General features: G+C 64.4%; 59 protein-coding genes and 1 tRNA gene (2 of these 60 only partly in view). 35 read left to right on the forward strand and 25 right to left on the reverse strand.

The genetic code is table 11. From position 1 onward, the window contains the following. The 3 genes from CH305_RS29550 to CH305_RS20380 all read right to left on the reverse strand — a co-directional run. Positions 1-321, reverse strand: partial view of an HNH endonuclease signature motif containing protein gene (locus tag CH305_RS29550; protein WP_256983909.1) — the start only. The gene continues 780 nt to the left of window position 1, outside the view; the window shows 321 of its 1,101 coding nt (coding positions 1-321); the start codon lies at positions 319-321; its stop codon lies off the left edge, out of view. Beyond that, the gene (locus tag CH305_RS29555; RefSeq protein WP_256983910.1) at positions 237-1,016 is read right to left on the reverse strand and encodes a 13E12 repeat family protein; all 780 of its coding nucleotides are present in this window, start codon (positions 1,014-1,016) and stop codon (positions 237-239) included. The genes CH305_RS29550 and CH305_RS29555 overlap by 85 nt, the downstream gene beginning before the upstream one ends. Before the next feature lie 79 nt (positions 1,017-1,095). Further along, positions 1,096-2,079 (reverse strand): LysR family transcriptional regulator, encoded by a 984-nt coding sequence (locus CH305_RS20380; RefSeq protein ID WP_094704736.1) that lies wholly within the window; start codon positions 2,077-2,079, stop codon positions 1,096-1,098. Between the two features lie 78 nt (positions 2,080-2,157). Between CH305_RS20380 and CH305_RS20385 the strand changes: the two genes are divergently transcribed. After that, complete coding sequence (locus CH305_RS20385; protein WP_094704737.1) at positions 2,158-2,574, forward strand: DUF5997 family protein; 417 nt, start codon at positions 2,158-2,160, stop codon at positions 2,572-2,574. On the opposite strand, the gene CH305_RS20390 is transcribed toward CH305_RS20385, so the two are convergent. From CH305_RS20390 to rhtB, 3 genes are read right to left on the reverse strand one after another with little or no spacing between them, the layout of a single operon-like run. Next, on the reverse strand, positions 2,571-2,954 hold the full coding sequence (locus tag CH305_RS20390) for a YchJ family protein (protein ID WP_094610208.1): 384 nt from the start codon (positions 2,952-2,954) through the stop codon (positions 2,571-2,573). The two genes, CH305_RS20385 and CH305_RS20390, sit on opposite strands and share 4 nt — an antisense overlap. Continuing rightward, positions 2,951-3,100 carry a hypothetical protein gene (locus tag CH305_RS29145; RefSeq protein WP_155289322.1) on the reverse strand — a complete coding sequence of 50 codons (150 nt, stop codon included), beginning with the start codon at positions 3,098-3,100 and terminating at the stop codon, positions 2,951-2,953. The genes CH305_RS20390 and CH305_RS29145 overlap by 4 nt, the downstream gene beginning before the upstream one ends. 11 nt (positions 3,101-3,111) lie before the next feature. Further along, on the reverse strand, positions 3,112-3,738 hold the full coding sequence (gene rhtB / locus CH305_RS20395) for a homoserine/homoserine lactone efflux protein (protein WP_094704738.1): 627 nt from the start codon (positions 3,736-3,738) through the stop codon (positions 3,112-3,114). Positions 3,739-3,819: 81 nt separating this feature from the next. Between rhtB and CH305_RS20400 the strand changes: the two genes are divergently transcribed. From CH305_RS20400 to hisI, 12 genes are all read left to right on the forward strand, one after another. Beyond that, positions 3,820-4,287, forward strand: a complete 468-nt coding sequence (locus CH305_RS20400) for an SRPBCC family protein (protein WP_032403983.1) — start codon at positions 3,820-3,822, stop codon at positions 4,285-4,287. A gap of 21 nt (positions 4,288-4,308) precedes the next feature. Further along, entirely contained in the window at positions 4,309-4,827 is a 519-nt protein-coding gene (locus tag CH305_RS20405; RefSeq protein WP_094704739.1) for a DinB family protein, read from the forward strand. A gap of 89 nt (positions 4,828-4,916) precedes the next feature. Then, positions 4,917-6,269, forward strand: coding sequence for a histidinol dehydrogenase (gene hisD, locus CH305_RS20410; RefSeq protein ID WP_032403985.1), 1,353 nt, complete (start codon positions 4,917-4,919; stop codon positions 6,267-6,269). Then, positions 6,266-7,396, forward strand: a complete 1,131-nt coding sequence (locus CH305_RS20415) for a histidinol-phosphate transaminase (protein WP_094704740.1) — start codon at positions 6,266-6,268, stop codon at positions 7,394-7,396. Before hisD ends, CH305_RS20415 begins: the two co-directional genes overlap by 4 nt. Further along, on the forward strand, positions 7,393-8,016 hold the full coding sequence (gene hisB, locus CH305_RS20420) for an imidazoleglycerol-phosphate dehydratase HisB (RefSeq protein WP_032379000.1): 624 nt from the start codon (positions 7,393-7,395) through the stop codon (positions 8,014-8,016). The genes CH305_RS20415 and hisB overlap by 4 nt, the downstream gene beginning before the upstream one ends. A 61-nt stretch (positions 8,017-8,077) precedes the next feature. Next, entirely contained in the window at positions 8,078-9,196 is a 1,119-nt protein-coding gene (locus CH305_RS20425; RefSeq protein ID WP_094704802.1) for an MFS transporter, read from the forward strand. Continuing rightward, positions 9,193-9,822 (forward strand): imidazole glycerol phosphate synthase subunit HisH, encoded by a 630-nt coding sequence (gene hisH, locus CH305_RS20430; RefSeq protein WP_094704741.1) that lies wholly within the window; start codon positions 9,193-9,195, stop codon positions 9,820-9,822. The genes CH305_RS20425 and hisH overlap by 4 nt, the downstream gene beginning before the upstream one ends. Beyond that, entirely contained in the window at positions 9,819-10,025 is a 207-nt protein-coding gene (locus CH305_RS20435) for a hypothetical protein (RefSeq protein WP_032403989.1), read from the forward strand. The genes hisH and CH305_RS20435 overlap by 4 nt, the downstream gene beginning before the upstream one ends. A 56-nt stretch (positions 10,026-10,081) precedes the next feature. After that, on the forward strand, positions 10,082-10,816 hold the full coding sequence (priA, locus tag CH305_RS20440; protein WP_037150780.1) for a bifunctional 1-(5-phosphoribosyl)-5-((5-phosphoribosylamino)methylideneamino)imidazole-4-carboxamide isomerase/phosphoribosylanthranilate isomerase PriA: 735 nt from the start codon (positions 10,082-10,084) through the stop codon (positions 10,814-10,816). 6 nt (positions 10,817-10,822) lie between these two features. Then, a complete protein-coding gene (locus tag CH305_RS20445; protein WP_094704742.1) occupies positions 10,823-11,653 on the forward strand; it encodes an inositol monophosphatase family protein in 831 nt (276 codons plus the stop codon). After that, a complete protein-coding gene (hisF, locus tag CH305_RS20450) occupies positions 11,650-12,423 on the forward strand; it encodes an imidazole glycerol phosphate synthase subunit HisF (RefSeq protein WP_032378996.1) in 774 nt (257 codons plus the stop codon). Before CH305_RS20445 ends, hisF begins: the two co-directional genes overlap by 4 nt. 15 nt (positions 12,424-12,438) lie before the next feature. After that, entirely contained in the window at positions 12,439-12,795 is a 357-nt protein-coding gene (hisI, locus tag CH305_RS20455) for a phosphoribosyl-AMP cyclohydrolase (RefSeq protein WP_094704743.1), read from the forward strand. Here hisI and CH305_RS20460 read toward each other — a convergent pair. Next, positions 12,786-13,307, reverse strand: coding sequence for a MarR family winged helix-turn-helix transcriptional regulator (locus CH305_RS20460; RefSeq protein WP_176458299.1), 522 nt, complete (start codon positions 13,305-13,307; stop codon positions 12,786-12,788). The two genes, hisI and CH305_RS20460, sit on opposite strands and share 10 nt — an antisense overlap. A gap of 151 nt (positions 13,308-13,458) precedes the next feature. Then, the gene (locus tag CH305_RS20465) at positions 13,459-13,920 is read right to left on the reverse strand and encodes a peroxiredoxin (RefSeq protein ID WP_032378994.1); all 462 of its coding nucleotides are present in this window, start codon (positions 13,918-13,920) and stop codon (positions 13,459-13,461) included. An 88-nt stretch (positions 13,921-14,008) separates the two neighbouring features. Here CH305_RS20465 and CH305_RS20470 point away from each other — a divergent pair, with 88 nt between their 5' ends. The 12 genes from CH305_RS20470 to CH305_RS20525 all read left to right on the forward strand — a co-directional run bounded on the left by CH305_RS20470 (position 14,009) and on the right by CH305_RS20525 (position 30,652). Next, positions 14,009-15,577, forward strand: coding sequence for an anthranilate synthase component I (locus CH305_RS20470; RefSeq protein WP_094610212.1), 1,569 nt, complete (start codon positions 14,009-14,011; stop codon positions 15,575-15,577). Further along, entirely contained in the window at positions 15,574-16,236 is a 663-nt protein-coding gene (locus CH305_RS20475) for a TIGR02234 family membrane protein (protein WP_094704744.1), read from the forward strand. Before CH305_RS20470 ends, CH305_RS20475 begins: the two co-directional genes overlap by 4 nt. An 82-nt stretch (positions 16,237-16,318) precedes the next feature. Then, positions 16,319-17,128 (forward strand): indole-3-glycerol phosphate synthase TrpC, encoded by an 810-nt coding sequence (gene trpC / locus CH305_RS20480; RefSeq protein ID WP_032378991.1) that lies wholly within the window; start codon positions 16,319-16,321, stop codon positions 17,126-17,128. Positions 17,129-17,263: 135 nt separating this feature from the next. Then, a complete protein-coding gene (gene trpB, locus CH305_RS20485) occupies positions 17,264-18,535 on the forward strand; it encodes a tryptophan synthase subunit beta (protein WP_052058451.1) in 1,272 nt (423 codons plus the stop codon). Continuing rightward, positions 18,532-19,335: a tryptophan synthase subunit alpha gene (gene trpA, locus CH305_RS20490; protein ID WP_032403996.1), complete on the forward strand. Its 804-nt coding sequence runs from the start codon at positions 18,532-18,534 to the stop codon at positions 19,333-19,335. Before trpB ends, trpA begins: the two co-directional genes overlap by 4 nt. Beyond that, positions 19,332-20,330 (forward strand): prolipoprotein diacylglyceryl transferase, encoded by a 999-nt coding sequence (gene lgt, locus CH305_RS20495; protein ID WP_032403997.1) that lies wholly within the window; start codon positions 19,332-19,334, stop codon positions 20,328-20,330. Before trpA ends, lgt begins: the two co-directional genes overlap by 4 nt. Continuing rightward, on the forward strand, positions 20,323-21,213 hold the full coding sequence (locus CH305_RS20500) for a TM2 domain-containing protein (protein ID WP_249305407.1): 891 nt from the start codon (positions 20,323-20,325) through the stop codon (positions 21,211-21,213). The genes lgt and CH305_RS20500 overlap by 8 nt, the downstream gene beginning before the upstream one ends. A gap of 38 nt (positions 21,214-21,251) precedes the next feature. Next, on the forward strand, positions 21,252-21,833 hold the full coding sequence (locus CH305_RS29770) for a TM2 domain-containing protein (protein WP_371828277.1): 582 nt from the start codon (positions 21,252-21,254) through the stop codon (positions 21,831-21,833). 269 nt (positions 21,834-22,102) lie between these two features. After that, positions 22,103-26,686 (forward strand): glutamate synthase large subunit, encoded by a 4,584-nt coding sequence (gene gltB / locus CH305_RS20510; protein WP_094704803.1) that lies wholly within the window; start codon positions 22,103-22,105, stop codon positions 26,684-26,686. Next, complete coding sequence (locus CH305_RS20515; RefSeq protein ID WP_032403999.1) at positions 26,679-28,184, forward strand: glutamate synthase subunit beta; 1,506 nt, start codon at positions 26,679-26,681, stop codon at positions 28,182-28,184. The genes gltB and CH305_RS20515 overlap by 8 nt, the downstream gene beginning before the upstream one ends. 122 nt (positions 28,185-28,306) lie before the next feature. Beyond that, positions 28,307-29,725 (forward strand): pyruvate kinase, encoded by a 1,419-nt coding sequence (gene pyk, locus CH305_RS20520; protein ID WP_080730620.1) that lies wholly within the window; start codon positions 28,307-28,309, stop codon positions 29,723-29,725. After that, positions 29,726-30,652 carry an acyl-CoA thioesterase II gene (locus tag CH305_RS20525; protein ID WP_094704746.1) on the forward strand — a complete coding sequence of 309 codons (927 nt, stop codon included), beginning with the start codon at positions 29,726-29,728 and terminating at the stop codon, positions 30,650-30,652. On the opposite strand, the gene CH305_RS20530 is transcribed toward CH305_RS20525, so the two are convergent. After that, entirely contained in the window at positions 30,618-31,142 is a 525-nt protein-coding gene (locus CH305_RS20530) for a DNA-deoxyinosine glycosylase (protein WP_094704747.1), read from the reverse strand. The genes CH305_RS20525 and CH305_RS20530 overlap by 35 nt on opposite strands. A gap of 56 nt (positions 31,143-31,198) precedes the next feature. On the opposite strand from CH305_RS20530, the gene CH305_RS20535 reads away from it, so the two are divergent. Further along, positions 31,199-31,402, forward strand: a complete 204-nt coding sequence (locus CH305_RS20535) for a hypothetical protein (RefSeq protein WP_094704748.1) — start codon at positions 31,199-31,201, stop codon at positions 31,400-31,402. On the opposite strand, the gene CH305_RS20540 is transcribed toward CH305_RS20535, so the two are convergent. Together CH305_RS20540 and CH305_RS20545 are read right to left on the reverse strand one after the other, a co-directional pair. Next, positions 31,378-31,869 (reverse strand): DUF1772 domain-containing protein, encoded by a 492-nt coding sequence (locus tag CH305_RS20540; protein ID WP_052077721.1) that lies wholly within the window; start codon positions 31,867-31,869, stop codon positions 31,378-31,380. The genes CH305_RS20535 and CH305_RS20540 overlap by 25 nt on opposite strands. Beyond that, complete coding sequence (locus CH305_RS20545; RefSeq protein ID WP_094704749.1) at positions 31,866-32,747, reverse strand: NAD(P)H-binding protein; 882 nt, start codon at positions 32,745-32,747, stop codon at positions 31,866-31,868. The genes CH305_RS20540 and CH305_RS20545 overlap by 4 nt, the downstream gene beginning before the upstream one ends. Positions 32,748-32,867: 120 nt before the next feature. Between CH305_RS20545 and CH305_RS20550 the strand changes: the two genes are divergently transcribed. After that, the gene (locus CH305_RS20550; RefSeq protein WP_094704750.1) at positions 32,868-33,842 is read left to right on the forward strand and encodes an AraC family transcriptional regulator; all 975 of its coding nucleotides are present in this window, start codon (positions 32,868-32,870) and stop codon (positions 33,840-33,842) included. A 15-nt stretch (positions 33,843-33,857) separates the two neighbouring features. Here the strand turns inward: CH305_RS20550 and CH305_RS20555 are convergent, their stop codons facing one another. From CH305_RS20555 to CH305_RS20560, 3 genes are all read right to left on the reverse strand, one after another. Beyond that, on the reverse strand, positions 33,858-34,589 hold the full coding sequence (locus CH305_RS20555) for an AAA family ATPase (RefSeq protein ID WP_032404005.1): 732 nt from the start codon (positions 34,587-34,589) through the stop codon (positions 33,858-33,860). Between the two features lie 3 nt (positions 34,590-34,592). Continuing rightward, complete coding sequence (locus CH305_RS29150) at positions 34,593-34,769, reverse strand: hypothetical protein (protein ID WP_165430221.1); 177 nt, start codon at positions 34,767-34,769, stop codon at positions 34,593-34,595. Between the two features lie 66 nt (positions 34,770-34,835). Continuing rightward, positions 34,836-34,912, reverse strand: a tRNA-Leu gene (locus CH305_RS20560). Positions 34,913-35,032: 120 nt separating this feature from the next. Between CH305_RS20560 and CH305_RS20565 the strand changes: the two genes are divergently transcribed. After that, entirely contained in the window at positions 35,033-35,665 is a 633-nt protein-coding gene (locus CH305_RS20565; protein WP_032378977.1) for an ANTAR domain-containing response regulator, read from the forward strand. A 173-nt stretch (positions 35,666-35,838) separates the two neighbouring features. Continuing rightward, positions 35,839-37,173: an ABC transporter substrate-binding protein gene (locus CH305_RS20570; RefSeq protein WP_032378976.1), complete on the forward strand. Its 1,335-nt coding sequence runs from the start codon at positions 35,839-35,841 to the stop codon at positions 37,171-37,173. A 145-nt stretch (positions 37,174-37,318) separates the two neighbouring features. Here the strand turns inward: CH305_RS20570 and CH305_RS20575 are convergent, their stop codons facing one another. From CH305_RS20575 to CH305_RS20590, 4 genes are read right to left on the reverse strand one after another with little or no spacing between them, the layout of a single operon-like run. Further along, positions 37,319-38,122: an ABC transporter ATP-binding protein gene (locus tag CH305_RS20575; RefSeq protein ID WP_032378975.1), complete on the reverse strand. Its 804-nt coding sequence runs from the start codon at positions 38,120-38,122 to the stop codon at positions 37,319-37,321. Continuing rightward, positions 38,122-39,216 carry an ABC transporter ATP-binding protein gene (locus CH305_RS20580; protein ID WP_242640165.1) on the reverse strand — a complete coding sequence of 365 codons (1,095 nt, stop codon included), beginning with the start codon at positions 39,214-39,216 and terminating at the stop codon, positions 38,122-38,124. Before CH305_RS20580 ends, CH305_RS20575 begins: the two co-directional genes overlap by 1 nt. Beyond that, on the reverse strand, positions 39,209-40,198 hold the full coding sequence (locus CH305_RS20585; RefSeq protein ID WP_032404006.1) for a branched-chain amino acid ABC transporter permease: 990 nt from the start codon (positions 40,196-40,198) through the stop codon (positions 39,209-39,211). Before CH305_RS20585 ends, CH305_RS20580 begins: the two co-directional genes overlap by 8 nt. Before the next feature lie 7 nt (positions 40,199-40,205). Continuing rightward, positions 40,206-41,546: a branched-chain amino acid ABC transporter permease gene (locus CH305_RS20590; RefSeq protein WP_052065943.1), complete on the reverse strand. Its 1,341-nt coding sequence runs from the start codon at positions 41,544-41,546 to the stop codon at positions 40,206-40,208. A gap of 260 nt (positions 41,547-41,806) precedes the next feature. Between CH305_RS20590 and polA the strand changes: the two genes are divergently transcribed. Further along, positions 41,807-44,548: a DNA polymerase I gene (gene polA, locus CH305_RS20595; RefSeq protein ID WP_094704751.1), complete on the forward strand. Its 2,742-nt coding sequence runs from the start codon at positions 41,807-41,809 to the stop codon at positions 44,546-44,548. 92 nt (positions 44,549-44,640) lie between these two features. Here polA and trxA read toward each other — a convergent pair whose 3' ends face one another. From trxA to CH305_RS20610, 3 genes are all read right to left on the reverse strand, one after another. Further along, entirely contained in the window at positions 44,641-45,012 is a 372-nt protein-coding gene (gene trxA, locus CH305_RS20600; protein WP_032394311.1) for a thioredoxin, read from the reverse strand. 87 nt (positions 45,013-45,099) lie between these two features. Then, positions 45,100-46,098: a helix-turn-helix domain-containing protein gene (locus CH305_RS20605; RefSeq protein WP_032378971.1), complete on the reverse strand. Its 999-nt coding sequence runs from the start codon at positions 46,096-46,098 to the stop codon at positions 45,100-45,102. Positions 46,099-46,304: 206 nt separating this feature from the next. Further along, on the reverse strand, positions 46,305-46,811 hold the full coding sequence (locus tag CH305_RS20610) for a 2'-5' RNA ligase family protein (protein WP_032404008.1): 507 nt from the start codon (positions 46,809-46,811) through the stop codon (positions 46,305-46,307). Between the two features lie 10 nt (positions 46,812-46,821). Between CH305_RS20610 and CH305_RS20615 the strand changes: the two genes are divergently transcribed. Further along, positions 46,822-47,919 carry an isocitrate/isopropylmalate dehydrogenase family protein gene (locus CH305_RS20615; RefSeq protein ID WP_094704804.1) on the forward strand — a complete coding sequence of 366 codons (1,098 nt, stop codon included), beginning with the start codon at positions 46,822-46,824 and terminating at the stop codon, positions 47,917-47,919. Positions 47,920-47,931: 12 nt separating this feature from the next. Here the strand turns inward: CH305_RS20615 and CH305_RS20620 are convergent, their stop codons facing one another. Continuing rightward, a complete protein-coding gene (locus CH305_RS20620) occupies positions 47,932-48,759 on the reverse strand; it encodes a class I SAM-dependent methyltransferase (protein ID WP_037150760.1) in 828 nt (275 codons plus the stop codon). Positions 48,760-48,973: 214 nt separating this feature from the next. On the opposite strand from CH305_RS20620, the gene rpsA reads away from it, so the two are divergent. After that, complete coding sequence (gene rpsA, locus CH305_RS20625; RefSeq protein ID WP_027497255.1) at positions 48,974-50,452, forward strand: 30S ribosomal protein S1; 1,479 nt, start codon at positions 48,974-48,976, stop codon at positions 50,450-50,452. 162 nt (positions 50,453-50,614) lie between these two features. Here rpsA and CH305_RS20630 read toward each other — a convergent pair whose 3' ends face one another. Next, the gene (locus tag CH305_RS20630) at positions 50,615-50,824 is read right to left on the reverse strand and encodes a hypothetical protein (RefSeq protein WP_032378969.1); all 210 of its coding nucleotides are present in this window, start codon (positions 50,822-50,824) and stop codon (positions 50,615-50,617) included. A gap of 129 nt (positions 50,825-50,953) precedes the next feature. Between CH305_RS20630 and coaE the strand changes: the two genes are divergently transcribed. Beyond that, entirely contained in the window at positions 50,954-52,171 is a 1,218-nt protein-coding gene (gene coaE, locus CH305_RS20635) for a dephospho-CoA kinase (RefSeq protein ID WP_094704752.1), read from the forward strand. A gap of 16 nt (positions 52,172-52,187) precedes the next feature. Here the strand turns inward: coaE and CH305_RS20640 are convergent, their stop codons facing one another. Next, positions 52,188-52,733, reverse strand: coding sequence for a DUF402 domain-containing protein (locus CH305_RS20640; protein ID WP_094704753.1), 546 nt, complete (start codon positions 52,731-52,733; stop codon positions 52,188-52,190). 78 nt (positions 52,734-52,811) lie between these two features. Here CH305_RS20640 and uvrB point away from each other — a divergent pair, with 78 nt between their 5' ends. After that, positions 52,812-54,974: an excinuclease ABC subunit UvrB gene (gene uvrB / locus CH305_RS20645; RefSeq protein WP_094704754.1), complete on the forward strand. Its 2,163-nt coding sequence runs from the start codon at positions 52,812-52,814 to the stop codon at positions 54,972-54,974. Between the two features lie 64 nt (positions 54,975-55,038). After that, entirely contained in the window at positions 55,039-55,905 is an 867-nt protein-coding gene (locus tag CH305_RS20650) for a hypothetical protein (RefSeq protein WP_032404013.1), read from the forward strand. A gap of 6 nt (positions 55,906-55,911) precedes the next feature. Here CH305_RS20650 and CH305_RS20655 read toward each other — a convergent pair whose 3' ends face one another. After that, on the reverse strand, positions 55,912-56,754 hold the 3' portion of the coding sequence (locus CH305_RS20655; protein ID WP_032404014.1) for an ABC transporter permease. Its footprint extends 15 nt past the window's final position; the window shows 843 of its 858 coding nt (coding positions 16-858); its start codon lies beyond the right edge, outside the window; its stop codon occupies positions 55,912-55,914.

The raw sequence follows: 56,754 nt of genomic DNA on the forward strand, positions 1-56,754 counted from the left end.
GCCGTCATGCGTTGTCCCACAACGATATTCGAGATATTCACCACATTTGTCGTCGCACTCGTCGTCGCCGTCGTAGTTCTTCTCATCCCACAGGCCTGCATCGCTGGCGCCTGCTTCGTGGGTGGTCGGCTCGGGCTTCGGCGCTGCGGCACTGCCGCTCCCGCTGCCCTCGGCGGCGCTGCCGTTCTCGCCATCTTCATCGTCGTGGACAACCGACGTCGGGTCGGCCGGGTTGTTCACTCCCGGTTTCGCAGCTTTCGAGAACAAAGCCTCGAGGTAGGCGCGTAGTCCGGGGTCGACGCAGAAGCTTCCTTCCGACATCCCGTCGGCACCCTGCTCACCGAGATAGAAGAACGCATCGCGTCGTTTGCGTGGCTTGGGCTTCCCGTCCTCGTCCTCGTCCCGTAGTCGCCGTCGGGGTTGAGGATCGAGTCCAGGTGCGCCACCAATGGTGCGAAGTCGTCGGGGAGTCTGGTCGAGGCGTAGCCCACCAATTGCTGTTCTGCGAGATCCCGGGTCTGCGGATCGACACTGGCCGGCAAGTGCTTGAAGAATTCGCGGATCATCTGCACATGCTTGGCATCGAGCAACCCCGCCCGTAGTGCTGCCGCGGTGTGCGGCAACAACGGAGGGAGGACTTCCCCGGACAGTGCGGTGCGATCGCCCAACTCCGCAGCCAGACGCACCCGTGCACCGGCTGCTCGTGGGGTGATCCGCAGCATCCACGCCACCGATGACGGTACCGAGCCTGGGTACACATCGAGCCCGTGCTGAGCGATCAGTTCGTTGAGCCAGGTGTACGAGTACGCGGTGACAGACCTCGTGAGTGTTTCCATGCGTTGGATCACCGCACGCCGGTCGGCGTTCGTCCACGACGCCGATGCCTGTTCGGCCAACTCGGCAACCGCGGACTCGACACGGTCCACCAACACCGACAACTCGGGATCGGACACGACAGGGGGAGGCGGCACCGTCTCGATGCCGTCCACCCCTGATCCGCCGTCCCCCGAAAGCATGAACAGAATCTATCGCGACCCACCGACAAGTTTTCGAACACACGTTCCCGCGGACCGGACGCGACGTGGGGAGACCGACTCAGCGCCGTTTGCCGCTCCGTCGCGCGTTCGTCTTCGTCTTGGCAACCGGACGGGCCGGCTTGGAGGGGTGCGCCTTCTTCTTCTTGACCGGCGCGTCGTCTGCCGAACCTCGTGAGCTACGGGTCGACCGTCCTCGAACGATGCCGATGAACTCCTCGATGCGGTCGTCCTCGTGTTCGGCGACCCACGCCAATGCAATCTGGGAGTGCTCGATGTCGGTCACCGGGCGGTAGACGAGATCTTTGCGAGCGTTGAATCGGGCCACCGAATGCGGCACGATCGCCACCCCCAGCCCGGCAGCCACGTACTCGAACGTCTCGGCAGTGGAATTCATCGGGGGCAGGGCAGGGCGATTGCCGATTTCGAGTTCCGTTGCAACAGCAGCCCATTCGGGGACCGTCGCGGGATCGGCCAGCAAATGCTCGTCGGCGAGATCGCTCGCGGTGACAGAATCGAATGCTGCGACGGCATGGTCTTTCGGGACCACCACAACCTGGACTTCCTGATACAGGCCGATCGCATTGAGGCCCTCTCTATCCAACGGCGGTCGAACGAAGCTCACATCGACCGTTCCGTCGTGCAGGGCCGACACCTGAGTTTCCGGCGTCGTAGCCGTTACGGACAGCGTGACGTCCGGGAACCGATCCGCCCAGATTCGCGTCCACTTCGTCAGCGTCACACCTTCGGCGTAGCCGATGGTGAACGTCGTCGGCTCGGCAGCAGCAACCTGAGCGAGCTCCGAGCGCCGATCGTCCTCGGCAATCTCCACCAGAGCCCGCTCGAGCAGAGCGCGGCCGTCCTCGGTGAGTTCGGTGGGGGAGACCCCCGGCACGAACAGGTCGGCGCCGAGCTGCTCCTCGAGTTCCACGATGGTCTTGCTCAGGCGGATTCGCGATATTCCGAGCGACTGAGCAGCGCGGGCGAAATGCAGTTGTTGCGCCACTGCGGCGTACCAGCGCAGTGTCTGCACATCGATGTTCACGGAGTCGAGCCTATTGGACGGCGCGCAACGTGCGGGACGGTGGCGTCGAGACCGCGGAATGCCGGATAAGCTGGTCCGGTGAGCCCGGAGAACAAACAGCAGACCATGAAGCCATTGACCGCGGCGAACAAGCTCGGCATCTACCTTCCCGCAGCGCCCGAGGAGTTTCAGAACTCGATGGTCAGCAGGTCCGACCTCGACGCGTTGCGTAGCGATCCGCCGCAGTGGCTGACCGATTTGCAGACCAACGGACCGTTTCCGCGCGACGTCATCGCGAAGAAGCTGGGCGTGTCCATCGCAGGCCTGGCCCGCGGCGGAGTCACCGAAGCGTTGACCAGTGACGCCATCGACGAGCTCGTCGCCAGCCCGCCGCAGTGGCTCGTTCGTGAGCGCCGCACGCACATCCAGGTTCGCAAGGATGCCGAACGCATCAAGGAGAAGCAGGAAGCGCGTCGTACTGCAGGCAACCGGCCGACCAAGCTGCGCAACCTCTAGCGCGAGACCACTCCGTCGAGGTAGAGCCAGCGGCCGCCCACGCGGACGAATCGACTTACCTCGCTCATCGTGCCCGCACCCTCGGGGTGCTTGTAGTGCGCTCGGAACTCGACTGTTCCTTCGTCGTCGAACAGGCCGCCCGCGTCGACCCCGATGATGTCGAGTCGGTACCACCGCTGATCGGAATCGAGATCCAACTCGTGCGGAACCGTATCGGGATGCCACGACGCGCGTAGGTAAGCCGCATCGCCGACGGCGAATGCAGTGAATCGAGATCGCATCAGCTTCTCGGCTGTCGGCGCGCTGGCATCGCCGCGCAGATACGGCTCGCAACACGCGTCGAACGTGTCACCACTCGAACACGGACACCGTCGACTCACTCGGCTGCTTCCACTTCGACTGTGTAGGTACCGAGTTCGTGCTCGTCCCGCTTACCGACATCCTGAATCCACGTGTTGGCTTCGAGAAGGGTGTCGAACAATCCCAACGGGATCGGGTCTCCGCCGAGCGCGTTCTTCATGATCACGCGGTACTTCCTCACGGTGTCACCCGACGAACAGTCGCGAGAAACGTTGCGGCAGCGAAGAACATCCCGGCGAACGTGCGATTCATCGTCTTCTGTTGGCGCTGTGAGCGCATCAGCCGCAGCACCCGAGATGCCAGCGAGGTGTATCCGGTCATCACCAGCATGTCGACCGCGACCATCGTGGCCGCGATGAACAGGTACTGAGTGAGCAGGGGCCGCGCCGGATCGAGGAACTGGGGAAGGACGGCGACCATGAACACGACGGCCTTCGGGTTACTGGCGTTGACCAGGAATCCTCGTGCCAGCATCGTCGTTCCGCGATCGGCCACCGCGGGGGCGTCGGCGACGTCGGTGGGAGCTGCGTGCCACTGACGGACACCCAGGTAGACCAGGTACGCAACACCGAACCACTTGATTGCAGTGAACGCCAGCGCCGAGCTGGCGAGGACTGCACCCAGTCCGACGGCGACGATGCCGATCTGCAGGAGCAAGCCGATCTGCAGACCGAAGATGTTCCAGTACCCGCGGCGCAGGCCGTAGCGAAGCCCGGTGGACATCGATGCGATGGCACCGGCACCGGGGGACAGACTGATGACGATGCTCGCACCGAGAAACGCGAGCCACACTGACCAGGACATGTGTTCATTGAACTATGCCCGTCAATTCACTTTCGTCTCGACCGGTGTGTCGAACGAGGCGCTGTGGGGTAGGCCGTGGAAATGGCAGACATCAGAACCATCGACACAGGTCCGCAGCAAGTCACCCGTCAGACCGAGGTGCGGGCGTCGGCGTCCGAATTGTTCGACATCGTCGCTGATCCCACTCGGCACGGCGAGCTCGACGGATCGGGCACGGTCAAGGACACCGTCCGCGGTCCCGATCGCCTCAGCACCGGCGCAAAGTTCTCCGTCGGCATGAAGCAGTACGGCGTGCCGTACAAGATCACCAGCACCGTCACCGAGTTCGTCGACGCCGATCGGCACAAGGTTGTCGAGTGGCAGCACCCGATGGGTCACAGCTGGCGCTGGGAGTTCGAGGAGACGCAGCCGGGCCTGACCACGGTGACCGAGAGCTTCAAGTACGGCACGGCCAAGGTGCCGAAGATGTTGGAGCTGTTCAAGATGCCACAGAAGAACGCACAGGGCATCAAGAGCACACTGCACAACCTGGCTGCCCGCTACGCCTGACCTGAATCTATTCTGACCGGCATGCCGATCGATCCCGACACCAAGAACTGGACCTGGGTACTCGAGCGAGGGTGCCCGGATTGCGGGTTCGACTCGAGTGTCGTCGTTTACGACGACATCCCGAACCTGATCCGCGCCGACGTCGAGCGTTGGGATGCAGTTCTGCGGCGCGACGACGTCGCACTGCGGCCCGACGACTCGACGTGGTCTGCGCTCGAGTACGCCGCCCATGTCCGTGACGCGCATCGAATCTTTCGTACCCGCCTGGAGCTGGTGCTCACCGAGGACGATCCCGAGTTCGCGAATTGGGACCAGGACGCCACCGCGGTGTCCGAGAACTACAACGACCAGAACCCTGCGGCGGTGGCGGCGGAGCTCGGTGATGCTGCCCGGGCCCTCGCCGATGATTTCGCCGCCGTGCCGCCGGAGAAGCGCCACCGGACGGGTCGACGCAGCGACGGGTCGAACTTCTCCGTCGAATCACTGGCCGCGTACTACATCCACGATCCGATTCACCATCTGTGGGACGTGCGGGGCTGAGCCGAATTCGGTGGAACTATCCTGGGAGTTCGGACAATACTGATTCGACCGAACCCCGGCACCGAACCGACTTCACGAAGGGGCCCACTATGCCTGCCCGCATCGAGCTCGCCCGCGTCGATCTACGCGGACGAACTCCATCCACCGCCGAACTACGCGGCGCACTTCCCCGAGGCGGAGTGGATGTCGATTCGGTGCTGCATCAGGTTCGCCCCGTCGTCGACGCGGTCAAGGAGCGCGGTGCCGACGCGGCCCTCGAGTTCAGCGAGAAGTTCGACGGGGTCCGACCGGACCGCATTCGAGTTCCTCAGCAGGAATTGGTTCGCGCACTCGAGGAGCTGGATCCGGCCGTCCGGGCCGCGCTCGAAGTTGCCATCGAGCGAACCCGTCTCGTGCACTCGGATCAGCGCCGAACCGACCACACCACTCAGGTGGTACCCGGCGGCACCGTGACCGAGCGCTGGATTCCGGTCGATCGCGTAGGGCTCTACGTGCCCGGTGGCAACGCCGTGTATCCGTCGTCGGTCGTGATGAATGTCGTTCCGGCTCAGATTGCAGGTGTCGGTTCGCTGGTGGTGGCGTCACCGCCGCAGAAGAACTTCGGTGGCCTTCCCCACCCGACAATCCTTGCGGCCGCGCAGCTCCTCGGCGTCGACGAGGTCTGGGCTGTCGGCGGCGGCCAGGGTGTTGCGCTGCTCACGTACGGCGGGGTCGATACCGACGGCGGCGAACTGGCACCGGTCGATCTGATCACCGGTCCCGGCAACATCTACGTCACCGCTGCCAAACGGCTGTGCCGCTCGCTCATCGGAATCGACTCCGAGGCAGGCCCCACCGAGATCGCAATTCTCGCCGACGGCACCGCAGACCCGATCCATGTGGCAGCAGACCTGATCAGCCAGGCCGAGCACGACGTCATGGCCGCCAGTGTGCTGGTGACCGACAGTATGGAGCTCGCCGAGGCCGTGGACGAGGCTGTCAATGCGCAGATCGCGTTCACCCGGCACGCGGAACGCGTCACCACGGCACTGAACGGCAGCCAGTCCGGCATCGTGCTGGTCGACGACGTCACGCAGGGGTTGGCGGTGGTCAACGCGTACGCCGCCGAACACCTCGAGATCCAGACGAAGGACGCGTCCGACGTCGCGGCTCGGGTGCGCAGCGCCGGTGCCGTGTTCGTCGGAGCCTGGTCGCCGGTGAGCCTCGGTGACTACTGCGCCGGGTCCAATCACGTGCTCCCGACCGCCGGGTGTGCTCGGCACTCGTCCGGCCTGAGCGTGCAGACGTTCCTGCGGGGCATCCATGTGGTGGACTACAGCGAAGCTGCGCTCAAAGATGTTGCTGCGCATGTCATTGCCCTGGCCAATGCCGAGGATCTGCCGGCCCACGGCGAAGCGGTGCGGCTGCGGTTCGAAGGGTTGCGCACCGGTGACGCGTCATGAGTGATGCTCTGGGACGGTCGGTTTCGCTGGACGACCTACCTCTGCGCGAGGCGCTGATCGGCAAGTCGCCGTACGGCGCGCCGCAGCTCACCGTTCCGGTTCAGTTGAACACCAACGAGAATCCGCATCCGCCGACGCAGGCCTTGATCGACGACGTCGCCGACTCGGTGCGGATTGCTGCTGCGCAACTGCACCGCTATCCGGATCGCGATGCCGACGAGTTGCGTGCCGACCTCGCGCGCTACCTCACCGACCAGACCGGCTTCGCGGTCGCCACCGCCAACGTGTGGGCGGCCAACGGATCCAACGAAATTCTGCAGCAGCTTCTGCAGGCGTTCGGCGGACCGGACCGCACCGCGCTGGGTTTCGTGCCGTCGTATTCGATGCACCCGATCATTTCCTCGGGAACTCAGACCGAATGGATTCCCGCGAAGCGTCGGGCAGACTTCTCGCTCGACGTCGACTATGCGGTGCACGCGATCGAGGAGCGTAAGCCCGACGTCGTGTTCGTCACCAGCCCCAACAATCCGACGGGGCACAGCATCGACGAGCAAGATCTGCGGCGGATCCTCGACGCCGCACCGGGAATCGTGGTGGTCGACGAGGCCTACGCCGAATTCTCTTCGGCGACAAGCGCAATCGGACTGATCGAGAGCTACCCCAGCAAGATCGTGGTCAGCCGAACCATGAGCAAAGCGTTCGCGTTCGCCGGTGGTCGGCTGGGATACCTCGTTGCGGCCCCGGCCGTCGTCGACGCAATGTTGTTGGTGCGCTTGCCGTATCACCTGTCGGTGGTCACCCAGGCCGCCGCCCGCGCGGCGTTGCGGCATGCCTCGGACACCCTCGGTAGCGTGGCCGAACTCTCCGCCGAACGAGATCGGGTGGCGGCGGCCCTCGGCCGCCAGGGCTACGACGTGGTGCCGTCCGACGCCAACTTCCTGCTCTTCGGCCGGTTCTCCGATGCGGCCGCGACCTGGCAGCGGTACCTGGACGAAGGCGTGCTCATCCGGGACGTCGGAATACCAGAATATCTACGCGTCACCATCGGACTGGCGCACGAGAACGACCGATTCCTCACCGTCAGCGCAGCACTCGCATCGACCGAAAGAGCAGAGGCACAGAAGTGACCACACCCGCTCCCCGTATCGCAAAGATCGAGCGCACCACCAAGGAGTCGGACATCTCGGTCGAGCTGAACCTCGACGGCACCGGCATCGTCGACATCTCCACCGGCGTTCCCTTCTACGATCACATGCTCACCGCGCTGGGCACCCATGCTCGTTTCGACCTGACGGTTCGGGCGAAGGGCGACATCGAGATCGAGGCACATCACACCGTCGAGGACACCGCCATCGTGCTCGGTCAAGCCCTTGGGCAGGCCCTCGGCGACAAGGCCGGCATCACCAGATTCGGCGACTCGTTCATTCCGATGGACGAAACGCTCGTGCATGCGGCCGTCGACGTGTCCGGTCGACCGTACTGCGTGCACACCGGCGAGCCCGACTACATGGTGCATTCCGTGATCGGCGGCTACCCCGGTGTTCCGTATTCGACCGTGATCAACAAGCACGTGTTCGAGACGCTGGCCTCGAACGCTCGGATTGCGTTGCACGTCCGAGTGATCTACGGACGCGACCAGCACCACATCACCGAAGCAGAGTTCAAAGCGGTCGCGCGAGCACTGCGTCAGGCCACCGAGTACGACCCTCGGGTGACCGGAATTCTGTCCACCAAGGGAAGTCTGTGATCGATCGACCGGCACTCGTACTTTGAGCGGTCTGCTGGCGATTCGAGGGCTTCCGGCCGCGATGGCAATGGGGGCAGCGTCGTTCGGTGGCTGGGGCTTGCTGCTTCCGGTCATACCCCTGGCAGTGTCGCAATCCGGGGCATCCGACGCGGTGGCAGCGGCCAGCACCGCGATCTTCATGACCACCACGGTGATCACTCAGCTGTTCGTGCCGCGGATGCTGATGAGCGTCGGCCACCGCGTTGTACTTGCCGCAGGGTGCTTGCTGCTGGGTGTTCCGTCTCTGCTGTTCATCGTGTCGGTCGATGCCGTACCGGCATTAGCCGTGTCGGCCCTGAGAGGAACAGGCTTCGGCATGCTGACGGTGGCCGGTGCTGCCATCGTCGCCGAGCTGGCCCCCACTGCTCTGCTCGGCCGTGCGACGGGCGCGCAGGGGATCGCCGTCGCGTTGGCTCAGATGATCACGCTGCCAATGGGTTTGGTGATCTTTGCGGCGAATCCGACGGCCGTGTTCGTGCTCGGCGCTCTCGTGCCTGCAGCAGGCTTGATCGGCGTGGCACTGTTACCGCCCACCAGACCCGCGCCGCAGCCGCCCAGAATCGAACGGGTTCGCCTCGACGTACGGCAATTCCTCGTGCCGTGTCTCGTCGTGGCCTCGGTGTCCGCGGCGTACGGCGGAATCACCAGTCTGTTGCCGATCGCGGAATCGAACCGAGCCGCCATGATCGGTCTTGCCTTGGCCGTCGTCAGTGCCGCGATGCTCGTCGGCCGGTACACCGCAGGATCGGTTGCAGATCGAATCGGCATCGGACGCTCCGTCGTTCCCGCGCTGGTCTCGGCTGCGATCGGCATCGCGCTGTTCGCGATCGCAGCGCTGGGGAACATGCCCGCTGCACTGTTCTTCGTCGCCGCCGTTCTGTTCGGAATCGGGTACGGAGCGTGCCAGAACGACAGCCTGGTGATGGCGTTCGACGCGGCCGGGCCCGCTCGCTACAGCAGCGCCAGCGCCGTGTGGAACATCAGCTTCGACGCGGGCACCGGTGCGGGTGCGCTCGCGCTGGGCGTTCTCGCCACGAGCGTGGGGTACACCGCGGGATTCACCGCGGCCGCAATCACGGTGGTCGTCGTTGCGGCGGTGGCGCTGATCGCCCGACCACGCCCCGATAGACTTCCCTCATGACTTCTGTGGTGTTGCTCGATTACGGCTCGGGCAATCTGCACTCGGCGAAGAGGGCGTTGGCCCGGGTCGGTGCCGACGTGACGGTGACCTCGGATTTCGACGAAGCCCTCGATGCACAGGCATTGGTCGTTCCCGGTGTCGGCGCGTTCGCCGCGTGCATGGAGGGTCTGCTGGGGGTGCGCGGTGACCGCATCATCGGGCGTCGCCTGGCCGGCGGACGCCCGGTGTTGGGAATCTGCGTCGGAATGCAGATTCTGTTCGATCGTGGCGTCGAATTCGGTGTCGAGGCCAACGGATGTGGGGAATGGCCGGGAACGGTCGAGCGCCTGCAGGCCGACGTGTTGCCCCACATGGGCTGGAACACCGTCGAGGCACCGGAGAAGAGCGTGCTGTTCGACGGCATCGATCCCGAGACCCGGTTCTATTTCGTCCACTCCTACGCTGCGCAGCAATGGGAGCTCGAACCCAGCGACACCATCGCCGCGCCTCTGCTGACGTGGGCCGATCACGGCGGCCGATTCCTCGCTGCCGTGGAGAACGGCGCGCTCTCGGCCACCCAGTTCCACCCGGAGAAATCCGGAGACGCCGGTGCCGCGCTACTCGAGAACTGGGTTCGATCGGTGTGAGCGACCGCGAGTTCTCGCTGGGCAGGTTGGCCGTCCGGGCACTCGGTGCGGCCGTCGCGGTGCTGGCTCTCGCCACTGCCCTGATCGCCGTCCTGCAACCGAGCGCCGGCATAGCTCTGTCCATTGCCTTGGCCGGTGTGGTCGGAGCGATCGCAGCAATGGGAGTGGTGTCCACGCGTATGACGCGCAGGGACCTCCGGTAGGACCACAGACGACCCGTTTTGGGTTCACGCCCGCTCGGCCCGTAGCATAACCGCACGTGAGCCTGGTCTTATTGCCTGCTGTCGATGTCGCAGGCGGCGAAGCTGTTCGTCTCGTTCAAGGAGAAGCCGGAAGCGAGACCAAGTACGGGTCGCCTCGTGATGCCGCCCTCGCGTGGCAGAACGACGGCGCGGAATGGGTCCATCTCGTTGATCTCGACGCCGCGTTCGGGCGGGGTTCCAACCGGGAGTTGCTCGCGTCGGTCGTCGGCGAACTCGACGTCAAGGTAGAGCTGTCCGGTGGCATTCGTGACGACGAGTCGCTGCGCGCGGCGCTGGCGACCGGTTGTGCGCGAGTCAATCTCGGTACCGCAGCCCTCGAGGATCCGCAGTGGTGCTCCCGTGCGATCGGAGAGTTCGGTGATCGCGTCGCGGTCGGTCTGGACGTGCTGATCGTCGACGGAGCTCCGCGACTACGCGGCCGCGGCTGGGTCAGCGACGGCGGCGATCTGTGGGACGTGCTCGAGCGGCTCGAGCGCGACGGGTGTTCGCGCTACGTGGTCACCGACGTGACCAAGGACGGCACGTTGACGGGGCCCAATCTCGAACTGCTCGCCGACGTGTGTGCCAAGACCGACAAGCCGGTCATCGCGTCGGGCGGCGTGTCCACCATTGCAGATCTGGAAGCGATCGCCGGCCTTGTCGATCGCGGCGTGGAAGGTTCCATTGTCGGAAAGGCGTTGTACGCCGGACGTTTCACTCTCCCCGACGCCCTCGCCGCGGTGTCTCGGTAGCAACGAATGACCCTTCCCGAGGAGCCGACTCGTCTGCTCGAGATCGCCGGTGGATTGCTCGACGGCGTCCACGATCGGTTCGTTGCGGGCGTCGGCGCACCGAGTGCAGTGCAGAAGGGGCCCGACGATTTCGCCACCGCTGTGGATCTGGAACTCGAGCGTCGGCTCGGTGCGGAACTGTTCGATTCGACCGGAATTGCAGTTCACGGTGAAGAATTCGGCGGACCGGATCTGAACTCCGGGCTCGTCTGGGTGCTCGACCCCATCGACGGCACGTTCAACTACTCGTCGGGGCTGCCTTCGGCGGGGACGTTGTTGGCGTTGCTCGACGACGGTGTGCCCGTCCTCGGCCTGACCTGGCTGCCGCTGGTGGACCAGCGTTTCGCTGCGGTGGCGGGCGGCCCGCTACTACTGAACGGTGTTGCGCTCCCGGCGCTGCAGCCGAAAGTGTTGCGCGAGTCCATGATCGGCTTCGGTGCCTTCAACGTCGCCAGTCGTGGCTCACTGCCCGGACGGTTCAGGTTCCGCATCCTCGAAGAACTGTCGATGCAGTCCTCTCGTCTGCGGATGCACGGTGCCACCGGAGTGGACCTGGCCTACACGGCCAGCGGTGTACTGGGCGGCGCTGTGGTCTTCGGCCACCGGGCCTGGGACAACGCTGCCGGTGCGCTGCTGGTGCGCGCCGCAGGCGGACTCGTCACCGACCTCGCGGGCGAACCGTGGACGGTCGACTCGACGTCAGTGCTCGCTGCCGGGCCCGGGGTGCACGATCAGCTACTGAAGGTGATCACCGAACTCGGTGACCCCGCCGACTACCTGGAAGGACCTGCGCGATGAGCGTCGCGGTCAGAGTGATTCCGTGCCTCGACGTCGATGCCGGACGTGTCGTCAAGGGCGTCAACTTCGAAAACCTCCGCGACGCAGGTGATCCCGTCGAACTAGCGGCTGCCTACGACGCACAGGGAGCCGACGAGCTGACCTTTCTCGACGTCACCGCGTCCACCTCGGATCGAGGCACGATGCTGGACGTCGTCAGCCGTACAGCCGAGCAGGTGTTCATTCCGCTCACTGTCGGCGGGGGAGTACGCACGGTCGCAGACGTCGATCGTCTGTTGCGGGCCGGAGCGGACAAGGTCAGTGTCAACACCGCCGCGATCGCCCGACCCGAGTTGCTGCGCGAGCTCAGTGAGCGGTTCGGGTCTCAGTGCATCGTGCTCTCGGTCGACGCTCGTACCGTTCCGCAGGGGCAGCAGGACACCCCATCTGGCTGGGAGGTCACCACACACGGCGGTAAACGCGGAACCGGCATCGACGCCGTCGAATGGGCGGTTCGTGGTGCCGAACTGGGCGTGGGAGAAATTCTGCTCAATTCGATGGATGCCGACGGCACGAAGGCCGGGTTCGATCTACCGATGATTGCGGCTGTCCGGGCCGCGGTGCACGTGCCGGTCATAGCCAGCGGGGGAGCGGGACGGGTGGAGCACTTCGCACCCGCAGTGCAGGCCGGGGCGGACGCCGTTCTCGCCGCCAGCGTCTTCCATTTCGGCGACCTCACCATCGGTCAGGTCAAAGATGCGATGCGCGTCGAGCGCATCGTCGTTCGATAGCAAAGAGGTTTTCCGATGACACTCGACTCGAGTCTCTCCGCGAGACTCAAGCGCAACGAGGCCGGACTGTTCAGTGCGGTCGTGCAGGAACGATCGACCGGGCAGGTTCTGATGGTCGCTTGGATGGACGACGAGGCACTGTCTCGAACCCTCGAAACCCGCAAGGGCACTTACTATTCCAGGTCCCGGCAGCAGTACTGGGTGAAGGGTGAGACGTCGGGGCACACTCAGTACGTGCACGAGGTTCGGCTCGACTGCGACGGTGACACCGTGCTTCTGGTCGTCGATCAGGTCGGTGCCGCATGTCACACCGGCACGCACACCTGCTTCGACGCCGACCTGCTGATGGGGCCCGAGAACTCTCAGGCGTGACCTGTGCCCGCAGCGATTCCCTTGTCCAACTGGGCCAACAGGGTTGCGCTCAGGGTCGAGAGCTGCTCGACCTCGGCGTCCGAGAGCCCCTCGAACACCAGCGCCTGTACCGTGCCGACGTGCCCTGGGGCCGATTCCACGACCTTCGCCATACCCGAGTCGGTCAGCACCGCGTAGGAACCGCGGCTGCCCGGGATGGACTCCCGGCGAACCCACCCGGCCTTCTCGAGCTTGGTCACCACGTGTGAGAGCCGCGAGAGCGACGCATTTGCGAACTCGGCCAGATCCCGAAGTTGGATTCGCCGCTGCGGGTTCTCGCTGACGGTGGCGAGAACGAAGTAGTCGAAGTGGGTCAGCCGAGAATCGCGCTGCAGCTGGGCGTCCAGCGCTGCCGGAAGTCGAGTGATGAGGGCGACGAGCGACCGCCAGGCCTCCTGTTGACTCTCGGTGAGCCACTGGGGATCCACCGCATCACTCGGTGTCGCATCCATCGGTGTCGCCGACGTGTCCATCGCGGGGAACCTCTCGATCTCTGGGTCGTTACTGCAGACCACTCCTATCTCTGGGTCGTTCCTGCAGGCTCCACTCCTGCCCAGATAGTTGTGGTCTGCACATGATGCCTCGAGGGTCCCCCCACCCGAGGCATCACGTCCGACAGATGTTCTACGTGCGATGTGCGCGCAGGTACTCGAGCGCCTTGTCCGCGTGAGCCTCGAACCGTACTTCGCTCGAGAAGGTCTCGAGCACCTTCCGGTCGGTGCCGATGACGAACGTTGCCCGCTTGACCGGAGAGAGCTTGGCGAGCAGACCGCGCTTGACGCCGAACGCGGTGGCGACGGCACCGTCTTCGTCGGACAGCAGGGGGTAGTCGAAAGACTTGGCCGCGGCGAACTCCGCCTGCTTGGCGACGGCATCGGCACTGATACCGACTCGAGTGGCTCCGATCTCGGCGAACTCCGAGGCCAGGTCCCGGAAATGGCACGCTTCGGCCGTGCACCCGGGGGTGAAGGCAGCCGGGTAGAAGAACAGCACTATCGGACCGTTCGTCAGCAGTTCGGTCAGGGTTCGGATCTGTCCGGTCTGGTCCGGTAGGGAAAAGTCGGGAACGAGTTCGCCTGGTTTCATGCTCGGCAGGTTACCGCGAGCGCCGGCCTTGTCGCCGGAGCGGAGCCTGCGGAGTGACCCGTTGTGCCGAACCTGGGAGGATGGGGCAATGCGCGGCGAGACGACCACCGACCCCAGTCCCACCTCCAATACCGAGAACTCGGACTCGACCACCTCCCGCGAGGTGTTCCGGCAGCTCGCAGCCGAGCACCGAGTGGTTCCGGTGACACGAAAGGTGCTCGCCGACTCCGAGACTCCGTTGTCGGCGTACCGCAAGCTCGGTGCGGACCGGCCCGGTACCTTTCTGCTCGAGTCTGCGGAGAACGGCCGTTCGTGGTCGAGGTGGTCGTTCATCGGTGCAGGCGCTCCGGCGTCGCTGACGGTCATCGACGGCGAAGCGGCCTGGCGCGGCAACGTTCCGGCAGGGGTGCCCAGCGGCGGCGATCCGCTCGCGGTCCTGGCCAGGACACTGGAGCTGTTGCACTCCGAGCGGGTGCCCGGTCTGCCCCCGTTGACCGGCGGCATGGTCGGCTACCTGGGATACGACTCGGTGCGGCGTATCGAGAAGCTGCCCGAGCATGCGCAGGACGACCTCGGTGTGCCCGAGCTGGTGATGCTGCTCGCGACCGATCTGGCGGCCGTCGACCACCACGAGGGTGCGATCACTCTGATCGCGAACGCGGTCAACTGGGACGGAACCGATGACAATGTCGACGAGGCCTACGACGACGCCGTGCGCCGTCTGGACCGCATGTGTGCCGACTTGTCCAAGCCGGCTGACTCCACCGTCTCCACCGTCTCCAAGCCTGCACCGCAGTTTCGTCGGCAGCGAACCTCCGAGGGATTCGGTGCCGACGTCGCCCGCTTGGTGGAGGAGATCGAAGCCGGCGAAGCGTTCCAGGTGGTTCTCTCGCAGCGCTTCGAGATGGATACCGATGCGTCGCCGCTCGACGTCTACCGCATGCTGCGGGCCTCCAACCCCAGTCCGTACATGTACCTGATGCACGTTCCGGGAGATAACGACGAGACTGCTTTCTCGATCGTCGGATCGAGCCCCGAGGCCCTGGTGACAGTGGTCGACGGCCTCGCCACCACGCATCCGATCGCGGGCACGCGGTGGCGCGGTACCTCCGAGGAAGAGGACGTGCTGCTCGAGAAGGATCTACTCGCCGACGAGAAGGAGAACGCGGAGCACCTGATGCTCGTGGACCTCGGTCGTAACGACCTCGGGCGCGTGTGTGCCCCCGGCACGGTCCGGGTGAGCGACTACCGCCACATCGAGCGATACAGCCATGTCATGCATCTGGTCTCGACGGTGACGGGTCGTCTGGCCGAGGGCAAGCGTGCCCTCGACGCGGTCAAGGCCTGCTTCCCGGCGGGCACCTTGTCGGGCGCACCGAAGGTGCGCGCCATGGAACTGATCGACGAGCTGGAACCGACGCGACGCGGTATCTACGGCGGCATCGTCGGCTACCTCGATTTCGCCGGTGATGCCGACACCGCCATCTCGATTCGGACCGCGCTGATCAAGGACGGGACCGCCTACGTTCAGGCCGGTGCGGGAGTCGTGGCGGATTCGGTCGCGCAATACGAGGACGACGAGGCACGAAACAAAGCCATGGCCGTACTGGGTGCAGTTGCGGCCGCGGAATCGCTCCGCGAGGTCGGTGGGCGATGACCGAGCGATCCGGTCGTCGCGCGTCGGCCGCTGTGCCGGTCGCTCTGCTGATCGTGGCTGCGGCATGCCTGTGGGGCGCATCGAGAATGACGTGGGTCCGGGTGACGTCCTCCGACGGTCTCGGGGAGAGTCGAACGGACGACCTTCTCGGTGGCACCTGGGCCGCTGCCACCACACCGCTCGCGCTCGTGTTGCTGGCGGCGGTGGCCGCGTCGTTCGCGGTGCGCGGGTGGGCCTCTCGGGTGCTGGCAGTGTTGATCGCGGTGGTGGCCGTGTCGGCCGCTGTTCCGGCCGTTCGACTGCTCACCGCGGGAGCATCCGACTCGGAGTCGGCGGCCCTTGCCGAACTCCCCGCAAGGGCTCAGGTCTCGATGACGGAGGTGTCGATTCTCCCGGCGATCGTCACCCTGATCGGCGCGTTGTGCGCGCTCGTTGCGGCGGTGGTGTCGATTCGGAAAACAGCTGCCTCGCAGGTACTCTCGTCCAAGTACGACGCCCCGGCGGTGCGACGTGACGAGGTGGCTCGACGCGTTCGCAGTTCCTCGTCCGACAACGGCGTGCAGGACGAAGGCGAGGACCTCACCGAACGCATGATGTGGGACGCGCTCGACGCGGGCGAAGATCCTACCGACGAGTCCAGTACCCCGCGTTCGTCGTGATGAAACCGCCCTCTACGCTAGGTCCGACCCCGATGAGATTCCTCACATCGGAAGTCGACGCTCAGAAAGGACTGGGGGCACCATGACTGTTCTCGACTCGATTCTCGACGGTGTGCGGGCCGACGTGGCCGCGCGTGAATCGGTGGTCGATTTCGCCGCCGTCAAAGCAGCAGCGAAAGCAGCCCCGGCACCTCTCGACGCAGCGGCAGCCCTTCGTGAGGACGGTATCGGCGTCATCGCCGAGGTCAAGCGTGCCAGCCCGTCCAAGGGTGCGTTGGCAGACATCGGTGATCCAGCGGTTCTGGCTCGTGCTTACGAGCAGGGCGGTGCCCGCATCATCAGCGTCCTCACCGAAGAGCGTCGCTTCCACGGATCTCTCGCGGACCTCGACGCGGTTCGTGCCGCAGTCTCGATTCCGGTGTTGCGCAAGGATTTCATCGTCGGTCCGTATCAGATCCACGAGGCTCGGGCCCACGGTGCCGATGTCATCCTGCTGATCGTCGCGGCACTCGAGCAGGATGCCCTGGCGTCGTTGCTCGATCGCACGGAGTCGCTGGGCATGACGGCACTGGTCGAGGTGCACACCGAAGCCGAAGCGGATCGTGCTCTCGAGGCCGGTGCCCGCGTCATCGGCATCAACGCACGTAACCTCAAGACACTCGAGATCGACCGCGACAGCTTCGGCCGAATTGCGCCCGGTCTGCCCAGCGAGGTCATTCGTGTCGCAGAGTCCGGTGTACGAGGAACTGCCGACCTGCTGGCCTACGCCGGTGCCGGTGCCGACGCAGTGCTCGTCGGCGAGGGCTTGGTCACTGCGGGCGATCCCCGGACCGCCGTCTCGGACCTGGTGACGGCGGGAACACATCCGTCGTGCCCCAAGCCCGCACGCTGACTCTGCAGGACCGACTCGGGCACCCGACCCGAGCGCGGCAGCAGTCCGCCGTTGGGGCACACTGGTGCGGTGAGCACCAGCAATTCTTCAGGCACCACGGACGCCCCACAGGTAGTCCGTTTCAAGGGCGCTGATCTGCCGCAGAGCAGCATCGGCCTCACCGATCGCAGCGCGCACGAGCCCGATGTCGGTGGTCACTTCGGTGTCTACGGCGGCAGGTTCGTCCCCGAGGCGCTGATGGGTGTAATCGAGGAAGTCACCGCCGAGTACGAGAAGGTGCGCAGCGACAACGAATTCCTCGGCGAACTCGATCGACTGCAGCGCGACTACACCGGCCGACCGTCACCGGTCTTCGAGGCGACACGGTTGTCCGAGCACGCCGGCGGCGCTCGTATCCTTCTCAAACGAGAAGACCTCAACCACACCGGTTCTCATAAGATCAACAACGTTCTGGGCCAGGTTCTGCTGGCGAAGCGAATGGGCAAGACCCGAATCATCGCCGAAACCGGTGCGGGCCAGCACGGAGTCGCCACGGCGACGGCATGCGCACTGCTCGGGCTCGAATGTGTCGTGTACATGGGCGAGGTCGACACCGAACGGCAGGCACTCAACGTCGCTCGGATGCGCTTGCTCGGATCGAGCGTCGTGGCCGTGAAGTCGGGATCGCGCACCCTCAAGGACGCCATCAACGAGGCGCTACGCGATTGGGTCACCAACGCGGACAACACGTACTACTGCTTCGGCACCGTCGCCGGGCCGCACCCGTTCCCGGTCATGGTTCGCGACTTCCAGCGCATCATCGGCCTCGAGGCGCGGCAGCAGGTGCTCGCCTCCATGGGGAGGCTGCCCGACGCCATCGCCGCCTGTGTCGGCGGTGGGTCCAACGCGATCGGAATCTTCCATGCGTTCATCGACGACGCCGACGTTCGGCTGATCGGCTTCGAGGCGGCCGGCGACGGCGTCGAGACGGGCCGTCACGCTGCGACGATCAGCGGTGGAACTCCGGGAGCGCTGCACGGGGCGTACTCGTACCTGCTGCAGGACGAGGACGGTCAGACCGTCGAATCTCATTCGATCTCAGCCGGTTTGGACTACCCGGGTGTCGGTCCCGAGCATTCCTACCTGCATGACATCGGTCGCGCAGAGTACCGGGGCATCACCGATACCGAGGCGATGAATGCGTTCAAGCTGCTGTGCCGTACCGAGGGCATCATTCCGGCCATCGAGTCCTCACATGCCATCGCAGGCGCACTGACCCTCGGCAAGGAGTTGGGCGAAGGTGCGATCATTCTGGTCAACCTGTCCGGGCGTGGCGACAAGGACGTCGACACCGCGGCCGAGTGGTTCGGCCTGATCGACGGAGACGGCGACGCGAACGTGGACGAAGAAGTGGGTATCAAGCCATGAGCAACAACGACTCTCGCCTCTCTGCGACCTTCGGTCAGTGCCGCGCCGAAGGGCGCGCAGCACTCGTCGGGTACCTCCCCGCAGGCTTTCCGACCGTTCCGCGCTCGGTCGAGGTGTTCAAGACCATGGTCGACGCCGGATGCGACATCGTCGAGGTCGGCATTCCGTATTCCGATCCGGTGATGGACGGACCCACGATTCAGGCCGCAGCCGACGTCGCGCTGCGAGCCGGTGCTCGGGTCAAGGACGTGTTCGCAGTGACCGAGCAGGTCTCTGCCGCAGGCGGAAAAGCAGTCGTCATGACCTACTGGAATCTGGTCCTCAAATACGGCATCGAGAACTTCGCCCGCGATCTCGCCGGTGCGGGCGGGCTCGGAATCATCACCCCCGATCTCATTCCGGACGAGGCGCAGGAATGGATCGAGGTTTCCGACAGGTACGGTCTCGACCGCATCTTCCTCGTAGCTCCGTCGTCCACCGAGGAACGGCTCGTCAGCACCGTCGAAGCCAGCAGCGGTTTCGTCTACGCCGCCTCGACCATGGGCGTGACCGGTGCCCGCGACGCGGTGTCCTCGATGGCCCCCGAATTGTCGGCTCGCATCCGAAAGCACTCCGACATCCCCATCGGCGTCGGCCTCGGTGTTCGCTCTGGCGCTCAGGCCGCCGAGATCGCCCGCTACGCCGATGCAGTCATCGTCGGATCGGCCTTGGTCAGTGCCGTGGACAACGGACTCGACGCGGTGCGTGACCTGACGACGGAACTCGCCGAGGGTGTCCGTTCCGCTAACGTAGCGTCGTGACCTCGACCGAGATTCTGGCCTACATTCCCAGCCCCGCGCAGGGAGTGTGGCACGTCGGACCGCTCGCTCTGCGGGCCTACGCCCTGTTCATCATCATCGGCATCGTCGTATCGGTGGTGTGGGGCGATCGCCGTTGGGTCGCTCGAGGGGGAACCAAGGGCACCGTCCTCGACGTCGCAGTCTGGGCCGTTCCGTTCGGTTTGCTCGGTGGACGTCTCTACCACGTGGCAACAGACTGGAAGACGTACTTCGGTCCCGGCGGAAATCCGGTCGAAGCTCTGTACGTCTGGAACGGTGGTCTCGGAATCTGGGGAGCGGTGTTCCTCGGCGGAGTCGGTGCTTGGATTGCCTGCCGTCGACGAGGGATCCCCTTGCCTGCATTCGGTGACGCGGTGGGGCCCCCGATTCTGCTGGCCCAGGCGATCGGCCGCATAGGCAACTACTTCAACCAAGAGCTGTACGGTCGTGCAACCACGCAGCCGTGGGGTCTGGAAATCTACGAGCGAGTCGACTCGAACGGGCGACTGGACCCTCTGAACGGCGTGTCGACCGGGTTCGTGGAGAAGGTCGTCCACCCGACGTTCCTCTACGAGTTGCTGTGGAGCCTCGCGATCGTCGCCCTGCTGGTGCTGATCGACCGCAAGTACACGATCGGCCACGGACGACTGTTCGCGTTGTACGTCGCCGGATACTGCGTCGGGCGTTTCTGGGTGGAACTCATGCGTGACGATTTCGCGACGAAGATCGCGGGACTTCGCGTCAACACCTTCACATCCGCCATCGTCTTCGTCCTGGCGGTCGCCTACTTCGTCATCGCCACCAAGGGTCGCGAAGACCCCGCGACACTGAAATCGAACGACGACGTGGACGGCGGTAACGACGCCGCAGACGGCGATGCCTCCGGCGATGCGGACGAGACCGACCGAACCACCGATGCTCGGGACGTGCAGACGTCCGACAAGAAAGCCGAGGAAGAAGGCAGTACACGTGGTTGATTTCGACAAGACCCACGGCCCCGAATCCGGTTCCGGCACAGGCGATTCCAGTGACGGTGACGCCAAGCCGACCACGCCGTTCGGCACTCCGTTCGACTACGGTGCCACCGCCGAGGCGTCGCTCTCGGAGCCGCCGGCAACCTCGGAATCCGCACCGTCGCACGGCCCCACCGGGCCCACGGGGCCGGGCTGGGATACGTATTCGGGTATCGGAAACGGCCCAGGTTGGTCCAGCACACCGAGCTACCCGGCCCCGAGCCCGGACGGCAGTATCGACAATCCGGTCGGAGGATTCCCGCCGGCCCAGAACTACCCGGCCCAAAACTACCCACCCCAGAACTACCCGCAACAGGGGTACGGCCAGCAGCAGGGCTACCCGCAACAGGGGTACGGCCAGCCGCAGAGCTACGCGCAGCAGGGGTACGGCCAGCAACAGGGCTACCCGCAGCAGGGGTACGGCCAGCAACAGGGCTACCCGCAGCAGGGCTACCCACAACAGGGCTACCCGCAACCAGGGTTCGGTCAGTCGCAGGGTTTCGGTGCGCCCATGGGCTATGCGGGCGGACACCCGTACGGCGTCGGCCCAGACGCTCCGTACGGTCGCGATCCGGTCACCGGCGAGCCGTTGTCGGACAAGTCCAAGATCGTCGGCGGCCTGCTGCAGATATTTCTCGGTTGGTTGGGTGTCGGTCGCTTCTACCTCGGCAGTACCGGGATCGGTGTCGCCCAGCTGCTCCTGTTCTTCTTCGGTGTTCTGCTCACCGCAGTGTTCGGCCTCGGGCTGATTCTGCTGTTCGGGCTTTTCGTCTGGCACGTCGTCGACGGCGTGCTCATTTTGGTGGGCAATGTATCGGACGCTCAGGGGCGAAAACTGAGAGACTGAGCCCTCGTTCGCACTGCACTCGAACAAGGGAGCCCGAAGTGAGTGACTCAGGTACATCGTCGTCCGACGGATCACCGGGCGACGCATCCGGTTCCACGGAACCGACGATCTCGTTCGAGAAGGGCAGTCCTGCAGGTTCGGGTCCCGTTTACGGCGCACCCGATCCCAATTACACGACCCCGAACTACGGCACCCCGAACACTCCCGGTGCCGCCGATCAGGGTCAGCAGTTCGGACCTCCTCCCGGTGTCGGTTATCCACCGCCCGCCGATGGTTCGGGTCAGTACTTCGCGCCGCCGCCGTACTCGGGTGGTCAGTACGGTGGGCCGCAGTACGCGGGTGGTCCTGGTTTCATGGACCCGATGGCTCCCTACGGCCGGCACCCGGTCACCGGCGAACCCTTCTCCGACAAGCAGAAGCTGACGGCAGGCCTGCTCAACATCCTCCTGGGCGCATTCGGAGCCGGTCGTTTCTATCTCAACCAGCCGGGTATTGCAGTGGCCCAGATTGCAGTCACGTGGCTCACCTGCGGTATCGGTGGCATCTGGCCGTTGATCGACGGGATCATGATGCTCACCGGCAGCGTGCGCGACGAACACGGTCGACCGCTGCGCGACTGACGACGGTTTCGACGGCCACCGGCATTCGCGATTGCATCGTTGCGAATTCCAACTGCTACGATTTCGCCAACCGGGAGCAATCTCGGATTCTTTCGCGGGCCAGGGCTGTCCCGGTGAATTCCCGACAGGCGTTTCTATTTCGGCTTGTGAGACCGTTCCGGTCGACATGAACCGAACCAGCCGGCGGGGTTGCCGAGACTCACGGCGCAGCGGTCGAAGTCGCTGCTTCGCCCTCACGCACCCCACCGGCCTACGTGGAGGTGATCGTGGTGCTGTTTTCTCGGATGCCTGCGGAGCAGGGTCTGTACGACCCGAGCTTGGAGAAGGATTCCTGCGGCGTGGCGATGATCGCCGACATCGCGGGACGACGGTCCCATGCCATTGTGGCCGACGGCGTTCTGGCACTGGAGAATCTGGAACATCGCGGCGCTGCCGGGGCCGAACCCAACAGCGGTGACGGCGCAGGCATTCTGATCCAGCTCCCGGTCGAACTTCTCGTCTCTCTCGCGCCGTTCGATCTACCTACGGCATCAGCCGACGGTGACAATACATTTGCAGCCGGCGTGTGTTTTCTGCCGCAGGGAATCCGGGAGCGTGCGCTCGCCGTCGAACGTGTCGAATCCGTTGCGACCGAAGAAGGTCTGGAGATCCTGGGTTGGGTCCCGGTCGAGGTAGATCCCGATCGAGCCGACGTGGGAGTCACCGCTCTGGGCTGTATGCCGTACATGAGCTACCTCTTCGTCACGGCCCCCGAGGTCGACGGCGTGCGGCCGGCCGGTCTGGCGCTCGATCGGTTGGTGTACGCGCTGCGTAAGCGTTCGGAACGGGTCACCCCCGAGATCGAGGCCGAGGGCTCCGGGTTGTTCTTTCCATCGCTGTCCTCGCGCACCATCGTCTACAAGGGCATGCTCACCACGATGCAGCTGCCGCTCTACTTCCCGGAGTTGCGGAACCCGTTGTGCACGAGCGCTATTGCCATCGTTCACAGTCGATTCTCCACCAACACGTTTCCGTCGTGGCCGCTGGCGCACCCGCATCGCTACGTGGCCCACAACGGTGAGATCAACACCGTCAAGGGCAACCGAAACCGAATGCGGGCTCGGGAAGCGCTGCTCTCGAGCGACCTGATCCCCGGTGACCTCGAGCGGTTGTTCCCGATCTGCAATCCCGATGCGTCGGACTCGGTGTCCTTGGACGAGGTGCTCGAACTGCTGCACCTCGGTGGACGCAGTGTTCCGCATGTGGTGATGATGATGGTGCCGGAGCCGTGGGAGAACCACCGCACGATGGATCCGCGAGTGCGGGCGTTCTATCAGTTCCATTCGTCGATGATGGAGGCCTGGGACGGCCCGGCTTGTGTGACGTTCACCGACGGCAGCTACGTCGGGGCCGTACTCGATCGCAACGGGCTTCGCCCCGGTCGCTGGTGGCAGACGGCCGACGGTCGCGTGATCCTCGCCAGCGAGGCCGGCGTGCTCGATGTGCCGCAATCCGAGGTCGTCGCCAAGGGCCGACTCGAGCCGGGCAAGATGTTCCTGATCGACACCGTCGCCGGACGATTGGTACCCGACGAGGAGATCAAGCTCCAACTGGCCACCGAACATCCGTATCAGGAGTGGCTGCATGCCGGACTGCTCGAGATCAAGAGCCTGCCCGAGCGCGCGCACATTCAGTACAACCACGACTCCGTGGTGCGCAGGCAGGTCGCGTTCGGTTACACCGAGGAAGACCTGCGCGTCGTACTGACACCGATGGCCGCATCCGGGGGAGAGCCACTGGGGTCCATGGGCACCGACACCCCTGCGGCAGTCATGTCGCAGCGCTCGCGTCAGCTCTACGACTACTTCATCGAGCTGTTCGCCCAGGTCACCAACCCGCCGCTGGATTCGATCCGGGAGGAGATCGTGACCTCGCTCGCGCGGGTGATGGGTCCCGAGCAGAACCTGCTCGAGCCCACCGCGGCGTCGTGCAGGCAGATCGTGTTGCCGTGGCCGGTGCTCGACAACGACGAGTTGAACAAGATCATCCACATCAACGACGACGGCGACCACCCCGGATTGTCGGCGACGGTGTTGCGGGGCCTCTACGAGGTCGAGCGCGGCGGCGAAGGTCTCGCCGAGGCCATCGAGGAACTGCGTGCTCGGGCATCGGAAGCCATCGCTGCCGGGTACACGACGCTGATCATCTCCGATCGCGACTCGGACCACACCCGCGCTCCGATTCCGTCGTTGCTGGCCACCTCGGCCGTACACCACCATCTGGTGCGCACCAAGGAGCGCACCAAGATCGCACTCGTCGTCGAATCCGGCGATGCACGCGAAGTCCATCATCTCGCGCTGCTCATCGGATTCGGTGCCGCCGCGGTCAACCCGTATCTGGCGATGGAATCGATCGAGGATCTCGTCGGCGAGGGTGAGCTGACCGGCGTCGAACCGACGATCGCAGTACGGAACTATCTGTACGGTCTCGGCAAGGGTGTGCTCAAGGTGATGTCCAAGATGGGCATCTCGACCGTCGGGTCCTACACCGGCGCACAGGTTTTCGAGGCGGTCGGTCTCGATCGCGAGGTGGTGCGCGAGTATTTCAAGGGCACGGTCAGCAAGCTCGGCGGCGTCGGCCTGGACGTGCTCGCCGAGGAGGTCAAGCTGCGCCACCGTCGGGCGTACCCCGAGAACCCCACCGACCGAGTTCACCGTCGGTTGGAAATCGGCGGTGAGTACCAGTTCCGGCGGGAAGGGGAACTGCACCTGTTCACGCCCGAAACGGTGTTCCTGTTACAGCACGCGACCCGCACCGGGCGCTACGACGTGTTCCAGAAGTACACCGACGAGGTGGACCGGCTTGCTCGTGAAGGCGGTGCCCTGCGTGGTTTGTTCGAGTTCAAAGATGGTGTGCGGCCGCCGGTTCCGCTCGACGAAGTGGAGTCGGTCGAATCGATCGTGACGCGGTTCAACACCGGAGCGATGAGTTACGGATCCATTTCCGCCGAAGCGCACGAGACGATGGCCGTGGCGATGAACAACCTCGGCGGCCGGTCCAACTCGGGTGAGGGCGGTGAGGACGTCGACCGCCTCTACGACCCGAAGCGCCGCAGTGCCGTCAAGCAGGTGGCCAGTGGCCGCTTCGGGGTGACCAGCGACTACCTGGTCAATGCCACCGATATTCAGATCAAGATGGCGCAGGGAGCCAAGCCAGGCGAGGGCGGTCAGTTGCCCGGCTACAAGGTGTATCCGTGGGTCGCGAAGACGCGACATTCGACGCCGGGCGTCGGCTTGATCTCGCCGCCCCCGCACCACGACATCTATTCGATCGAGGATCTCGCGCAGCTGATCCACGACCTCAAGAACGCCAACGAGAATGCGCGCGTACACGTCAAGCTCGTCAGTTCCGTCGGCGTCGGCACGGTGGCGACGGGCGTCAGCAAGGCGCACGCCGACGTCGTCCTCATCTCGGGATACGACGGCGGAACCGGGGCGGCACCGTTGACCTCGCTCAAGCATGCCGGCGCTCCGTGGGAGATCGGCCTGGCCGACGCTCAGCAGACGCTGGTGCTCAACGGCCTGCGTGACCGCATCACCGTGCAGTGCGACGGTGGAATGCGCACCGGTCGAGACGTCATCGTCGCGGCACTTCTCGGTGCGGAGGAATTCGGATTCTCGACGGCTCCGCTGATCGTGGCGGGATGCATCATGATGCGTGTCTGCCACCTCGACACGTGCCCGGTCGGGGTCGCGACCCAGAACCCGGAGCTGCGCAAGCGGTTCACCGGGAAGCCGGAGTTTCTCGAGGACTTCTTCAAGTTCATCGCCGAGGACGTGCGAAAGTACCTCGCGCAGCTCGGCTTCCGCAGTATCGACGAGGCAGTGGGCCACGCCGACGTACTGGAGACAGCCGCAGGCGTCGCACACTGGAAGAGCAAGGGCCTGGATCTTGCTCCGATCTTCGCGATGCCCGTCGACCGGCACGGTGCCCCGATGTCGCAGCGTCGACGCCTCCGCGGGCAAGACCACGGACTCGATCTCGCGCTGGATCGGACGCTGATCCAGTTGGCGGAGGGAGCGCTGGAGGACGCGCATCCGGTGAAGCTCGAGCTGCCGGTACGTAACGTCAACCGCACTGTCGGAACGCTTCTGGGGTCCGAGGTCACCCGACGCTACGGCGCGGGTGGGCTCCCGGACGACACCATTCGCGTTGCGTTCACCGGATCGGCAGGGCAGTCGCTCGGTGCCTTCCTGCCGCCGGGTATCACGATCGATCTGGTCGGTGACGCGAACGACTATGTCGGTAAAGGACTGTCGGGTGGTCGCATCGTGGTGCGCCCGGCCGACGATGCGCCCTTCGTCGCCGAGGACAACGTGATCGCCGGCAACACCATTCTGTACGGCGCAACCTCGGGCGAGGTGTACCTGCGGGGCAAGGCAGGGGAGCGCTTCGCGGTCCGGAACTCGGGAGCGATCGCGGTGAACGAGGGCGTGGGTGACCACGCGTTCGAGTACATGACCGGTGGCCGGGTCGTCGTGCTGGGCCCGACCGGTCGCAACATGGCCGCGGGAATGTCCGGCGGTATCGCCTTCGTTCTCGGTCTCGATCCGGCCGACGTGAACATGGCGATGGTCGAACTGCAGGTCCCCAACCCGGACGATCTGGTGTGGCTGCGCGAGACCGTCGAGAATCACCAGCGCTGGACCGGGTCCACCGTCGCGACCTCGTTGCTGGCCGACTGGCCACGCCGGTCCGCGCTGTTTACCAAAGTCATGCCCGTCGACTACCAGCGGGTGCTGGAAGCGACTCGAATGGCGCGTGCCGAAGGGCGCGACGTCGATGCTGCGATCATGGAGGCTGCACGTGGCTGATCCACAGGGATTTCTGAAAGTCGTCAAGCGCGAGGCTGTCAAGCGTCCGATCGGTGAGCGCGTCAAGGACTGGAACGAGGTGTATTCGCACCAGCCGACGAGCGAACGGGCCGCGGAGGTCTCCGATCAGGCACGTCGTTGTATGGACTGCGGAATTCCGTTCTGCCACTCCGGAACTGCAGGTTGTCCGCTGGGCAATCTCATTCCCGAGTGGAACGATCTGGTTCGTCGTGACCGGTGGGATGCGGCGAGCGACCGACTGCACGCGACCAACAACTTCCCGGAGTTCACCGGTCGGGTGTGCCCGGCACCGTGCGAATCAGCCTGTGTGCTTTCGATTTCCGAGGCGGCCACCGGCGGTAGCGTCACGATCAAGCGGGTCGAGCAGACCATCGCGGATCTGGCCTGGGAAGAGGGCAGCATCGTTCCGCAGCCGCCGACGATCACCACCGGTAAGCGAGTCGCCGTCGTGGGATCCGGTCCTGCGGGATTGGCTGCGGCACAACAGCTCACACGCGCCGGGCACGACGTCACGGTGTACGAGCGGGATGACCGCCTGGGCGGTCTGCTCCGGTACGGCATCCCGGAGTTCAAGCTCGAGAAGTCGGTGCTGGATCAGCGCCTGATGCAGATGCGGGCCGAGGGAACACATTTCGTGACCGACTGCGAGGTGGGCATCGACTTCACGGTCGAGCAGCTCCGCGAATCCTTCGATGCCGTCGTGCTGGCGGTCGGCGCTCTGCGGGCCCGAGACAACACCGAGGTGATCGGTCGCGAACTCGACGGTATCCACCTGGCGATGGAGCACCTGGTGCCGTCGAACAAGGAATGTGAGGGCGACGGTCCCACGTCGATCTCGGCCGCGGACAAGCATGTGGTGATCATCGGCGGCGGCGACACCGGGGCCGACTGTCTGGGTACGGCGCACCGCCAAGGTGCCGCGTCGGTCACCCAGCTCGATTACAACCCTGCTCTGCCCGGGGCACGCGACGACAGCCTGTCGCCGTGGCCGTCGTGGCCGTTGGTACTGCGCACCTCGCCTGCGCACGCCGAGGGCGGCGTTGTACGTCATCAGGTGGCCGTGCAGCGCTTCCTCGGTGACGAGCGCGGACACGTGCGTGCCATGGTGCTGGCCGAGGTGGAGGTGCAGCGTGACGCGGACGGTCGACGCGTCGTCACACCGATCGGTGAAGAGGTCGAACTGCCCTGTGATCTGGCGCTGTTCGCCATCGGTTTCGAAGGCGTGGAGCACGGTCCGTTGCTCGACGAGTACGGCCTCGCGCTCACCAAGCGTGGTGCGTTGTCGTGTGGTCCCGACTGGCAGACCACCGCGCCTGGGGTGTTCGTCTGCGGAGATGCGCATCGAGGTGCGTCGTTGGTCGTGTGGGCGATCGCAGAGGGACGATCGGCGGCTCATGGAGTCGACGCTTTCCTCACCGGGCACTCGGAATTGCCGTCTCCGGTGCACCCCACGGCACTGCCTCTCGCGGTGGTGTGACGCTCGTCTCTGAACCGGTGCAGACCGTCCCAGCAGCGGCGTAGCGAGGCTACCGATCGGTAGTATCCGACTGGGAACGTCTGCGATAGAGAACGGGGCGTCCAGCGGCTAGGCTCGCTTTCGTGAGCCGACGTACGAAGATTGTCTGCACCCTTGGACCCGCAACCGCAACCACAGAGCGAATCCGTGAACTCGTAGAGAGTGGAATGGATGTCGCACGACTGAACTTCAGCCATGGTGATCACCCCGATCACCAGGCCAACTACGAGAGGGTCCGCGCAGCGTCGGACGCCACCGGCAAAGCCGTGGGCATTCTGGCCGACCTGCAGGGACCGAAGATTCGTCTCGGCCGCTTCGCCGAGGGCTCGACCACCTGGGCCAGCGGTGAGCTGATCCGTATCACCGTCGAGGAGTGCGAAGGCACCCACGACCGGGTGTCGACCACTTACAAGGAACTGGCTCAGGACGCGAAGGAAGGCGACCGCCTCCTTGTGGACGACGGCAAGGTCGGCCTCGTGGTCACCGGAGTCGAAGGTAACGACGTGCTGTGTCGTGTCACCGAAGGTGGACCGGTCAGCAACAACAAGGGCGTCTCCCTGCCCGGCATGGACGTGTCCGTTCCGGCCATGAGCGAGAAGGACATCGCGGACCTCGAATTCGCACTCGCTCTGGGATGCGACTTCATCGCGCTCTCGTTCGTCCGTTCGCCCGCGGACGTCGAACTCGTCCATGCCGTCATGGATCGTGTCGGCCGCCGAGTTCCCGTCATCGCCAAGCTGGAGAAGCCCGAGGCTGTCGACAACCTCGAAGCCATCGTGCTCGCGTTCGACGCCATCATGGTTGCCCGCGGTGACCTCGGCGTCGAGTTGCCGCTCGAGCAGGTCCCGCTGGTGCAGAAGCGCGCCATTCAGATCGCTCGCGCCAACGCCAAGCCAGTCATCGTCGCGACTCAGATGCTCGAATCGATGATCGAGAATTCCCGTCCGACGCGCGCCGAGGCCTCCGACGTGGCCAACGCGGTGCTCGACGGCACCGATGCGGTGATGCTGTCCGGTGAGACCTCGGTCGGCAAGTACGTCATGGAGACGGTGCGGACCATGGCGCGCATCGTCGAGACGGTCGAGACCGAGGGCGACAGCGTTCCGCCGCTGACACACGTCCCGCGCACCAAGCGCGGCGTGATCTCCTACGCCGCCCGCGACATCGGAGAGCGGCTGGATGCCAAGGCTCTCGTGGCCTTCACACAGTCGGGTGACACCGTTCGACGGTTGGCCCGTCTGCACACCAAGCTTCCTCTTCTCGCGTTCACCTCGATCTCCGAGGTACGCAGCCAGCTGTCGTTGAGCTGGGGAACCGAGACGTTCCTGGTACCCGACGTGGGGTCCACGGACGCGATGGTCAAAGAGGTCGACAAGGCGCTGCTCGAACTCGGTCGGTACAACAAGGGCGATCAGGTCGTGATCGTGGCCGGTGCCCCTCCCGGCACAGTAGGCTCGACCAACTTGATCCATGTGCACCGAATCGGAGAAGAGGACCGGTAAGTGGTCGAAGCGGGGGGAACCGGCGTCAGCGAAAGCGCGCCGAGCAGTACAGCGGTGAAGACCGATCTCGAGACGCTCCTCGATCTCCTCGCACTGGAGGAGATCGAGGAGGACGTGTTCGTCGGCGTTCACCCCGAGAAGGTGGGGAGCCGTACGTTCGGGGGACAACTGGTCGCACAGGGCCTGATCGCAGCGGGTCGCACCGTGTCCGGCACGTCGCGGGACGTCCACGCGATCAACGCCCACTTCATCCGCGGTGGTGATGTCAAGAAGCCCATCGAATACCGGGTCTCGCGCCAGCGCGACGGCCGCGCCTTCGCCAACCGTCAGGTGACTGCTGTCCAGGACGGCAACGAGCTGTTCGTCATGCTCGCAGCGTTCCAAGATTTCGGTAAAGGCCTGGAACACAGCGTCGAGGTTCCCGAGGTTCCGTACCCCGACGCGCTGCCACCCCTGGGCGATCATTTCGTCGGGTACGAGGATCGACTCCAGATGTTCGTCGATGCTCTCAAGCCGATCGACATGCGCTACGCGAACGATCCGGCCTGGATCATGCACGGTACCGGTGAGAAGCTCAATCACAATCGAGTCTGGATGAAGGCCGACGGCGATCTGCCCGACGCCTCGATATTTCACGCCGCGACCATGGGCTACGCGTCGGACACCACCGTGCTCGATTCGATCATCACCACTCACGGACTGTCGTGGGGACTCGATCGGATCGTCGCCGCCACGGTGAACCACTCCATCTGGTTCCACCGACCGTTCAGGTTCGACGAGTGGGCCCTGTACGCCACCGAATCACCCGTCGCCGCCGGCTCGCGTGGCCTGGCCACCGGTCGTTTCTTCTCGATGGACGGCCAGTTGCTGGCAACGGTCGTGCAGGAAGGCCTCATTCGACATTTTCCGAAGCGGGTCCGCGACTGAACGCGCTCGCCCAGGCCCGAGTCTTGGCTGCAAGGTCCAGTGAGGCGTGCGCCGGACTGGTAGAGGGCAACCGGGTGAATTCGACGCGGGGGAGCGGCAGTCCCGTCGCCACGTGACGTCGGTAGCTCTCGGCCGCCTTGGCTCCGTTGAAGAACACCCTGTCGATATTCGGCTGCTGCGCGAACAGTGACTCGAAATCGTTTGCAACGATAGATGATTCGACAATTGCCGAATCGAGACTGCCCGCGCGCGTGCACAGTTTCAGTACATCCCAGACGGCAATTCGGTGGTCTCGGAGGCACTCTGTGCGTGCGTCGTACGGGAGTTCGGGTCCGGCACCGAACAACGTTCCCATGATCGGCCAGAACGCATTTCGTGGATGGGCGTAGTACTGCTGCGCCGCCAGCGATGCGACGCCGGGCATGGAGCCCAGCACCAGGGTGGTTGCGCCCGGGCCGACGATCGGCTCGAAACTGTGCACGACGTTCATGGCGCGATTGAAGCAAATCCCCGCGGGGGTGCGGGAGTGGGGACCACAATGGAGAGATGTTGGATCCACGTGTACTCGACAACAACGAACTCGAAGCCGAACTCGCCGCACTGCGCCGGGGGCGTGACGCGGCGATGGACGAGGGCGCACGCGACGTCTCGACCGTCGACACCGACCACCTCATCGCGCGGTTCGAGGAAGAAATTCGCAAGCGACACCAGGATTCGACGTCCGATCAGCCCAGTACCGATCTGCCCTGACCCAGAATCAGGACCGCGCATGCTGCGGTCGCGGCCGCGGTACGAATGTTGTTCCACAGCACCCACTTCGTCGTGAACTCTTCCCACGTCGCCGCTCCTGCCGCGGTGGTCGAGTCGGCTGCAGCCAACGCGTCGTTGAGGGGCACATTCAGTGTGACCGTGACCGCGAAGCACCCGATCACGTACAGCATTGCCCCGGCGATGATCAGTGCGGAGTGGCCGCGGTCGGTGAACGGAGTCGACACGGCTGCGATCACGCAGGACAGCGCCGTGCCCATGAACAGGATGAGAAACAGCGGATTGAGGATCGCCGCATTGGCACTCTGCATCGAGGAGATCGCGACCGGAACCGGAAGGGTCTTCAGTCCGGGCAGCACGCTGATCGAGAACGCCAGCAGCACTCCCGCCATCAATGCTGATCCGATTGCGCCGACAAGTGTTGATGCGGAGGCTATTCGGTCGATCATGACACGGCTGCCGGTGCCGGAATCGAGTCCGCGAATTCTTCGAAGGAGGTCTCGGTGCTGTTGTCGGGTGACCGGCGAACGTCACGGGTCAGTTCTTCGGTGTTGAATGCCCTGGTCATGTCGACGTACAACTGTGCATACGATCGCGAGAATCCAATCGAGACGAGCACGTCTGCCATGGCCTCGTACGGCAGGCGCTCGTAACGCGCCGCTGTGATTGCCAGTCGTTCTCCGAGAATTGCCGTGGCCTCGGCGTAGCTGAGGTCTCGCTCGCCCAGCAGAACCTGGGTGCGTACACCGTCCCACGGCGAATCGGTCAGTGCCCGTACGGCGGCGTCGGCGATGTCCGAGGTGGCGATCATCGGAATCGGAAGGTGCGGGTCCACCGAGTCCACGTGTGTTCCACTGTCGGTCAGCTGTTGCGCCGCCGGAAGCAAGTTCTCGAAGAACGACACCGGACGCAGCAGGTGAAGGCTCCGATCGGTCAATGTCCGGAGGCGTTCTTCCTGTTCGGCGAGGCAGCCGATGACGCCGGGTGCGTCGAGGCGATCGGCACCGAGGCTGCTCAGCGCCACGATCCTCTCCACCTCGGACACGCGGAGGGCATCGACGATCGAGGCGCCCCACATTGCCTGCTCGGCGGCGAAGTCCTCGGCGTAGGGATTGCTCGGCAGCATCGCGAACACGGCCTCGCTCCCCGCGAAGGATGCGGCCGGCACGGGTGTCAGGTCCGCCTGGACGGTGTGCGCGCCACCAGCCGCCAGCGCGTCGAGGCGAGCGGTGTTCCGGCCGATTGCGCGCACGTGCCTTCCCTCCTTCAGAAGTCTCTCGGCGACGCGATATCCGACCTGACCGGTCGCTCCCAGAATCGTGATCATGGTGTTCCTTCCGTTGAGTCCGTTGTCACTGCATCCACTCTGGACGTCCAGAGCTGGATGGACAATGACTTATCGGCTCCAAAAGATGTCCGATCGTCCACGCTGTGAGACGATCGATCAATGCGTGGACTCGACCCGTGGAAGTCGCCCGATCCCCTCGGGGAGGCGCTGCACTTTCTGCGAATGACAGGATCCTTCTACTGCAGATCCGAGCTGTCCGGGTCGTGGGGTTTGGAGTTGCCGTCCATGGAAGACGCGCTCTGGTTCCACACCGTCGTCAGCGGGCGATGTCGGTTGTCGGTGCCGGGCGTCCCCACTCGCGACCTCCTTCCCGGTGACTTCGCTCTGGTTCCGCACGGCCGCGGGCACGTGCTCGCCAGCGATGACGACGCAGCAGTGAGTGCGCCTGTTGTCTACGACCTTCCGCACGACTACGTCAGCGATCGATACGCGGTCATCCGAAGCGGCAGCGGGGAAGCGAGCGCGACGCTCATGTGCGGCGCAGTGCGACTGGATCATCCGGCGGCGCAGCAACTCATCGGTGTGTTGCCTGCGCTCGTCGTCATCGATGCGGATTCGGGCCCGCGGCAGTCTCGGATGCACTCGCTCTTGGCCATGGTCGCCGACGAGGCGACCTCGCTGGAGCCTGGGGGAGAAGCGGTCATCACCAGGCTGTCCGACGTGCTGGTGATCCAGGCTCTGCGGTCGTGGATGGCGGACGACGAGCGGGGACGGTCCGGATGGCTCGGCGCACTCGCGGATTCTCAGGTCGGCGCGGCGCTCGCCCTCATTCATCGAAACCCCGACGCGCAGTGGACGGTTGCCGCACTGGCTGCCGAGGTGAAGATGTCTCGTTCGGCGTTCTCTGCCCGATTCACCGAGTTGGTCGGTGAATCGGTGATGCGCTACCTCTCGATGTGGCGGATGCAGATCGCCCACGACAGTCTTCGGTCGGGCGATGTCTCGGTAGCCGAATTGGCCCGGCGCAGTGGCTATCTCTCGGAGGCGGCGTTCGGTAAGGCGTTCAAACGCGCGACGGGGGTGTCACCGGGGAGCGTGCGTCGTCGTCAGGAGGTCTCGCTGACGGCAGGGTGAGCGACGGGCTGCAGGTCAGCCGAGCAGATGGCGGAGGTAGCTGTTCGGATCGTCGAGGTATCGACGCCAGTGCTGCACCAATTCGAGTTCGTCCCAGGTGCTTCGGCGCAGACCGTGTTCGCCCACTTCCACGATGTCCGCGCCCGGTGTCGAGGCCAGGATCGGAGAGTGCGTGGCACAGACGATCTGTGCCCCCTCGTCGCCCAGTTCGGACATCAGCGCGACGAGCTGCAGGCTTGCGGTGAACGACAGAGCCGACTCGGGCTCGTCCAGGACATAGAAGCCGGGTTCGGCCAACATCGCACCGAACATGGCGAGGAAGCCTTCGCCGTGACTCATCTCGGCTGTGTTCTCTTCCCAGAAACCCGGCATACCACCGAGGTTTTCGGCCATGTCGAATGCGGTTTCGGCGCGGAGGAAGAAGCCGCGTTTCTGCAGTCGTGGGCCACGAAGCATTCGAGAACCCCGCGGTGTGGTTTCCAACTCGAGCACCTCGCCGAGGGCGCTGGTCACCTCGTCGAGTCGACGCGACTGCTGCGCCGCCCGCCCGCCGCGGGCATCGATTCCGAAACCCTCGGCGATCGCCTCGACAAGGGTCGATTTACCGGAACCGTTGTCGCCGACCAGAATTGTGACCGGCGCCAGGAATTCGAGTCCGTCGCGAGCGAGGTCGGCGACTGCAGGCACGGTGAAGGGCCAATCCGATCCGACGTCGTCGGCATCGACGTAGGCGCGCTCTACGAACATGATTCAGGCGGTGACCAGGCGGTCGACGTAACCGGTCTCGTGAGCGGAGTCCGCGCTGCAGGTGTAGTACACCCACTGAGCGGACTGGTCCGCGGAATCTCCGAAACGGTGGTCGACCTTCTGCGCGCACAATTTGCCCGCGCTGGTGTCATGGCATCGAAGACTGCTGGGTATGTACATGACTCCACTGTAGGCGCGATCATGGGCGGCCTTTACCGATCGACCGCTCGACGCGCTTTGCTGCTGTGGTGCCCTCGGTGAGACTCGAACTCACACTGGACGGGTTTTGAATCCGTTTCCTCTGCCAATTGGGATACGAGGGCTGGCGTCTTTCAAGCAACGATTGACGAGTTTAGAAGATGCGCTTTCGGGGGCGCGCACCGGTACCCTTCAGATGCTCGACGGCCCTGATGGGCGATGACTGTCAAAGGAGACCGATACAGATGAACGCTCCTGGTGCGCACGGTACTGGCAAGCCCCCGCTTCGTGTGGTGGTGGCAGAGGACGAATCCCTGATTCGATTGGACCTCGTGGAGATGCTCCGCGAAGAGGGCTACGACGTGGTCGGGGAGGCCGCGGACGGTCAGCAGGCGGTGGACTTGGCCGTCGAACTACGTCCCGATCTGGTCATCATGGACGTCAAGATGCCGCGTCGAGACGGGATAGATGCGGCGTCGGAGATCGCCGAGAAGCGCATCGCCCCCGTCGTCATTCTCACCGCGTTCAGTCAGCGTGAGCTGGTCGAGAAGGCACGTGACGCCGGAGCGATGGCCTATCTGGTCAAGCCGTTCACCAAAGCAGATCTGATGCCCGCGGTGGAGTTGGCAGCCAGTCGTTTCAGCGAGATCTCTGCACTCGAATCCGAGATAGCCGATCTGCAGGATCGACTGGAAACGCGGAAGTTGATCGAGAAGGCCAAGGGCATTCTGATGGAGTCGCAATCGCTCACAGAACCGCAGGCGTTCAAGTGGATTCAACGAGCAGCGATGGATCGCAGAACGACGATGAAGGCTGTCGCCGAGGTTGTGATCGAGACACTCGGTACTCCTGCGAACAAGCCTGCGGCAGAGGGCTGATCGGCTCGCGAAAGCTACGGCCACGTAAAACTTCGTCTCTCTAGGTCACAGTCAGGTCACGAGCGTCGTTCTAGGCCTTGCGAATCGACTCCGAGCATTAGCGTCTGATCCACACGTGAGCCACATGTAACTCAGGTGCGCTTCAACGACGAGCAATTTCAAGGAGAACCTAGATGGCAATTCGGACCTATGTCCGCACGGCTGCGGTGCTGAGCGTCACCTCGCTCGCACTGTTCGGCTGTTCGTCGAGCGACGACTCCGGCTCGACCGATACCACCAGTGCCAGCGGCGGCACTGCAGCCGCGGAAACGACCGTCTCCACCGACTGCACGCCCGAGCAGGCCACTGCCGGGGCAACCCCCGACACGTCGCCTCTGGTGGTGGGAACCCTTCTCCCCGAGACCGGAACCCTGGCCTTCCTCGGACCGCCCGAGGTTGCCGGTGTTCAATTGGCCGTCAACGACGTCAACGGCGCCGGTGGCGTCCTCGATCAGCCCGTCACCCTCATCCCCGGTGACTCCGGCGATACGACGACGGACACCGCCAACACCACGGTCGACCGCCTGCTCGCCGGCGGCGCGAACGTCATCGTCGGTGCAGCATCGTCCTCGGTCTCCCTCAAGGTCATCGACAAGATCGCCAGCGCAGGCGTCGTGGAGTTCTCGCCCGCCAACACCTCGGACCAGTTCGTCTGCTACCCGGACAAGGGACAGTACTTCCGTACCGCTCCCACCGACGTGCTGCAGGCACAGGCACTCTCGCAGCTGATCGCCGAGGACGGCGCGCAGCGCGTCTCCATCCTCGCGCTCAACGATCCCTACGGCACGGGTCTGGCCAAGAACACCGCGGACAACCTCGAAGAGGCAGGCATCGCGGCAGACCAGATTCAGACGACCATCTACGACCCGAACGCACAGTCGTTCAACGCCGAGGTCGACGGCGTGAAGAACTTCAACCCGGATGCCGTTGCCATCATCGGCTTCGAGGAGTCCGCGAAGATCATCACCCGTATGCACGAGATCGGCATCGGACCGTCCGACGGCACGGCAGTGTTCGGCGTCGACGGCAACATGGGTAATGCGCTCGGTGAGTCTGTGGCAGCAGGTCTGCTGGACACCATGCGCGGAACCACCCCGTTGACCGATGTCGGAACGGCCTTCCAGGACCGCCTCAAGGGAGTCGACCCGGCGCTGGTGGACTTCAACTACGCCGGTGAGTCCTACGACGCAGTGGTCATCTCGGCACTCGCGGCCGAGCAGGCGAAGTCGACGGCAGGCACCGATATCGCTGCCAACATCAACAGCATCACCAAGGACGGCACCAAGTGCACCAGCTACGCCGAGTGCCTTCCGCTCGTCAAGGCCGGAACGGATATCGACTACGACGGAATCACGGGCGCGCTGAACTTCAGCGATGCAGGTGAGCCCGCCACCGGTTCCTACGGCAACCTGGTCTTCGGGCCGGACAACAAGCTGACGACGGACGGATACATCGTCGTCGGTGAGTGATCTGTAACCGACACGCAGGCACTGGGCCCGAGTCCTCGATCAGGACTCGGGCCCAGTGTTGTGTGTACCGGTCGATGCGGGTGCACAGACGAAGCCCCGGTTCGACATCGAGTCGAACCGGGGCTTCGTCGTCGACGAAGAGGATCTACGTCTTCTTCTCCTTGCTTCCGGCCAGTGTGCCGAGGTACAGCTCGATCACCTTCGGGTCGTTCATCAACGCAGGACCGGTATCGGTGTACGCGTTGCGGCCCTGATCGAGAACGTAGCCGCGGTCGCAGATCTGAAGGCAGCGACGGGCGTTCTGCTCGACCATGATGATCGAGACCCCCGCCGCGTTGATCTTCTTGCAGCGGATGAACACCTCGTCCTGGAACATCGGCGACAGTCCGGCCGACGGTTCGTCGAGCAGCAGTACCGAGGGCTCCATCATCAGTGCGCGTCCCATGGCGACCATCTGTCGTTCGCCACCGGACAGTGCGCCTGCCTTGACCTTCTTGCGCTCTCCGAGCAGGGGGAACAACTCGCTGACGAACTCGAAGCGCTCGCCGAACTTCTTGGGACGCAGATAGATTCCCATTTCGAGGTTCTCCTCGATGGTCAGCGACGGAAACACGTTCTGGGTCTGCGGAACGTATCCGACGCCCTTCGTGACCAGCACGTGCGCCTCGGCAGAGGTGATGTTGTCACCGCGAAGCTTCACGCTGCCCTCGCGGACGGCAACGAGCCCGAAGAGCGTTTTGAGCAATGTCGACTTACCGGCACCGTTCGGCCCGATGATGCCGACGATCTCGCCGTCGTTGAGGAAGAAGTTACATTCGCTGAGGATGTTGACGCCGGGGATGTAGCCGGCGACCAATCCGTCGGCGCGCAACAGTGCGCCTTCGGCAAGGCGAGCGTGCTCCTCGGGTGTGGCGGCGAATTCGGCCGGCGTCAATGTCTGTTCGCTCATCAGTTGTCCTCCTTGGCCCGGTGCGAGCCGCCCTGGGCGACGTCGGGCGTCACTGGGCTGACGAACTCCGGTTCCGAAAGATCGCCTCCCGCTTCGAGTTCTTCCTTCTCGGCCTGTTTCAGCGCCTCCGCCAGTTCGGCGGTTGCCCCGACCGGATTGCCGTCGGCGTCGAACTCGAGAGCCTGATCGTGGTGGCTACCGAGGTAGGCGTCGACGACAGCACCGTTGTTGGAGAGTTCCTCCGGCGTGGACTCGGCGATGATGCTGCCCTGAGCCATCACCACCACCCAGTCACTGATGTCGCGGATGACGTCCATGTCGTGTTCGACGAACACCACGGTCATACCGTCGTCGCGCAGCGACTTGATGTGCCCCAGAAGTGATTGCGTCAGAGCAGGATTGACCCCGGCCATCGGCTCGTCGAGCATGACCACCGACGGATCGGTCATCAGCGCACGTGCCATCTCCAGTAGTTTGCGTTGACCGCCCGACAGTGAGCCGGCCAGGTCGTCGGCTTTGGCGTCGAGCTTGAAGCGCCCCAGCAGTTCGTAGGCGCGTTCGGTGATCTGACGCTCCTGGGCCTTCCATGTCCACGGCATGAACGTATTGATCATGCGCTCGCCGCGCTGACCTGTTGCGCCCAACCGAACATTGTCCAGCACAGTCAGTTTCGACAATGCTTTGGTCAACTGGAACGTCCGCACCACACCCTTGCGGGCCACCTGGTGCGGGTGCATCCGACCCAGCTCCTGGCCATCCATCGACCAGGTCCCGGTGTCGGGGCGATCGAATCCGGTGAGCAGGTTGAACAGCGTGGTCTTGCCTGCACCGTTCGGACCGATGAGACCGGTGATGCATCCGCGCTGGATTTCGAGGTGCGCCACGTCGACGGCTTTGAGGCCGCCGAAGGTGCGCGACACGCCGTCGACCACCATGGTGGCGTCGGGTTTCGGTGCGCCGGGTTCGTTGGGCACACCTGCGAACAGTGACGCGCGTTGATCGCTCGACAACGCCTGGGCAGCGCGTGATTCGAGTGTGCTTGCTTTCTTGCTCGGTGCAGCCGTTGCAGCAGCATCCTTGCTCGGGTCAGGCATTGAGTTGAACCTCTCGCTTGTTGCCGAGAATGCCCTGAGGTCTGAACACCATCAACACGGCGATCAGGATTCCCAGGAGCACGAATCGCGTGGCACCGACCTGGGCACCGGTGAGGTTGAGCACCGGGTCGTCGCCGGAGATCAATTGCCGCAGAATCGCATCGGGAATGGACAGCAGGAACCAGAAGAGCATCGCGCCCAGTACGGGGCCGAACACTGTTGCCGCCCCACCGAGAATCAGTGCGCCGAAGGCGAAGAACGTCTGCGCCGTCGAGTAGAAATCGGGGTTGATGGACTGAGTCTGCAGTGCGTTGAACACACCGCCCATACCGCCGATGACACCGCCGAGAACCAACGCCTGCATCTTGTAGACGAAGACGTTCTTGCCCAGTGAGCGGGCGGCGTCCTCGTCCTCACGGACGGCCTTGAGTACACGTCCCCACGGGCTGTGGGTCAGCAGGTAGATCACTCCGCAGAGGAGCAGCACGAGTGTCCAGCCGACGAGCATGGCCCACAGGTCGTTGCCCAGGAAGCGCACGCCGAGGAAGCTGTACGACTTGCCGCCCTCGAATGGGCTCATGCTGGTGAACGGACCGGCGAAGCCGGTGATGCCGTTGGTCGACTTGGTCACCGAATCCGTTGCGGTCGAACGGAACACCAACCGCAGGATCTCCGAGGCTGCGATGGTGACGATCGCGAGATAGTCGGCTCGCAGTCGCAGAGTCGGAATACCGAGAACAAGAGCGAGCAAGCCTGCCGCGGCGAGACCGACCAGAATGCCGAGCCACAGGGGCTGCTCGTAGGTGATCGTGGTGATGCCGACGCCGTAGCCGCCGAGCAACGCGAAGCCGATCTGCCCGAAGTTGAGCAGCCCGGCGTAGCCGAAGTGCAGGTTCAGGCCGATGGCGAGCAGAGCGTAGAAGATGGCCGACGGTCCGACCAGCTGAGCGAGTGAGATCTGAAGTGCGCCGATGATATCCATGTGGTGGTCACCCGATCCTTTGTCGCGAGCCGAGGATGCCCTGTGGTCGGACGACGAGGATGAGAATCAAGACGAGCAACCCTCCGATGTATTTGAGATCGGGATTGATGACCAACGTCGACCACTGGACGAGCAGACCCACGATGACGCAACCGAGGAATGCGCCGTAGGCCGTTCCCAGTCCGCCGAGCGTGATTCCGGCGAACATCAGCAGCAGGAGCTTGAAGCCCATCTCCCACTGGACGCGTCCGCCGAGTTCGGAAAGTCCGAACAGCACGCCGCCGAGTGCGGCCAGGCCGCCACCGAGGCACCAGACGAACGTGACGACACGCTCGACATTGATGCCCGAGGACGCGGCGAGATCACGGTTGTCGGCCACCGCTCGCATGGCCTTACCGATCTTGGTGCGCTGCAACATCAGTGCAACGCCGACCAGGACGACGACGCTGATGATGATGCACGCCAGATTGACGTTGGTGATCGACAGCGGGCCCCAGTTGTTCTCGGTCTGGGCCTGGTAGTCGTCGAAGGGCTCGGAGCGATCCGAGAAGAAGATCAGGATGAGGTAGCGCAATGCGATCGCAAGTCCGATCGTCACCACGAGCTGTGCGATCAGGCCGGTTCGACGCTTGCGGAGTGGCCGCCAGATCAAGGCATTGTTGAGCCATCCGATCGCGACTCCGACGATGATAGCCAGCACCGTGGCCGGAATCAGCTGTATTCCGAGGCTCACGTTGAAGAACCACGCCGCGACGGCTCCAAGGGTGACGAGTTCGCCGTGCGCGAAGTTGGTCAGGCCGGTGGTGCCGAAGATCAGGCTCAGCCCTACCGCCGCCAGTGCGATGACCAGGCCGAAACGGAAACCGTCGACCGTGGTGCGAACGAACTTCTCGTAGAACGGAATGCTGGTGGCAGTTCTGGCTTCACCGAAGGAGAAGATGACGGTGTTGGAACGCCCGGCCTGAACGTCACGCTGGACTTCTGCCTGGACGCTCACCCCGTCGGGAAGCGTTTCCTGGACCACCTGGAATGTGTATGTCCCGGGGGACAATTCGAGAGTCCAGCGGCCGCCGGTTTCACTGGTGGTTCGAGCGACTTCGGTGCCGCTCGCGTCGAGCGCTGCGACATCGACGCCGACGAGTCGCTCGCCGGCGTTGTTGAGAGATCCCGCGACGCTGACGGCGTCTGCGGGCGGTGCCTGCTCGGCACTCGTCCCCGGCGCAGCCGGGGGAGTGGGCGTAGGTTCCTGGGCCAACGCCGGCGCACTGAACAGCAGCGCGGCGATCGAACTCAGAACGGCGAGTAGGAGTGTTCGCTGAAGGAGCCGAACGGCAGATCTTGCGCGCAACCTCGGCGGTTGCACCTTTCTGGTCCATCGAACATTTGGAGCCACGCACGTCCTCCGGACGGTTGTCGTTGAGTCACGGGTTGGGGATTTACTGCAATTGTCGGACTCTATCCGTTGAAACGACGCAAAATCGGCGACTGAGATTTCCGGAAAGTATCGGTTGTGTTTCGCGGTGCACGACGCGCGTCGTGAGGGCGAGCGTGTCGCCCAGCGAGCATCCGGCTACGAGTTGTCGGACCCGCTACCTAGACTGGTCAACCGTGAGCCCAGTAACCGAGAAAAGCGCAGCGCCCGCGGCCGAGACCGATGCGAAAGCAGGCGGGGAGCGACCCACTCTGCTCCTCATCGACGGCCACTCCATGGCGTTTCGCGCGTTCTTCGCGCTGCCTGCGGACAACTTCAAGACCACCAGCGGTCAGTCCACCAACGCCGTGTACGGATTCACCTCGATGCTGATCAATCTGCTGCGAGACGAGAAGCCGACGCACATCGCCGCGGCCTTCGACGTCTCGCGGCAGACCTTCCGCGCCGAGCGGTTCCCCGAGTACAAGGCCAACCGGAGCAAGACCCCCGACGAGTTCGCCGGCCAGGTCGACATCACCAAGGATGTGCTCGGGGCCATGGGCATCCCGGTGATGGCAGAGGCCGGATTCGAGGCGGACGACATCATCGCCACCCTGGTGACGCAGGCGGAGGCGCTCGGCTACCGCGTTCTCGTGGTCACCGGCGACCGCGATGCATTGCAGTTGGTGACCGACAACGTGACGGTGTTGTACCCGCGCAAGGGGGTTTCGGACCTGACCCGGTTCACCCCCGAGGAGGTCGCCGGTAAGTACGGGTTGACGCCGTCGCAGTATCCGGATTTTGCTGCCCTGCGCGGAGATCCGAGTGACAACCTGCCCGGCATTCCCGGTGTGGGCGAGAAGACGGCAACCAAGTGGATCATCGAATACGGTTCGCTCACTGCCCTTGTCGACAACGTGGACAAGGTGAAGGGCAAGGTGGGAGACGCACTGCGCGCCAACCTGTCGAGTGTGGTGCTCAATCGTGAGCTCACCGAAATGGTGCGCGATGTGCCGTTGCCGTACACCCCCGATCAGCTCGAACTTGCCCCGTGGGACCGCGAGAAGATCCACGCGCTGTTCGACGATCTGGAGTTCCGCATTCTTCGGGACCGACTGTTCGAGACGCTCGCGTCGGTCGAGCCCGAAGCCGAGGAAGGCTTCGACGTCCGCGGTGGGATCGTCGCCCCGGGTGAGTTGGCCGAGTGGTTGGAAGAACACGCGTCCGACGGCCGCCGCAGCGGCCTGTCCATTCTCGGTCCGCGCAGGCCCTTCGACAGTGACGCGACTTCCTTGGCCATCGCCGCGGCCGACGGGGAAGGCGCGTTCGTGACGACAACAGCCCTCGACGAATCCGACGAGCGCGCGCTCGCAGCCTGGCTCGCCGATCCGGCGCAACCCAAGGCGCTGCACGAGGCCAAGTGGGCGTTGCACGCGGTGCGGGGGCGTGGCTGGACCCTCGGGGGGTTGACCACCGACACCGCCCTGGCCGCGTATCTCGTTCGGCCCGGTCAGCGTTCGTTCAACCTCGACGACCTGTCGTTGCGCTACCTCAAGCGAGAGCTCCGTGTCGAGGATGCGGGTGAAGGCCAGATGTCGTTGCTCGATGCCGAGGACACCGCTGACGCGGCATTCGCCGAGGGTGAGATCCTCAAAGCGCGGGCCGTCATCGACCTGGCCGAGGCCCTGGACGCCGAGCTCGCTGCCATCGAATCGACCACCTTGCTCTCCGAGATGGAGCTGCCGTTGCTGACGGTCTTGGCCGATGTCGAAGCGACCGGCATCGCCGTCGACAGCGACCACCTGCGTTCGCTGCAGTCCGGTTTTGCCGCGCAGGTCGACGAGGCCGCGAACTCCGCGTACGGCGTGATCGACAAGCAGATCAACCTCGGGTCACCGAAGCAGTTGCAGGTGGTGCTGTTCGAGGAACTCGACATGCCCAAGACCAAGAAGACCAAGACCGGTTACACCACCGATGCCGATGCGCTGCAGGGGTTGTTCGAGAAGACGGAGCATCCCTTCCTGAAATTCTTGCTCGATCACCGAGACGCGACACGCATGAAGGTGACGGTCGACGGCCTGCTCAAGTCCGTTGCCGACGACGGACGAATTCACACCACGTTCAACCAGACCGTTGCGGCCACCGGGCGGCTGTCGTCCACCGAACCCAACCTGCAGAACATCCCGGTGCGCAACGAGGCAGGACGCCACATCCGGGACGGCTTCGTCGTCGGGGCGGGTTACGACACCCTGCTCACCGCCGACTACAGCCAGATCGAGATGCGCATCATGGCGCACGTGTCCGGCGACGAGGGTCTGATCGAGGCGTTCAACACGGGTGAGGACCTCCACAGCTTCGTCGGTTCCCGCGCGTTCGGGGTGCCGATCGAGGAGGTCACCCCCGAACTGCGTCGTCGGGTGAAGGCGATGTCCTACGGATTGGCCTACGGGCTCAGCGCATTCGGCCTCGCCGCGCAGCTCAAGATCTCCACCGAGGAGGCGAAGCAGCAGATGGAGGCGTACTTCGCGCGGTTCGGTGGTGTCCGCGACTACCTGCGCAATGCCGTCGAGGAAGCGCGCAAGGTGGGGTACACCTCGACCCTGTACGGCAGGCGTCGGTACCTACCGGATCTCAACAGCGACAACCGCCAGCGTCGAGAGGTAGCCGAGCGCGGTGCCCTCAATGCTCCGATCCAGGGCACCGCCGCCGACATCATCAAGGTCGCGATGATCGATGTGCACCGCTCACTCGCCGAGTCGACTCTGAAGTCGCGCATGCTGCTGCAGGTACACGACGAACTGGTGCTCGAGGTCGTCGACTCCGAGCGCGAGGAAGTCGAAGCGCTCGTGCGCAACAAGATGTCGTCGGCGATCGAACTCTCGGTGCCGCTCGAAGTGTCGGTCGGTACCGGCCGAAGCTGGGATGCCGCAGCTCACTGAATCGGGCCGGCTCACTGATCCAATCCGTGGCACAGCGAAGGGCCGCTCACCGATCTCGGTGAGCGGCCCTTCGCGTCGTGCTGAGTGCAGAACTACTCCGCTGCGGGAGCCTGCTCGGCGATCTGCTGGCGTACGACGTCCATGTCGAGTGCCTTGATCTGTCCGACGAGGTCTTCGAGCGCCGGTGCAGGCAAAGCACCGGGCTGTGCGTAGACGAGAATTCCCTCGCGGAACGCCATGATCGTCGGGATCGACTGGATCTGCGCTGCCGCAGCGAGACCCTGCTCGGCCTCGGTGTCGACCTTGGCGTGCACGACGTCGGGGTGAGCATCCGACGACTTCTCGAATGTCGGGGCGAACTGGCGGCAGGGGCCGCACCAGGATGCCCAGAAATCGACCAACACCACGTCGTTGCTGGTGACGATCTCGTCGAAATTCTGCTGAGTCAAAGTCTGAGTGGCCACGCGGTCCCTTTCGATTGATTGCGCTTCTGGTGTGTCTCAACGCAGGTACTCGCCTGAATCTTCCCGGCCGCGTCGGAGCGCGGCGTGTCAGGCGGGCTGGGGTGCGGCGCGGAACGTCCGGCGGTACGAGTTCGGGGTGGTGCATCGCAATCTCACGAAGTGCTGCCTCAGAGCGGCGGCGTTTCCGAAGCCGACCACCTCGGCGATCGAATCCATCGGCAGATCGGAGTTCTCCAACAATTGCTGAGCCGCCAGCACGCGTTGATCGTTGAGCCACCGCGCGGGCGTCGTTCCGGTTTCGGCCGCGAACCTACGAGCAAAGGTGCGTGCCGACATGTTCACCCGTGCTGCCAGTCGCCCGATCGTCAGCTCGGAGTCGAGATTCTCGGTCATCCAGTCCAGCAGCGGTGCCAATGTCTCGGTGTGCGTGGCGGGCAGGGGACTGGTGACGAACTGAGCTTGGCCACCGTCGCGATGCGGCGGGACGACCATTCTGCGGGCGATCCCGTTGGCCACGACGCTGCCCTGGTACTTGCGCACGATGTGCAGGCACAGGTCGATTCCGGCGGCCGTCCCTGCGCTGGTGAGGACGTTGCCTGCGTCCACGTAGAGGACGTTCGGATCCACCTGAGCCAGCGGGTATTTCGCGGCCAGCGAGGCCGAATGCCGCCAATGCGTCGTGCACGGCCGATTGTCGAGCAGCCCTGCCTGGCCCAGCACGAACGCACCGTTGCACAGGCTTGCGACCATGGCACCCCGGTCCACCGCCGCACGGAGTTTGGCCAGCAAGGGCTCGATGGACGAGTTGTATCCGATGCCGCACACATAGCTGCCGTCGTCCGCCGCCTCGGTGCCGCCGGCCGGAATGATGATCAGGTCGGCGCTGTCGAGACTGTCGAGATCGTGTGGCACGTCGATGGTGTAGCCGACGCGGGTGCGGATCGGTTGGGGGACACCCGCGATCAGGGAGAAGTCGTAGGTGGGGAGGCCCTCGTCCGAGCGGTCGAACCCGAACACCTCGCATGCGACGCCGAGCTCGAACTGTTCGGTCAACGGCATCAGTGCAACGACCACTCGTTTCAGCATGCGACGAGTATGGCAGAAATTCGAGGATAAGTGGCGTTACTGCCACTCGTGGAGACTCTCCGCAGGTAGGACGCTAGGTGCATGACAATTGTATTGGTAGTTGTGCTGTCGTTCCTGGCCATCGATGCTCTCGTGGTCGCAGGCTTCGCTCCCGACACCCACGCGGAGGTGACACAGTTCGGCGACTTCACCTTCTGACGTTGCGGTCAGCCGATTCGCCACTCGCGTTTGGCCTCGCCGTCCCAGCGACGCAGGGCCACGGCAGAGCCCACCAGGTCCTCGATGCTCGTCGACAACAGTCGTACGGCGGTTCCCGCCTCCTCGGACGTCAATCGCCGGGCCAGTGTCACGTGCGGTGTCCATCGGCCGGGGTCGAGGTGATCGAGCGAGTCTTCGCCCACGGCCGCGTGCATCCTGGCGTGCAGATCGAGCAACTCACTGGTCGGAACGACCAGGCGTGCCAGGGTTATCGCCCGACCGCCGAACACGACGAGCCCGCCGAGGCGCACATCGAACGGATCGAAACGAACGGCTGCGCCGTCGTCCACCGCGACGGGCATCGACGCTGCCACCGCGACAGTGATGTGTGGTCGGTTCGATTCACCTCGGTGCCGATTCTGGCTCGGGAGGCCGGCATCCGACAGCGCCGCCCACTCGCGGCGAACCGCAGCATCGAGGCCGGAGTCGAGTAGAAGTTCTGCGGACTGCACCATGGAGGCCATGATGTCGCAGACGGACGGCCGGAATGCAACGACGCTACGGATCGGGGCGATGACCGGCGACGGGATCGGTCACGAGATCGTGCCCGCCACGATCCGAGTGGTCGACGCGGCGATCGCGGCAGTGGGGGGATCGGCGGTCGAGTGGGTGCACCTCCCGCTCGGTCGCGGTGCCATCGACGAATACGGCACGCCGATACCCGAGGGCACGTTGCAGGAACTGGGCGAGCTCGAGAGTTGGATTCTGGGGCCACACGACAGTGCCTCGTATCCGGAGCCGTTCCGTTCACAGCTGACCCCAGGCGGACGGATTCGGAAGGATTTCGACCTGTTCGCCAACATCAGGCCTGCCAAAGCCCTTGCCGGCGTGCGAGCGATGTCGCCGAACATGGATTTGGTAGTGGTGCGGGAGAACACCGAGGGGTTCTATGCCGATCGCAACATGTTCGTCGGCAGCGGCGAATTCATGCCGACTCCCGACGTGGCACTCGCGGTCGGGGTGTTCACCCGCAGGGCATGCGAACGCATTGCGCGCGAGGCATTCCTGCTCGCAGACAGACGCCGCCGCAAGCTCACCATCGTCCACAAGACCAACGTGCTGTCGATGACGACGGGATTGTTCCGCGATGCGTGCCGCGCCGTGGGCGAACAGTTCCCGCACGTCGAGGTCACCGAGGAACACGTCGACGCGCTGGCCGCACACCTGGTTCGACGCGGTGAGGACTACGACGTCATCGTGGCCGAGAACATGTTCGGCGACATCCTGTCGGATCTGACGGGAGAGTTGTCCGGCTCGCTCGGTACCGCCCCGTCGATCAATTCCTCGCAATCACAGGCCATGGCGCAGGCGTCACACGGTTCCGCCCCGGACATCGCCGGCAAGAATCGCGCCAACCCGACTGCGCTGTTCCTGTCGGCCGCGATGCTGCTCGAGTGGCTCGCCGATCGGCACGGGAACGACCTGCTCGCCGCAGCTGCCGGGCGGATCCGACACTCGGTCGACGACACCGTCGAATCCGGCGTGGCGACAGCAGACCTCGGTGGGCAGGCGTCGACCAGCGCATTCACCGAGACCGTCGAGGCACGGGTGCACCGCCGCTGATCGACGACGGACTCAGCGCGGCTTTCGACTGCTGAAGATCGCGGTGCCGGGAAAGAGTTGCCCACGCAGCGGGCTCCACTGCCCCCACTCTCGGTCCAGCCACTCCGGCCAGTCCGGCTCGACGATGTCTCGCACCTCGAGGCCTGCGGCAACCAGTTCGCGCACTCGGTCACCGATCGTGCGGTGATGCTCCACGTAGTTAGGGGTCCCGTCGGCGTCGTATTCGACGTAGGGGGTTCGATCGAAGTACGGAATCGTCGCGGTCAGGCCGCCGACCCCCGGATCGTCGGGGAACACCCAGCGCATCGGGTGATTGACGGCGAACACCCAGATGCCGCCCGGTCGGAGCACTCGCGCGACCTCCTTCATGACGTTGGCGGAGTCCGCGACGAACGGAACTGCGCCGAAGGCCGAGCAGACGATGTCGAATCGTTCGTCGCCGAACGGCAACGATTCGGCACTGGCCTGGACCAGCGGAACCGTCGAACCCCCCGCGGCCATGGCGTCGACGCCTCGTTGCAACATGCCCATCGAGATGTCGAGACCGATCGCGCGAGCACCCTGAGCGCCGAGCCAGCGAGCGCACGGTGCACTGCCGCATCCCACTTCGAGGACGTCCTTGTCTGCGACGTCGCCCAACAAGTGCACATCGCCCTCGTGCAGTCCCTCGGGGCACCAGACGAATTCGCCGGTGTCGGTCGACACACCGAGAAACGCGCCGTGCGTACGGTGGTAGTTGTCGGCGTCGGAGTCCCACCAGAGTCTGCTGGCGCGGTCGCTCGCGGCCGAATCGACACGGCCGCGGCCGGGAGTGGACGACGGCTCAGGAAGATCGCTCACACGCCGACTCTAACCGGGTTTGTGCTGGTACTGCGGCATCGCGTACCCTGATCACCGCGAGTGTGTTCATGCTGCGCTCAGGTCGGGTCCGCCCGTCCTCGGCGTTCGCGGAGTCGGCAGGAATATCGCCGTCGACACTCGTGCTGCACATGTTCTACAAGTCCGACCGAACATCCATCAACCGATACCCAACCCGTCCGGAGCAACTCAACACATGCCCTCAACCACAACCTCACCGCAGGTGGCCGTAAACGATATCGGCTCCGCAGAGGATTTTCTCGCAGCCATCGACGCGACGATCAAGTACTTCAACGATGGTGACATCGTCGAAGGCACCATCGTCAAGGTCGATCGCGACGAGGTTCTACTCGACATCGGTTACAAGACCGAAGGCGTCATCCCTTCTCGCGAGCTCTCCATCAAGCACGACGTCGACCCCAACGAGGTCGTCTCCGTGGGAGATGAGATCGAAGCACTCGTCCTCACCAAGGAGGACAAGGAAGGCCGCCTGATCCTGTCCAAGAAGCGAGCTCAGTACGAGCGCGCTTGGGGCACGATCGAGGAGCTCAAGGAGAAGGACGAGGCCGTCAAGGGCACCGTCATCGAGGTCGTCAAGGGTGGACTCATCCTGGACATCGGTCTCCGCGGCTTCCTGCCTGCCTCGCTCGTCGAGATGCGTCGCGTCCGCGACCTCCAGCCGTACGTCGGCAAGGAGATCGAGGCCAAGATCATCGAGCTCGACAAGAACCGCAACAACGTGGTCCTGTCGCGCCGCGCATGGCTCGAGCAGACCCAGTCCGAGGTCCGCAGCGAGTTCCTGCACCAGCTCCAGAAGGGCCAGGTCCGCAAGGGCGTCGTGTCCTCCATCGTCAACTTCGGTGCCTTCGTGGACCTGGGTGGCGTCGACGGCCTCGTGCACGTCTCCGAGCTGTCCTGGAAGCACATCGATCACCCGTCCGAGGTTGTCGAGGTCGGCACCGAGGTCACCGTCGAGGTTCTCGACGTCGACCTGGACCGCGAGCGTGTGTCGCTGTCGCTCAAGGCAACTCAGGAAGATCCGTGGCGCCAGTTCGCTCGCACCCACGCGATCGGCCAGATCGTGCCCGGAAAGGTCACCAAGCTGGTTCCCTTCGGTGCGTTCGTTCGCGTCGAAGAGGGCATCGAGGGCCTCGTGCACATCTCCGAGCTGGCCGAGCGCCACGTGGAGGTTCCGGACCAGGTCGTGGGTGTCGGCGACGACGCGCTCGTCAAGGTCATCGACATCGATCTCGAGCGTCGCCGGATTTCGTTGAGCCTCAAGCAGGCCAACGAGGACTACGCAGAAGAGTTCGATCCGTCCAAGTACGGCATGGCCGACTCGTACGACGAGGGTGGCAACTACATCTTCCCCGAGGGCTTCGACTCCGAGACCAACGAATGGCTCGAAGGTTACGAGAAGCAGCGTGAAGAGTGGGAAGGTCGCTACGCCGAGGCCGAGCGTCGCCACAAGATGCACACCGCTCAGATGGAGAAGACGGCCAAGGACGAAGCTGCCGAAGCCGCCAACACCAACTACTCCTCCGAGTCGGGTCAGGCCCCCGCCGATGCAGAAGGCGATGCTCCCGCAGCATCGGCTCCGGCCTCGACCGGTGGATCGCTGGCCAGCGATGCGCAGCTTGCTGCACTTCGCGAGAAGCTGTCCGGCAACGCCTGATAGAAGTTGTCCACCCGTGAGGGTGTGACCGCAGCCCCGGTTCTCTTCATGAGAGCCGGGGCTTTCTCGTTCGAAAGCAGTCGGGCGGACATGTTCTGCTTGCGAGACGACAATGGACCCGGTTCCGATGAACCGGGCCCATGTGTGAGGGGGAAGTGCGAACTACGCGGCGGTGGCTGGACTCCACTGACCGACGCTCTCCGTACGCTTGCGCATGCTGGCAAAGCTGTGGCGGGCGGGGGTCAGGAGGTTGGTGAACCAGTTACGCCGGTGGTCGGCCAACGCCGAGGCAACTTCCGGAATGAGAACGCAATGTACGCCTGCATCCATGCCAAGGCGGTGCCGACCCGGTTGGATCTGATTGCTTCGCATGGGTGTCCTTTTCAATAGCTGTGGGTCGGCACATCGAGGTCGCGCTCGTCGAAGATAACCGACAGACCTCCGAAACCGGTGTATTTGGGGCTGGTGTGCTTCGGCGTGTTCGAGTGTCAGACTGGGTGCATGCTGAGACTGGGACTGACCGGTGGAATAGGTGCCGGAAAATCGACCGTTGCCAAGGTGCTGACCGAGCTGGGTGGAGTTCTCGTCGACTCCGATGTGCTCGCCCGTGAAGTCGTGGAACCGGGAACGCTTGGCCTGCAACAACTGACGGATACGTTCGGGGCCGACATTCTCTTACCGGACGGTTCGTTGGACCGTCCGGCGTTGGCGGCCGTGGCATTCGGGAACGAGGAATCCCGGAAGAAGCTCAACGGCATCGTCCACCCGTTGGTCGGTCAGCGTACTGCCGAGATCATCGACGGTGCGTCCTCGGATGCCATTGTGGTGCAAGATATTCCGCTCCTCGTCGAAGGCTCGATGGGTCCGTTCTTCCACCTGGTCGTGGTCGTCTGGGTCGATGCCGAAGAGCGCGTACGCCGACTCACCGGGCAACGAAACATGCCCGAGGCCGACGCCCGCGCACGAATCGCCGCGCAGGCAACCGATGACGCACGCCGAGCCGCAGCAGACGTCTGGATCGACAACACCGGTGCGCCGGGCAGCGTCGACGAGCAGGTTCGACTCCTGTGGAACGAGCGCCTGATTCCCTTCGAGCGCAACATCAGAGAGGGCATCGTCGCCCGCACGCATCCGGAACAGGTGACGGCAGACCCGGCATGGGAGTTGCAGGCCCGCCGGATCATCGGCCGCCTGGCTCTCGCCTGTGCGGACGAAGCCGTCCGGATCGACCACGTGGGGTCCACCGCAGTGCCCGGCCTGGACGCCAAGGACGTCATCGACATTCAGATCACGGTGCGTTCTCTCGACGACGCGGATGCGGTCGGTGATCGGTTACGTCTTGCCGGGTTCCCCGGAGTCGAGACCAGTAACTTCGACGACCCCAAGCCTGCATACGGAATGGGCGGTGAGGCAGATCCTGCGGTGTGGGGCAAGCGCTTTCACGGCAACGCGGACCCCGGACGTCCGGCCAACGTGCACATTCGGGTCGACGGTTGGCCGAACCAGACTTTCGCCCTGTTGTTCCGCGACTGGCTGCGCGAAGACTCGTCTGTTGCGACCGAGTACTCGGGGATCAAGCGACGTGCCTCCGAGGTGGCCGCAGGGATCAAGGATTACCGTGCGGCGATCGAAGCGTACGAGAACGCCAAGGCACCGTGGTTCGACGTGGCCTACCGTCGGGCGTGGCAGTGGGCTGAGCAGACGAACTGGACTGCCTGACGCAGAGCTGCGCGCATCAGGTCGGCTTACCGTTCCACTCGGTCGGCATCCCGACGGATGCGAGCCACGCGTTCAGGTCGTAGTCGTGCCGCGTCAGTCCTTCGATGGCGGTGATCGATCTGGCCAGCGCGAGCTCGGCCGTCGGGGTGTCGACGTGTTGCGCCACCCGAGCGTCGAACAACTCGTCGACGTCCAACAGGTCGTAATCGCGGCCGGTACGGACACTGAGGTCGAGATAGTGGTCGACGGATGTCCATCGGGTGGAGCCGGCGGTGTACTCGCCGATGTCGACGTAGTAGTCCTGATCCCTCGCGTGAGCCGGCAGGTAATGGAACACCGAGGCGCGGAGCCCGAGAGCGGGCAGTAGCCAGGACTCGAGGTAGTCGAAGTGGGCATGGTCCGAGGGTCGGGCCATGTACAACCCCCACGGCTCGACGCGGTATTCGTCGACGACACGGACGAACCCCTTGGGATCCACGTTTGTCTTGGCGACGAGGTCGAACGTCTCGTGCTTGGGGGCATGAACGACGGCGTGCGCACCGGCTGACGTGTGAGCGACCATGCCTGTAGAAGCTACCGGGAACCGACGTCCTGGGTCTGCCCGACGGAACTTGTCGGTGGTCGCGTCTACGCTTGTGTAATGGCGTTTGCATCCGAACATCCCGTTGTCGCGCACTCCGAACACCGTCCGGTGGGCGCGATCGAGCGCACCGGACCGGCGTTCGAGGTCGTCAGCGAACACGTGCCGGCCGGTGATCAGCCGACCGCCATCGCCGAGCTCGAACGGCGGATCAAGGCGGACGAGAAGGACGTCGTGCTTCTCGGTGCCACGGGTACCGGTAAATCGGCCACCACGGCCTGGCTCATCGAGAAGCTGCAGCGCCCCACCCTGGTGATGGCACCGAACAAGACTCTGGCTGCGCAGTTGGCGAACGAGCTGCGAGACATGTTGCCCAACAACGCAGTCGAGTACTTCGTGTCGTACTACGACTACTACCAGCCCGAGGCGTACATCGCGCAGACCGACACCTATATCGAGAAGGACTCGTCCATCAACGACGACGTCGAGCGGCTACGGCACTCGGCCACGGCATCTCTGCTCTCGCGGCGCGATGTGGTCGTGGTGGCCTCGGTGTCGTGCATCTACGGCCTCGGCACGCCTCAGTCGTACGTCGACCGGTCGATCGAGCTGGAGGTCAATGTCGAAGTTCAGCGTGATGCACTGCTCAGGCTGCTGGTGGACGTGCAGTACACCCGCAACGACATGGCTTTCACCCGTGGATCGTTCCGGGTGCGCGGCGATACCGTCGAGATCATTCCGTCCTACGAGGAACTGGCGATCCGCATCGAGTTCTTCGGCGACGAGATCGAAGCGCTCTACTACCTGCATCCGCTGACCGGGGACATCGTCCGACAGGTCGATTCGGTACGCATCTTCCCGGCCACTCACTACGTTGCCGGGCCCGAGCGCATGGAACGAGCCGTCAAGGACATCGAAGCCGAACTCGAAGCCCGTCTGGCGGAGCTGGAGGGCAAGGGGAAGCTGCTCGAGGCGCAACGGTTGCGGATGCGGACGCAATACGACCTGGAGATGATCAAACAGGTCGGGTTCTGCTCGGGTATCGAGAACTACTCGCGACACATCGACGGACGAGGGGCCGGCACCGCACCGGCAACGTTGATCGACTACTTCCCTGAGGACTTCTTGCTCGTGATCGACGAGTCGCACGTGACCGTGCCGCAGATCGGTGCGATGTACGAGGGTGACATGTCGCGCAAGCGAAACCTGGTCGATTTCGGGTTCCGCCTCCCGTCGGCGACCGACAACCGTCCGTTGACGTGGGAAGAGTTCACGAAGCGGATCGGTCAGACGGTCTACCTCTCTGCCACCCCGGGAAAGTACGAGCTGGGTCAGACCGGGGGCGAATTCGTCGAGCAGGTCATCAGGCCCACCGGACTTGTCGATCCCCAGGTGGTCATCAAGCCGACCAAGGGACAGATCGACGATCTGGTGCACCAGATCCGGGAGCGCGCGGACAAGGACGAGCGCGTGTTGGTGACCACTCTGACCAAAAAGATGTCGGAGGATCTCACCGACTACCTTCTCGAACTGGGCATTCGCGTGCGTTACCTGCACTCCGACATCGACACGCTGCGCCGCGTCGAGCTACTCCGGCAACTGCGCCTCGGCGAGTACGACGTATTGGTCGGCATCAACCTGCTGCGCGAGGGCCTCGACCTACCGGAAGTGTCGCTCGTCGCGATTCTCGATGCCGACAAGGAAGGCTTCCTCCGAAGCGGCACGAGCCTCATCCAGACCATCGGTCGTGCCGCCCGAAATGTGTCCGGCGAAGTGCACATGTACGCCGACAAGATGACGGACTCGATGACCTATGCGATCGAGGAAACAGAACGTCGGCGCGAGAAGCAGATCGCGTACAACAAGGAGCGGGGTGTCGATCCGCAGCCGCTGCGCAAGAAGATTGCTGACATCCTCGATCAGGTCTATCAGGAAGCCGAGGACACCGACAACGTCGTCGAGATCGGCGGGTCCGGTCGCAACGCCAGCCGCGGGCGACGCGCGCAGGGCGAAGCAGGACGGTCGGTCAGCTCCGGGGTATACGAAGGGCAGGACGTCTCGTCGATGCCGCGCGCAGAACTGGCCGATCTGATCAAGAACATGACCGACCAGATGATGAACGCTGCCCGGGAGTTGAAGTTCGAGCTCGCGGGACGCTTACGAGACGAAATTCAGGATCTGAAGAAGGAACTGCGCGGGATGGATGCGGCCGGGCTCAAATAGGGCAGGCTGGAGACGCGAGTGGAGCCTGCGGAATGAGCCGAAATGGTTCGGATACGGTTCAGCGATGGACGCAACCACCGCCGGCCGCACCTCTCGCGCGCTCGAACTGATTCACTCGATGACCTATTTCCTTCCGGAGACACAGGATGCGCTGGTCGCGGCGGGGTTGCCGCCGCGGGCCTGCTATTTCGCGGGTCGGGCAGCGCCTTTGGGACGGGTCGGCGCAGGTGTCGTCACCGCCACGTTCTACAACTTCAACCGTGAACTGGTGGCACCGCTCATCCCGGCCGCCTGGGACATCGCGTCACCCGACGAGATCATGGCCATCCGGTACGAGACTCTCGACGCTGCCTTCGGCCGACTGCTCGGCCCCGAGGTTCTGACGTCCGCGGACATGGCCGAGGCGGCCGACCTGGCATCGATCGCAGCCCGTGGAATCCCCGGCGACGACGGTCGACCCCTGTACGCCGCATACTCCGAGCTCGACTGGCCCACTGCGCCGCATCTGGTGCTGTGGCATGCCCTGACCCTGATCCGCGAATACCGCGGCGACGGTCACATTGCGGCGCTGCAGACGGCGGGCCTGAGCGGGCTCGAAGCGCTGATCACCCACACCGCCACCGGCTACGGCTTCGAGAAGGAGTTCGCGCGTAAGCGTCGCGGATGGTCGACCGAGCAGTGGGATGGCGCGGTCGCATCTTTGGCCGACCGAGAACTGCTCTCGTCCGATGGTGCCCTGACTCAGGACGGCAAAGATCTCCGCACGTTGGTCGAGGACATCACCAACGACCTCGCTGTTGCGCCGTGGGCCGCCCTCGGCGAGGACGGTGCAGCTCGGCTGGTCTCGCTCGCGACGCCGTGGCGTGAGTCGATCGTCGGTCAGGGCGTCATTCCCGACGGCGTCTTCGGACCGGCGATCAAGAAGAATTAGGCCGCCTCAGCTGGTGATGTCCTTGGTCGCGAAACGCCGCCACGCGATCAACCCGAACACGGCCGCGTACGTGATGGCCGAGAACGATCCCACCACCATGTCGTTCCAGTCGATACTCGTTCCGAAAGCGTCGATCCACGAATTGGCGTAGTGCCCGGGCAGGTAGTTGCGAAGTGACCCCAGTGCGGTGATCTGATCGAGAATCTGCATCAGAATCGACGTCATCACCGCGCCGCCGACGGCCCCGAGCGGGGCGTCGGTGAGCACTGACAGCAGCATCGCCAGGCCGGCCACCCACAGCAGGTTGATGCCTATGTACGCGACTGCGATCAGTAGCCGCACCAGTGAGGTTCCGTACGACAGACCCTCACCCAGTGGGGTGATGAGCGACTCTGCGCCGTACATCACGGTGCCGATCAACAGCGAAACGCCGACAAGCACGACGATCGCCGCACTCGACAACGTGGCCGACACCAATGCCTTCTGCGTCAGCAGTCGACTCCGAGGTACCGGGATGGCCAGGAGGTACCGCAGACTCGACCACGAGGCCTCGCTCGCCACCGAGTCGCCGAAGAACAGCGCCACCACGACGATCAGTAGGAACCCCACCGACATGAACAGAGCGAAGACCGTGAAGTTCATGCCTCCGCGAGTTCCGAGTTCGATCAGTCCCCCGGCGTCCGAGTCGGCACTCGAGCTGCCGACGGTGAAGGCGATCGCAAGAATCACCGGGAGCAGGGCAAGAAATCCGATGGCCAACTGAGTGCGACGGCGTCCCAGCTGCCTGCGCAACTCGGTACGGAAGGGCAAGGTACTGCCGCCGGTGTAACCGGCAGCGCGCCCGTCTGC

This window comes from Rhodococcus sp. 15-649-2-2, assembly GCF_002258645.1.
In the GTDB taxonomy this organism is placed as follows: domain Bacteria; phylum Actinomycetota; class Actinomycetes; order Mycobacteriales; family Mycobacteriaceae; genus Rhodococcoides.

Bases quoted from the DNA above. Each gene is read 5' to 3' on its own strand.
- CH305_RS29555 (WP_256983910.1), bottom strand. From the start codon at position 1,016: ATGCTTTCGGGGGACGGCGGATCAGGGGTGGACGGCATCGAGACGGTG.
- rhtB (WP_094704738.1), bottom strand. From the start codon at position 3,738: ATGTCCTGGTCAGTGTGGCTCGCGTTTCTCGGTGCGAGCATCGTCATC.
- CH305_RS20400 (WP_032403983.1), top strand. From the start codon at position 3,820: ATGGCAGACATCAGAACCATCGACACAGGTCCGCAGCAAGTCACCCGT.
- CH305_RS20405 (WP_094704739.1), top strand. From the start codon at position 4,309: ATGCCGATCGATCCCGACACCAAGAACTGGACCTGGGTACTCGAGCGA.
- hisD (WP_032403985.1), top strand. From the start codon at position 4,917: ATGCCTGCCCGCATCGAGCTCGCCCGCGTCGATCTACGCGGACGAACT.
- CH305_RS20415 (WP_094704740.1), top strand. From the start codon at position 6,266: ATGAGTGATGCTCTGGGACGGTCGGTTTCGCTGGACGACCTACCTCTG.
- CH305_RS20425 (WP_094704802.1), top strand. From the start codon at position 8,078: ATGGCAATGGGGGCAGCGTCGTTCGGTGGCTGGGGCTTGCTGCTTCCG.
- hisH (WP_094704741.1), top strand. From the start codon at position 9,193: ATGACTTCTGTGGTGTTGCTCGATTACGGCTCGGGCAATCTGCACTCG.
- CH305_RS20445 (WP_094704742.1), top strand. From the start codon at position 10,823: ATGACCCTTCCCGAGGAGCCGACTCGTCTGCTCGAGATCGCCGGTGGA.
- hisF (WP_032378996.1), top strand. From the start codon at position 11,650: ATGAGCGTCGCGGTCAGAGTGATTCCGTGCCTCGACGTCGATGCCGGA.
- hisI (WP_094704743.1), top strand. From the start codon at position 12,439: ATGACACTCGACTCGAGTCTCTCCGCGAGACTCAAGCGCAACGAGGCC.
- CH305_RS20460 (WP_176458299.1), bottom strand. From the start codon at position 13,307: ATGGACACGTCGGCGACACCGATGGATGCGACACCGAGTGATGCGGTG.
- CH305_RS20465 (WP_032378994.1), bottom strand. From the start codon at position 13,920: ATGAAACCAGGCGAACTCGTTCCCGACTTTTCCCTACCGGACCAGACC.
- CH305_RS20470 (WP_094610212.1), top strand. From the start codon at position 14,009: ATGCGCGGCGAGACGACCACCGACCCCAGTCCCACCTCCAATACCGAG.
- CH305_RS20475 (WP_094704744.1), top strand. From the start codon at position 15,574: ATGACCGAGCGATCCGGTCGTCGCGCGTCGGCCGCTGTGCCGGTCGCT.
- trpC (WP_032378991.1), top strand. From the start codon at position 16,319: ATGACTGTTCTCGACTCGATTCTCGACGGTGTGCGGGCCGACGTGGCC.
- trpA (WP_032403996.1), top strand. From the start codon at position 18,532: ATGAGCAACAACGACTCTCGCCTCTCTGCGACCTTCGGTCAGTGCCGC.
- CH305_RS20530 (WP_094704747.1), bottom strand. From the start codon at position 31,142: ATGAACGTCGTGCACAGTTTCGAGCCGATCGTCGGCCCGGGCGCAACC.
- CH305_RS20535 (WP_094704748.1), top strand. From the start codon at position 31,199: ATGTTGGATCCACGTGTACTCGACAACAACGAACTCGAAGCCGAACTC.
- CH305_RS20540 (WP_052077721.1), bottom strand. From the start codon at position 31,869: ATGATCGACCGAATAGCCTCCGCATCAACACTTGTCGGCGCAATCGGA.
- CH305_RS20545 (WP_094704749.1), bottom strand. From the start codon at position 32,747: ATGATCACGATTCTGGGAGCGACCGGTCAGGTCGGATATCGCGTCGCC.
- CH305_RS20550 (WP_094704750.1), top strand. From the start codon at position 32,868: ATGCGTGGACTCGACCCGTGGAAGTCGCCCGATCCCCTCGGGGAGGCG.
- CH305_RS20555 (WP_032404005.1), bottom strand. From the start codon at position 34,589: ATGTTCGTAGAGCGCGCCTACGTCGATGCCGACGACGTCGGATCGGAT.
- CH305_RS29150 (WP_165430221.1), bottom strand. From the start codon at position 34,769: ATGTACATACCCAGCAGTCTTCGATGCCATGACACCAGCGCGGGCAAA.
- CH305_RS20565 (WP_032378977.1), top strand. From the start codon at position 35,033: ATGAACGCTCCTGGTGCGCACGGTACTGGCAAGCCCCCGCTTCGTGTG.
- CH305_RS20570 (WP_032378976.1), top strand. From the start codon at position 35,839: ATGGCAATTCGGACCTATGTCCGCACGGCTGCGGTGCTGAGCGTCACC.
- CH305_RS20575 (WP_032378975.1), bottom strand. From the start codon at position 38,122: ATGAGCGAACAGACATTGACGCCGGCCGAATTCGCCGCCACACCCGAG.
- CH305_RS20580 (WP_242640165.1), bottom strand. From the start codon at position 39,216: ATGCCTGACCCGAGCAAGGATGCTGCTGCAACGGCTGCACCGAGCAAG.
- CH305_RS20585 (WP_032404006.1), bottom strand. From the start codon at position 40,198: ATGGATATCATCGGCGCACTTCAGATCTCACTCGCTCAGCTGGTCGGA.
- CH305_RS20605 (WP_032378971.1), bottom strand. From the start codon at position 46,098: ATGCTGAAACGAGTGGTCGTTGCACTGATGCCGTTGACCGAACAGTTC.
- CH305_RS20610 (WP_032404008.1), bottom strand. From the start codon at position 46,811: ATGGTGCAGTCCGCAGAACTTCTACTCGACTCCGGCCTCGATGCTGCG.
- CH305_RS20615 (WP_094704804.1), top strand. From the start codon at position 46,822: ATGTCGCAGACGGACGGCCGGAATGCAACGACGCTACGGATCGGGGCG.
- rpsA (WP_027497255.1), top strand. From the start codon at position 48,974: ATGCCCTCAACCACAACCTCACCGCAGGTGGCCGTAAACGATATCGGC.
- CH305_RS20630 (WP_032378969.1), bottom strand. From the start codon at position 50,824: ATGCGAAGCAATCAGATCCAACCGGGTCGGCACCGCCTTGGCATGGAT.
- coaE (WP_094704752.1), top strand. From the start codon at position 50,954: ATGCTGAGACTGGGACTGACCGGTGGAATAGGTGCCGGAAAATCGACC.
- CH305_RS20640 (WP_094704753.1), bottom strand. From the start codon at position 52,733: ATGGTCGCTCACACGTCAGCCGGTGCGCACGCCGTCGTTCATGCCCCC.
- uvrB (WP_094704754.1), top strand. From the start codon at position 52,812: ATGGCGTTTGCATCCGAACATCCCGTTGTCGCGCACTCCGAACACCGT.
- CH305_RS20650 (WP_032404013.1), top strand. From the start codon at position 55,039: ATGGACGCAACCACCGCCGGCCGCACCTCTCGCGCGCTCGAACTGATT.